This is a genomic window from Azoarcus sp. KH32C (assembly GCF_000349945.1).
In the GTDB taxonomy this organism is placed as follows: domain Bacteria; phylum Pseudomonadota; class Gammaproteobacteria; order Burkholderiales; family Rhodocyclaceae; genus Aromatoleum.
The window spans coordinates 3030397-3088067 of sequence record NC_020516.1; the positions used below are offsets into that span (position 1 = coordinate 3030397).

49 protein-coding genes (2 of these 49 only partly in view) are annotated in these 57671 nt (G+C 65.9%); 23 read left to right on the forward strand and 26 right to left on the reverse strand.

Features of this window, described 5'->3' with window-relative positions:
* Positions 1–473, reverse strand: the start of a protein-coding gene (locus AZKH_RS13245) for an alpha-glucosidase (protein ID WP_015436290.1). The gene continues 1177 nt to the left of window position 1, outside the view; only the first 473 of its 1650 coding nucleotides appear in the window; it begins with the start codon at positions 471–473; its stop codon lies beyond the left edge, outside the window.
* A gap of 214 nt (positions 474–687) precedes the next feature.
* On the opposite strand from AZKH_RS13245, the gene AZKH_RS13250 reads away from it, so the two are divergent.
* A complete protein-coding gene (locus AZKH_RS13250; RefSeq protein ID WP_041656170.1) occupies positions 688–1752 on the forward strand; it encodes a substrate-binding domain-containing protein in 1065 nt (354 codons plus the stop codon).
* Between the two features lie 64 nt (positions 1753–1816).
* Here AZKH_RS13250 and AZKH_RS13255 read toward each other — a convergent pair whose 3' ends face one another.
* Positions 1817–3382, reverse strand: coding sequence for a carbohydrate porin (locus tag AZKH_RS13255; protein ID WP_015436292.1), 1566 nt, complete (start codon positions 3380–3382; stop codon positions 1817–1819).
* A gap of 521 nt (positions 3383–3903) precedes the next feature.
* Positions 3904–5796 carry a glucokinase gene (locus AZKH_RS13260; protein ID WP_015436293.1) on the reverse strand — a complete coding sequence of 631 codons (1893 nt, stop codon included), beginning with the start codon at positions 5794–5796 and terminating at the stop codon, positions 3904–3906.
* A gap of 170 nt (positions 5797–5966) precedes the next feature.
* Between AZKH_RS13260 and AZKH_RS13265 the strand changes: the two genes are divergently transcribed.
* Positions 5967–7037, forward strand: a complete 1071-nt coding sequence (locus tag AZKH_RS13265; protein ID WP_015436294.1) for an oxidoreductase — start codon at positions 5967–5969, stop codon at positions 7035–7037.
* Between the two features lie 112 nt (positions 7038–7149).
* Here the strand turns inward: AZKH_RS13265 and AZKH_RS13270 are convergent, their stop codons facing one another.
* The 4 genes from AZKH_RS13270 to AZKH_RS13285 form a co-directional block, all read right to left on the reverse strand.
* Positions 7150–8262, reverse strand: coding sequence for an ABC transporter ATP-binding protein (locus AZKH_RS13270; RefSeq protein WP_015436295.1), 1113 nt, complete (start codon positions 8260–8262; stop codon positions 7150–7152).
* A gap of 35 nt (positions 8263–8297) precedes the next feature.
* On the reverse strand, positions 8298–9176 hold the full coding sequence (locus AZKH_RS13275; protein ID WP_015436296.1) for a carbohydrate ABC transporter permease: 879 nt from the start codon (positions 9174–9176) through the stop codon (positions 8298–8300).
* Positions 9169–10113 carry a carbohydrate ABC transporter permease gene (locus AZKH_RS13280; RefSeq protein ID WP_015436297.1) on the reverse strand — a complete coding sequence of 315 codons (945 nt, stop codon included), beginning with the start codon at positions 10111–10113 and terminating at the stop codon, positions 9169–9171. The genes AZKH_RS13275 and AZKH_RS13280 overlap by 8 nt, the downstream gene beginning before the upstream one ends.
* A 103-nt stretch (positions 10114–10216) precedes the next feature.
* A complete protein-coding gene (locus tag AZKH_RS13285; RefSeq protein WP_015436298.1) occupies positions 10217–11470 on the reverse strand; it encodes an ABC transporter substrate-binding protein in 1254 nt (417 codons plus the stop codon).
* A 450-nt stretch (positions 11471–11920) separates the two neighbouring features.
* Between AZKH_RS13285 and zwf (AZKH_RS13290) the strand changes: the two genes are divergently transcribed.
* The gene (zwf, locus tag AZKH_RS13290) at positions 11921–13381 is read left to right on the forward strand and encodes a glucose-6-phosphate dehydrogenase (RefSeq protein WP_015436299.1); all 1461 of its coding nucleotides are present in this window, start codon (positions 11921–11923) and stop codon (positions 13379–13381) included.
* Positions 13382–13432: 51 nt separating this feature from the next.
* Complete coding sequence (locus tag AZKH_RS13295; protein WP_015436300.1) at positions 13433–14416, forward strand: glucokinase; 984 nt, start codon at positions 13433–13435, stop codon at positions 14414–14416.
* A 9-nt stretch (positions 14417–14425) separates the two neighbouring features.
* Here the strand turns inward: AZKH_RS13295 and AZKH_RS13300 are convergent, their stop codons facing one another.
* From AZKH_RS13300 to AZKH_RS13355, 12 genes are all read right to left on the reverse strand, one after another.
* The gene (locus AZKH_RS13300; RefSeq protein WP_015436301.1) at positions 14426–15190 is read right to left on the reverse strand and encodes a class II aldolase/adducin family protein; all 765 of its coding nucleotides are present in this window, start codon (positions 15188–15190) and stop codon (positions 14426–14428) included.
* Positions 15191–15316: 126 nt separating this feature from the next.
* A complete protein-coding gene (locus AZKH_RS13305) occupies positions 15317–17293 on the reverse strand; it encodes an acetoacetate--CoA ligase (protein WP_015436302.1) in 1977 nt (658 codons plus the stop codon).
* Between the two features lie 81 nt (positions 17294–17374).
* Positions 17375–18754, reverse strand: coding sequence for an MFS transporter (locus AZKH_RS13310; protein WP_015436303.1), 1380 nt, complete (start codon positions 18752–18754; stop codon positions 17375–17377).
* Positions 18755–18864: 110 nt separating this feature from the next.
* A complete protein-coding gene (locus AZKH_RS13315; RefSeq protein ID WP_015436304.1) occupies positions 18865–19875 on the reverse strand; it encodes a fumarylacetoacetate hydrolase family protein in 1011 nt (336 codons plus the stop codon).
* Positions 19872–20417 carry a VOC family protein gene (locus AZKH_RS13320; RefSeq protein WP_015436305.1) on the reverse strand — a complete coding sequence of 182 codons (546 nt, stop codon included), beginning with the start codon at positions 20415–20417 and terminating at the stop codon, positions 19872–19874. Before AZKH_RS13320 ends, AZKH_RS13315 begins: the two co-directional genes overlap by 4 nt.
* 20 nt (positions 20418–20437) lie before the next feature.
* On the reverse strand, positions 20438–20662 hold the full coding sequence (locus tag AZKH_RS13325) for a DUF2783 domain-containing protein (protein ID WP_041656172.1): 225 nt from the start codon (positions 20660–20662) through the stop codon (positions 20438–20440).
* An 11-nt stretch (positions 20663–20673) separates the two neighbouring features.
* Positions 20674–22341, reverse strand: coding sequence for an FAD-dependent oxidoreductase (locus AZKH_RS13330; protein ID WP_015436307.1), 1668 nt, complete (start codon positions 22339–22341; stop codon positions 20674–20676).
* A 158-nt stretch (positions 22342–22499) separates the two neighbouring features.
* Positions 22500–23462, reverse strand: coding sequence for an MBL fold metallo-hydrolase (locus tag AZKH_RS13335; protein WP_015436308.1), 963 nt, complete (start codon positions 23460–23462; stop codon positions 22500–22502).
* A 392-nt stretch (positions 23463–23854) separates the two neighbouring features.
* Entirely contained in the window at positions 23855–24334 is a 480-nt protein-coding gene (locus AZKH_RS13340; RefSeq protein ID WP_015436309.1) for a phasin family protein, read from the reverse strand.
* 194 nt (positions 24335–24528) lie between these two features.
* Positions 24529–25617, reverse strand: coding sequence for a diguanylate cyclase (locus AZKH_RS13345; RefSeq protein ID WP_015436310.1), 1089 nt, complete (start codon positions 25615–25617; stop codon positions 24529–24531).
* A gap of 74 nt (positions 25618–25691) precedes the next feature.
* Positions 25692–26423 (reverse strand): serine protease, encoded by a 732-nt coding sequence (locus tag AZKH_RS13350; RefSeq protein WP_015436311.1) that lies wholly within the window; start codon positions 26421–26423, stop codon positions 25692–25694.
* Between the two features lie 95 nt (positions 26424–26518).
* Positions 26519–27649: an alkene reductase gene (locus tag AZKH_RS13355; protein WP_041657308.1), complete on the reverse strand. Its 1131-nt coding sequence runs from the start codon at positions 27647–27649 to the stop codon at positions 26519–26521.
* A gap of 165 nt (positions 27650–27814) precedes the next feature.
* Here AZKH_RS13355 and AZKH_RS13360 point away from each other — a divergent pair, with 165 nt between their 5' ends.
* From AZKH_RS13360 to AZKH_RS13390, 7 genes are all read left to right on the forward strand, one after another.
* Positions 27815–28738 carry a LysR family transcriptional regulator gene (locus AZKH_RS13360; RefSeq protein ID WP_015436313.1) on the forward strand — a complete coding sequence of 308 codons (924 nt, stop codon included), beginning with the start codon at positions 27815–27817 and terminating at the stop codon, positions 28736–28738.
* Positions 28739–28861: 123 nt separating this feature from the next.
* Positions 28862–30109: an ROK family transcriptional regulator gene (locus tag AZKH_RS13365; protein WP_015436314.1), complete on the forward strand. Its 1248-nt coding sequence runs from the start codon at positions 28862–28864 to the stop codon at positions 30107–30109.
* Positions 30099–31646 carry a sugar ABC transporter ATP-binding protein gene (locus tag AZKH_RS13370; RefSeq protein ID WP_015436315.1) on the forward strand — a complete coding sequence of 516 codons (1548 nt, stop codon included), beginning with the start codon at positions 30099–30101 and terminating at the stop codon, positions 31644–31646. The genes AZKH_RS13365 and AZKH_RS13370 overlap by 11 nt, the downstream gene beginning before the upstream one ends.
* 49 nt (positions 31647–31695) lie before the next feature.
* On the forward strand, positions 31696–32712 hold the full coding sequence (locus AZKH_RS13375) for a ribose ABC transporter permease (RefSeq protein WP_197538724.1): 1017 nt from the start codon (positions 31696–31698) through the stop codon (positions 32710–32712).
* A gap of 104 nt (positions 32713–32816) precedes the next feature.
* Complete coding sequence (locus AZKH_RS13380; RefSeq protein ID WP_015436317.1) at positions 32817–33749, forward strand: ABC transporter substrate-binding protein; 933 nt, start codon at positions 32817–32819, stop codon at positions 33747–33749.
* Between the two features lie 34 nt (positions 33750–33783).
* Complete coding sequence (locus AZKH_RS13385; RefSeq protein ID WP_015436318.1) at positions 33784–34719, forward strand: carbohydrate kinase; 936 nt, start codon at positions 33784–33786, stop codon at positions 34717–34719.
* A gap of 67 nt (positions 34720–34786) precedes the next feature.
* A complete protein-coding gene (locus tag AZKH_RS13390; RefSeq protein WP_015436319.1) occupies positions 34787–37474 on the forward strand; it encodes a cation-transporting P-type ATPase in 2688 nt (895 codons plus the stop codon).
* Here AZKH_RS13390 and AZKH_RS13395 read toward each other — a convergent pair.
* Positions 37440–37850, reverse strand: a complete 411-nt coding sequence (locus AZKH_RS13395) for a cupin domain-containing protein (RefSeq protein WP_015436320.1) — start codon at positions 37848–37850, stop codon at positions 37440–37442. The genes AZKH_RS13390 and AZKH_RS13395 overlap by 35 nt on opposite strands.
* Before the next feature lie 179 nt (positions 37851–38029).
* Between AZKH_RS13395 and AZKH_RS13400 the strand changes: the two genes are divergently transcribed.
* On the forward strand, positions 38030–38248 hold the full coding sequence (locus AZKH_RS13400) for a hypothetical protein (protein WP_051071681.1): 219 nt from the start codon (positions 38030–38032) through the stop codon (positions 38246–38248).
* Here AZKH_RS13400 and AZKH_RS13405 read toward each other — a convergent pair.
* Positions 38233–38511, reverse strand: coding sequence for a DUF504 domain-containing protein (locus AZKH_RS13405; protein WP_015436321.1), 279 nt, complete (start codon positions 38509–38511; stop codon positions 38233–38235). The genes AZKH_RS13400 and AZKH_RS13405 overlap by 16 nt on opposite strands.
* Positions 38512–38681: 170 nt before the next feature.
* Here AZKH_RS13405 and AZKH_RS13410 point away from each other — a divergent pair, with 170 nt between their 5' ends.
* The gene (locus tag AZKH_RS13410; protein ID WP_172642443.1) at positions 38682–38846 is read left to right on the forward strand and encodes a hypothetical protein; all 165 of its coding nucleotides are present in this window, start codon (positions 38682–38684) and stop codon (positions 38844–38846) included.
* A gap of 51 nt (positions 38847–38897) precedes the next feature.
* On the opposite strand, the gene pgi is transcribed toward AZKH_RS13410, so the two are convergent.
* From pgi to zwf (AZKH_RS13430), 4 genes are read right to left on the reverse strand one after another with little or no spacing between them, the layout of a single operon-like run.
* Complete coding sequence (pgi, locus tag AZKH_RS13415) at positions 38898–40535, reverse strand: glucose-6-phosphate isomerase (RefSeq protein WP_015436323.1); 1638 nt, start codon at positions 40533–40535, stop codon at positions 38898–38900.
* 1 nt (position 40536) lies between these two features.
* Positions 40537–41454 (reverse strand): transcriptional regulator HexR, encoded by a 918-nt coding sequence (gene hexR, locus AZKH_RS13420; RefSeq protein ID WP_015436324.1) that lies wholly within the window; start codon positions 41452–41454, stop codon positions 40537–40539.
* A 37-nt stretch (positions 41455–41491) separates the two neighbouring features.
* Positions 41492–42232, reverse strand: coding sequence for a 6-phosphogluconolactonase (pgl, locus tag AZKH_RS13425; protein WP_015436325.1), 741 nt, complete (start codon positions 42230–42232; stop codon positions 41492–41494).
* Positions 42233–42234: 2 nt separating this feature from the next.
* Positions 42235–43707, reverse strand: coding sequence for a glucose-6-phosphate dehydrogenase (gene zwf / locus AZKH_RS13430; protein WP_015436326.1), 1473 nt, complete (start codon positions 43705–43707; stop codon positions 42235–42237).
* Positions 43708–44077: 370 nt separating this feature from the next.
* Here zwf (AZKH_RS13430) and edd point away from each other — a divergent pair, with 370 nt between their 5' ends.
* The 10 genes from edd to corA all read left to right on the forward strand — a co-directional run bounded on the left by edd (position 44078) and on the right by corA (position 56785).
* A complete protein-coding gene (gene edd / locus AZKH_RS13435; protein WP_015436327.1) occupies positions 44078–45937 on the forward strand; it encodes a phosphogluconate dehydratase in 1860 nt (619 codons plus the stop codon).
* A gap of 23 nt (positions 45938–45960) precedes the next feature.
* On the forward strand, positions 45961–46599 hold the full coding sequence (gene eda, locus AZKH_RS13440; protein WP_015436328.1) for a bifunctional 4-hydroxy-2-oxoglutarate aldolase/2-dehydro-3-deoxy-phosphogluconate aldolase: 639 nt from the start codon (positions 45961–45963) through the stop codon (positions 46597–46599).
* On the forward strand, positions 46596–47675 hold the full coding sequence (locus tag AZKH_RS13445; protein ID WP_231874409.1) for an aldose 1-epimerase: 1080 nt from the start codon (positions 46596–46598) through the stop codon (positions 47673–47675). The genes eda and AZKH_RS13445 overlap by 4 nt, the downstream gene beginning before the upstream one ends.
* Positions 47676–47683: 8 nt before the next feature.
* Positions 47684–49117 carry a pyruvate kinase gene (gene pyk, locus AZKH_RS13450; RefSeq protein ID WP_015436330.1) on the forward strand — a complete coding sequence of 478 codons (1434 nt, stop codon included), beginning with the start codon at positions 47684–47686 and terminating at the stop codon, positions 49115–49117.
* A 50-nt stretch (positions 49118–49167) separates the two neighbouring features.
* Complete coding sequence (locus AZKH_RS13455) at positions 49168–50805, forward strand: NADP-dependent glyceraldehyde-3-phosphate dehydrogenase (protein WP_015436331.1); 1638 nt, start codon at positions 49168–49170, stop codon at positions 50803–50805.
* A gap of 109 nt (positions 50806–50914) precedes the next feature.
* Complete coding sequence (gene eno, locus AZKH_RS13460; RefSeq protein WP_015436332.1) at positions 50915–52198, forward strand: phosphopyruvate hydratase; 1284 nt, start codon at positions 50915–50917, stop codon at positions 52196–52198.
* A 113-nt stretch (positions 52199–52311) separates the two neighbouring features.
* Positions 52312–55050: a phosphoenolpyruvate carboxylase gene (ppc, locus tag AZKH_RS13465; RefSeq protein ID WP_015436333.1), complete on the forward strand. Its 2739-nt coding sequence runs from the start codon at positions 52312–52314 to the stop codon at positions 55048–55050.
* Positions 55051–55079: 29 nt separating this feature from the next.
* Positions 55080–55358 (forward strand): SemiSWEET transporter, encoded by a 279-nt coding sequence (locus AZKH_RS13470; RefSeq protein WP_015436334.1) that lies wholly within the window; start codon positions 55080–55082, stop codon positions 55356–55358.
* Positions 55355–55753 (forward strand): VOC family protein, encoded by a 399-nt coding sequence (locus tag AZKH_RS13475; protein WP_015436335.1) that lies wholly within the window; start codon positions 55355–55357, stop codon positions 55751–55753. Before AZKH_RS13470 ends, AZKH_RS13475 begins: the two co-directional genes overlap by 4 nt.
* Positions 55754–55819: 66 nt before the next feature.
* Entirely contained in the window at positions 55820–56785 is a 966-nt protein-coding gene (gene corA / locus AZKH_RS13480; RefSeq protein ID WP_015436336.1) for a magnesium/cobalt transporter CorA, read from the forward strand.
* Between the two features lie 4 nt (positions 56786–56789).
* Here the strand turns inward: corA and AZKH_RS13485 are convergent, their stop codons facing one another.
* Positions 56790–57671 carry the 3' end of an EAL domain-containing protein gene (locus tag AZKH_RS13485; RefSeq protein WP_015436337.1) on the reverse strand. It continues 2505 nt past the right edge of the window, so only the last 882 of its 3387 coding nucleotides appear in the window; its start codon lies off the right edge, out of view; the stop codon is at positions 56790–56792.

Consider the following 57671-nt stretch of genomic DNA (forward strand, 5'->3'; position numbering starts at 1 on the left):
TCACCGGTTGCCGGGTCGAGCTCCCACGCGCTGCCGCCGAAGGCCGCGCGCTGCATGTCGGGCGGCGTGCCGTCGGCCTGCGGCGCCCGCCAGATGTAGTAGTCGCGGTACGGGTTGTCCTTGGACTTCCGCGCCTCGACGAACCACGGATGCTCGTCCGAGGTGTGATTGACGACCAGATCCATCACGATGCGGATGTCGCGGCGCTTGGCCTCCGCGATCAGGGTGTCCATCTCCGCGAGCGTGCCGAATTCCGGCGCGATGTCGCAGTAGTCGGAGATGTCGTAGCCGTTGTCGTCCATCGGCGACTTGAACACCGGCGACAGCCAGATGACGTTGACGCCGAGCGTCTGCAGATAGTCGAGCTTACCGACGATGCCGGCGAGATCTCCGATGCCGTCGCCGTTCGCGTCGCAGAAACTGCGCGGATAGATCTGATAGACCACCGCGTCGTGCCACCACTTCGTTTCCAAGTTGTGTCTCCTCTGGGAGGCTTCGGGTTCGTAGTGATTCTTTTTATGGACTCATAAAACATTCCAAAGCGGTTTGGATCGTAAGCCAAAGCGCTTTGGATGTAAACTGATTTAAAGGGCCACGATCAGGTTCCTTAAGACGTTAGACTTGGGCTATACAGGGGGCCGAACGGAACGGCCCCGCTGCGGCCCGAGGCAGACTGAGGAAATGCAGATGAAGGTCAATCTGAAAATGCTGTCCGAGTCGCTCGGACTGTCGCAGACCACCGTGAGCCGGGCGCTCAACGGGTATTCGGACGTCAGCGAAACGACGCGCCAAAGGGTCGTCGAGGCGGCGAACCAGCTCGGTTACCAGCCCAACCCGCAGGCGCGCCATCTCGCCACCGGCCGTGCGGAGGCGATCGGGATCGTTTATCCCTTCGGCGAAGGCGATATCCGCGACATCCGGCTGGGCGAAGTCGTTTCGGGTCTCACGGAGCGCCTGATCGAGCGGAATCTGGATCTGCTGATCCACTCTTCGCGCCCCGACGGCGAGCTGGATACATACCGCCGCATCATCGAAGGGCGACGAGTCGATGCACTGGTTGTCGCCCGTACCCGCGTCGACGACCCGCGCATCCAGTTCCTGCAGGAACGAAACTTCCCGTTCGTGGCCTATGGCCGAACCCAAAGCCGGGTGCCCTATGCATGGTTCGATTTCGACAATGAGACCGGCGGGCGACTCGCCGCCGAGCGCCTGATCGGTCTCGGGCACCATCGCATCGCCTTGATCCACTCGCCGCTCGTGCTGAACTTCGCAAAGCAGCGCCATGCCGGCTTCCTGGGCGCGCTCCGGGCCGCGGGCATCGAACCCGATCCGGAACTCATCATCGAAGCCTCGCTCGACCGCATCGGCGGTTACGGGGCGGTCGGCAAGTTGCTGGCGCTGAAGGAGCCGCCCACGGCCTTGCTGGTCGATACCAACGTTGCCGGCGTGGGGGCCTTGCGTGCGCTTGCTGACGCGGGCTGGAAGCCGGGCAAGGGAATGTCGCTGATCGTCTACGACGGCATCCCGACGGAGATTCCCCTGCCCTACACCGTCACCGGCATCGTCCAGCCGACGGGAGAATCGAGCGGTCGTGCGATCGCCGACCTGGTCGTCGGCGTTCTGGCGGGCAAGCCGCTGGAAGAGCTGCACATCCTCGCGCAGCCCGGCATCGCCATCGGCGACAGCGACGGCCCTCCCCCGTCCGCGCGACGCAGACGGGCGAAGGCCGCGGATCAGGAAGTGCCCGGCTGACCCAGGCCTTCCCGTTCCGGATCGCGGCTCGACGGACATGGCGTCCTCCTGAGCCCGCCAGGCCTCAGAACCAGACTTCCATCTGCGCGCCCACCAGCCACTTGCTCGAGCCTTTGAACTTCGTGGCGCCGAAGCCTTCGTTGGCGCTGCCGTCGTAGGTGAAGCCGTTGAGCTGCTTGTCCCACTTCATCCAGCTCGCGAAGAGACGCAATTCGGGCCGGGCGAAGAAGCCGGCGCCGGTGTCGAGCTTGAAGGTCGGCGCGACGGTCAGCTTGTAGAAATCGCCCTTGGCCTTCGAGAAGGTGCTGTCCAGGTCCATGTACTGATAGCTGCCTTCGTACTGCATCGCGAAGTTCTTGTTGATCGAGTTGATCAGGCGCAGGTTGGCCGAGGCCCACTTGTAGTCGTCGCCCTTGTTGAAGCGATCCTTGCTCACTTCGGCCATCACCGCGGGCGAGACTTTCCAGTTTTGCGCGATGTCGGCGATGCCGAAGCTCATCAGGCGCAGCGCCCTCGCGTCGTCCAGCAGATTGCCGACCGCGCCGAGCCGCTTGACCTCTGCGCCCAGCCCGTGCCCATAGAGAACGCCGAACTTCGACAGGCCGTCGCCCAGGCCGTAGAAGCTCGGTGCGTGATAGGCAAGCAGACCGTGGTAGCCCCGCGTCGCGCGGCCGGTGTCGCCCTCGTCGTTGTTCGTCGCGCGCATCCCGTTGAGCATCACCTGCCAGTTGCCGATGTAGTTGTTGCTCGTAACGACGTAGCTCTTGATGCTTTCGCTGGTGTCGTTGAGGAAGTCGCGGCCGTACACCGACAGGTTCGTCTTCCAGTCCGGCGTCACTTGCGCGTCATAGAAACCGGCGCCGGTACCGGCCAGGAAGATGAAATCCGAGTCGAAGAAGTGGATGTCGAAGTTCTTCTTGTCGAAGCGCTTGCCCGCCCAGATGGAGCCGCTTTCCAGCGCCGTTCCCTTGAACATCGGCAGATTGCCCAGCTCCGCGTAGGCCCAGCGAACGTTCACGCCGTTTTCGCCGCCGGTCCAGTCGTTGTTGCTGTTGACGCCGTCCGCCAGCATGAAGCCGAACTGCCCCCAGCTCCCATCCGGATCGCGGAAGTTCTTCATGAGCTTGGCCTCGACATAGGTGTCGGTCTCCAAGCCGAGTCGGCCGACCGCGCCGCCGAGATTGCCGGCCGGGGTGATGTAGGGGCCGACCCCCTTGACCGTGAACATCTCGTTGTTCGATACGGTGCCCGAACGGGCATAGCCGTGGAACTCGAAGGACGAGGCGGTCTCCGCGGCCGCCTTCGTTAGCGGCGCCGGCTGCGCCTCGCTCGCGGCCTTTGCGGCGGAAGCAGTTGTGTCGGCTTTTTGGGCGACCTCGGTGGCCTGTTGGGCGGTGGTCGTGGCTTGCTGCGCCGTGGTGCTGGCTTGTTGGGCCGAGCTGGCGGCCTGCTGGGCTGCGTTTGCCGCCTGCTGCGCGGCCGCGGTCACTGCACGGAGCTGTTCTTCGAGCCGCTCGATGCGCGCCTCCAGCTCCTCCACGCGCTTGTTCTTGCCTTGCTCCGCCGCGCCCGCGCTCCCGCAGAACGCGAGAGCAATCCCGATGGCAATGGCCGTCTGCCTGAACATCATTGTTGTCTCCTCGACTGTTTGTAGTTGCTGCACCGTCGCTGTCGCTGCGCCTCTGCGGACGCTGTCGACGGACGGGAAAAAAGATCGTTGGATTGCTCTCCTACTCACCTGGGTGACCGTACTGCGCTGCTCTGTCGCGCGTGTATCACTCAAGTTGTAGCGAAGTGTAGAAAAGCTACTTTAAAAACGCAAATCTTTTGTAGTTTATTATCAATCTAGCCGCTTTTCGATGTAACTAGAGTTCGCACCGAGTAGCCGAAAAGCCCGGCAATATGGGATAAATTGACGCCTTATCGGCGCTTTCCTTCCGTCGGCGGGGCTCTTGAAGGGCGGTCTGAAAATGTTGTTTCGTTTCGATTATATGTAGTGCGATGTAGATTTTTTCCATGAAACCAGTCAAAAGCGCTTTGGATTCGAGGGCCAGTGGAACGGCCGCCGAGTCGATGACCGGCGAGCGTCTGCCTCGCTCAGGACCGAGCGATCCCCTCCCGTCGAACCGCAGACGCGGGATTGCCGCGGATTCAGCTCGCGTGCGAAATCAGCGATCCCAGGTCGCCAGTGTCGGGAGGCGGCTGGTTTCGCGCATCGGGCCGCCGTGGATGCGGTTGCGACTGCGCTCCGCGCACGGCGACGCCCACGGCGAGCACGTCGAGCATCAGCAGGTGCAGGATGCGCGAGATCATCGACAGGTGTGTCGAGATGTCTTCGGAGTGATCGACGGCAAGGTGCACGGTCGCCTTCTTCGCGAGCGGCGAATGGCTCGCCGTGATCGCGATCACCGCAGCCCCGGTTGCGAGGGCCAGATCGACGGCATGCAGGAGTTCCGGCAGGTGCCCCGAACTGGAGATCGCGACGACGACGTCGCCCGGGCCGAGCAACTCTGCGGCCATCGCTTCGAGCCGCGGATCGGCATAGGCGACCGCAGGGATGCGGAAGCGGAAGAATTTGTACTGTCCGTCGAGTGCAACCACACTGGAGTTGCCGGCACCGTAGAACTCGATGCGCGAGGCCTTCTGCAGCAGGCCGATTGCCCGATCCACCGCGGCGGGGTCGAGGCCGTCGCGCAGCCGCAGGATGGCCGACACCGTGTTGTCGAGCACCTTCGCCGACAGGTCCGGTGCGGAGTCCCCTGCCCTCACCTGGCTGTGGCGCACCGGGATCGTGCCCGTCAGACCGGAGGCGAGCTTCAGGCGGAACTCGGCGAGGCCGTTGAAGCCCAGCGTGCGGCAGAAGCGGATCACGGTCGGCTGGCTGACCTCCGCGTGCAGGGCGATGTCGGCGACCGGATCGTTGAGGAAGCTGCGCGGCTGGTCGAGCAGCAGTCGCGCAACGCGCTGTTCGGCCTTGCTCAGGTTGGGCAGCGCCGCACGGACCTTGTCGAGCAGCGGATTCTCGCCGCGCTCCGACTGCAGGTGATGGCCGAGGATCGCCGACACGCCGTGGAAGGTCGGGTGTGCCGCGGTGATCACGTAGGTCGGGATGTGCGCGAGATAGTCCGCGAATCGGCCCTTGCTTTCGAAGCGCTGCCGGAAGGTCGAACGCGCAAAGAGCTCGCCCAGCCGCGGCACGACGCCGCCGCCGATGTAGATACCGCCCAGCGCGCCGAGGGTCATCGCGACGTCGGAGGCGACCGTGCCGAGCATCGCGCAGAAGCATTCGACGATCTCGACGCACAGCGCATCCTCGCCCGTGAGCGCACGCGACACGATCTGCGCCGCCTGCAACGGCTTTGCGAGGGCGATGCCCTTGCGTTCTGCGAGGGCACGGCAGATCAGCTCCAGGCCCGGCCCGGAAACGAGCCGCTCCGCGGAGACGTGCGGCAACTCCCGCCATGCATACTGCAGGATGAACATCTCGCGTTCGTCGGCCGGCGCGAAGCTGGTGTGCCCGCCTTCGCTGCCGAGCGTGATCCAGCGGTCCTCGGCGGGGATGAGCCCCGATACGCCGAGACCGGTTCCCGGGCCGATCAGGCCGATCACGCCGTCCTGGCGCGGTTCGCCGCCGCCGACCTGGACGCGGTCCCGCTCGGAAAGACGCGACAGCGACATCGCGAGCGCGGTGAAGTCGTTGACGACGAGCAGCGTGTCGAGGCCCAGCCTGCGCCGTGTCTCCTCGATCGAAAACTGCCAGTCGCGGTTCGTCATCTTCACGAGATCGCCGTCGATCGGGTTCGCGATCGCGATCGCTGCATGGCGCGGAGCCGGGCCGGACAATCGCCGCAAGTAAGCCTGGATGACGTCGACGATCCCGGCATAGTCGCCGCAATGCAGCACCTCGACCGCCTCCACGCGGCCCGGTGCGCGTTCGAGCGCAAAGCGCGCATTGGTGGCGCCGATGTCCGCGAGCAACCGCGGGCCGTCGGCAAACTCCAATCCCGAATCCGGTTTCACGTCAGCTTTTGTTTCGATGTCCATCTCGACTCCATTGCTCCGATTCGTTCGCGACCTGCCCGGGCTGTGCCTACCGGGTCGTTCCCGAAGCGCATGAGCGCATATTTTGACGCATTGCGCCTAAGCCATATCGCCTATCTTCAACCCTCTGCACGGGGCACCGCCCCTGCCCGCCATACAGGAGACATCCAGCCATGAGCACTCCGATCGAAGTCGCACTGATCGGCTACGGCTATGCCGGCCAGAACATCCACGCGCCGCTGCTGCGCGCCGTCCCCGGCCTGCGCCTGTCGGTCGTCGCTTCGCGACAGCCCGACAAAGTGCTTGCCGACATTCCGGACGCGAAGGTCGTCGAAGACCCGCTCGCCGCGCTGGCGCGGCCCGACGTGGAGCTGGTCGTCATCGCCAGCCCCAACGACACCCACGCGCCGCTCGCCGAGGCGGCCTTGCGCGCGGGCAAGCACGTGGTCGTCGACAAGCCGTTCACGGTCACGCTCGACGAAGCCCGCGACCTGGCAGCGCTCGCCGCAAAACAACAGTGCGTGCTGTCGGTGTTCCAGAACCGGCGCTGGGACAGCGATTTCCTCGCGCTGCGCGGACTCATCGCAGCGGGACGGCTGGGCGAAATCGTGCATCTCGAATCGCGTTTCGACCGCTTCCGGCCCGACGTCCGCGAACGCTGGCGCGAGCGGGACGTGCCGGGAGGCGGCCTGTGGTACGACCTCGGGCCGCACGTCGTCGATCAGGCCTTGCAGCTCTTCGGCCTGCCCGAGCGCGTCGGTGCGCAGTTCGGCACGATGCGCGACGGTGCGCGCACACCGGACTGGTGCCAGGTCCAACTCGACTGCGGCCGTCCGCAAGTGACGCTGCACGCTTCGGTGCTGGTCGGCGGCGGCATGCCGCGCTTCGCGGTGCATGGCCGCCGCGGCAGCTGGGTGAAGTACGGGCTCGACGCGCAGGAATCGCAGCTGTTGACGGGCCTGCGTCCGGGCGACCCGGGCTGGGGTGCCGATCCGCTGCCGGGCACGTATTACCCCGGCGACGGCAGCCGCCACGACGAGCCCGTGCCGGCCGGGAACTACGTCGCCTACTACACCGGGCTCGAAGCCGCGATCCGGGGCCGCGGGAAGAACCCCGTGACGCCCGCCGAGGCGGTCGCCGTCATGGCGGTGATCGAGACCGCGATCGCAGCGGCGGAACAGGGGCGCATGTTGCCGCTGCCGCTGACCGATGACGAGCGGCAGCGCTGGAAGGCCGCATCGTAAAGAGTGCAGGATGGGTTGAGGCCGCAGGCCGATACCCATCCTGCGCCTGCCAAGGGACGTCGTCGGTCGACGGGTATCGCTTCGCTCAACCCATCCTACGATCTGCGCCACGTCACGCGATCCGCAACTCCGACGCCGGATCGAAGAACACCGCCTTCGACAGGTCGAACATCAGGTCCATGTTCTCGCCCGGCGCGCGGGCATGCGCGGGGTGCACGCGGCACGTGACCTCACGCCCGTTCACCGGCACGAGCACCAGCGTGTCGGGGCCGGTCGGCTCGGTCAGGCTGATCGGCAGCGACGCGGTTTGGATGTAATCCGCGCCCAGGCTCGATTCGACCTTGTGCGTGATCTGCTCCGGGCGGATGCCGAACACGACTTCCTTGCCTTCCCAGGGCTTGAGCTTGCCGTTCGCCGACACCGCCGGGAAGACGTAGCTGTTCGCGCCGCTCTCCAGCCGCACGCCGTGCCCGGCTCCCATCGCTTCGACGCGCGCCGGGATGAAGTTCATCGACGGCGAGCCCATGAAGCCCGCGACGAAGAGGTTCGCCGGGTTGTCATAGATCTGCTGCGGCGTACCGAACTGCTGCACTTCGCCCGCTTTCATCACGGCGATCTTGTCGCCGAGCGTCATGGCCTCGATCTGGTCGTGCGTCACATAGACGATGGTCGTGCCCATACGCTGGTGCAGCTGCTTGATCTCGACGCGCATCTCGACGCGCAGCTTGGCGTCGAGGTTCGACAGCGGCTCGTCGAAGAGGAAGAGCGACGGGTCGCGCGCGATCGCCCGTCCCATCGCGACCCGTTGGCGCTGCCCGCCCGAGAGCTGCGAGGGCTTGCGGTCGAGCAGGTGGCCGATCTGCAGCGTCTGCGCGACGCGTTCGACGATCTTCTGCTGTTCGGCCTTGCCGACCTTGCGGATCTCGAGGCCAAAGGAAATGTTCTCGCGCACGGTCATGCTCGGGTACAGCGCGTAGGACTGGAACACCATCGCGATGTCCCGGTCCTTGGGGCTGAGGTTGTTGACGACGCGGTCGCCGATGCGGATGTCGCCCGAGCTCACGGTATCGAGGCCGGCGATCATCGACAGCAGCGTCGACTTGCCGCAGCCGGAGGGGCCGACGAGGATCAGGAACTCCCCCTTCTCGATCTCGATGTTGATGCCCTTGAGGATTTCCGTGCCCTGGTAGGACTTGCGCACGTCGCGGATGGATAAAGCGCCCATTTTGTCTCGCTCCTTTGTCTTGATTGCCCGGGTCTTTAGCCCTTGACGGCACCGGCGGTGAGGCCGCGCACGAAATACTTGCCGGCGACGACGTACACGAAGAGGGTCGGCAGTGCAGCGATGATCGCCGCGGCCATGTCGACGTTGTATTCCTTGACCCCGGTCGAGGTGTTCACGAGGTTGTTCAGCGCGACGGTGATCGGCTGGCGGTCGCCGGACGAGAACACCACGCCGAACAGGAAGTCGTTCCACACCTGCGTGAATTGCCAGATGATGCTGACGACGATGATCGGCGCCGACAGCGGCAGGATGATGCGGCGGAAGATCAGCCAGAAGCCCGCGCCGTCGATCTTCGCCGCCTTCACGAGCTCGTCGGGGATCGTCACGTAGTAGTTGCGGAAGAACAGCGTCGTGAAGGCGAGGCCGTACACCACATGCACGAAGACGAGGCCCGCCGTCGAGTTGGCGATGCCCATCGCCCCGAGCGTGCGCGCCATCGGCAGCAGCACGACCTGGAAGGGGATGAAGCAGCCGATCATCAGCATGCCGAACAACAGGTCGCTGCCGCGGAAGCGCCACATCGTCAGCACGTAGCCGTTCACCGCGCCGATCAGCGTCGAGATCAACACCGCCGGCACGACGAAGGACACCGAGTTCCAGAAGAAGCCGGCCAGGCCTTCACACTGGATGCCGGTGCAGGCCGACGACCAGGCCTTGCCCCAGGCGTCGAGGTTCGGGTCCTGCGGCATCGACAGCAGGTTGCCGCTGCGGATCTCGTCGAGGCTCTTCAGCGAAGTCGTGATCATCACGAAGAGCGGCATCAGGTAATAGAAGCAGACCAGCACCAGCAGGCCGTAGACGATCGTGCGACCGACAAGTTGGCCCGTATTGCGGGTTGAAGTCATCTCAGCCATGGCGCGGCCTCCGGAGTTCCGAGTACATGAAGGGCACGATCACCGCGACCACGATCATCAGCATCATCATCGCGCTGGCGGCGCCGAGGCCGATCTGGTTGCGGGTGAAGGCGAAGGAGTACATGAAGGTCGCCGGCACGTCGGAGGCGAAGCCCGGGCCGCCGTTGGTCAATGCCATCACGAGGTCGAAGCTCTTCACTGCGATGTGCGTCAGGATCATGAAGCTCGAGAAGAACACCGGCCGCAGGCTCGGGATGATGATGCGGCGGTAGATCGTCGGCATCGAGGCGCCGTCGACCTGGGCGGCCTTGATGATCGAGTCGTCGATGCCGCGCAGCCCCGCGAGGAAGAGCGCCATCACGAAGCCCGATGACTGCCACACAGCGGCCACGACGACCGTATAGATCGCCATGTCCGGGTCGATCAGCCAGTCGAAACGCGCGTCGGCGAAGCCCCAGTCGTGCAGCAGGCGCTCGACGCCGAGCTCCGGGTTGAGGATCCACTTCCACGCCGTGCCGGTGACGATGAAGGACAGCGCCATCGGGTACAGGTAGATCGAGCGGATGAAGCCTTCGCCGCGGATCTTCTGGTCGAGCAGGATCGCGAGCAGCAGCCCGACGGCAAGGCACACGAACACGAACGTGCCGCCGAAGAGCGCGAGATTCTTCAGCGCGAGCCACCAGCGCTCGTTCGCGAACAGCGCTTCGAACTGCGCGAGTCCTGCGAACTCGTATTTCGGCAGCATCCGCGACGGCGTCAGCGAGAGCACCGCCGTCCAGAGGATGTAGCCGTAGATGAAGACCAGCGCGCAGACGAAGGTCGGCGCCAGCACGATTTTCGGCAGCCACGCGTCGATGCGGTCGCCGAGGCGCGGTTTCGCCTCGGTGCCCGCGCCGGACTTGGGCGCCGCGGTGATTCTTTGAGCAGTCAGATCCATTGCCTTCTCCTCGGTCCGCCGCCTCAGGGACTCCCTTTGGCGGCGAAGCCCCGGCGGCACCCTTGCGGAGGCCGCCGGCAGTTTCAGTATCCGGTGAGGATGCTTACTTCGTGAGCGCCGCGCGGGCGAGCTTCTCGGCGGCTTCCTTCGGCTTCATCGCCGGGGAGTTGAAGAACTGCGTGACGACGTCCTGCATCGCACCCGCCGTCGCGGCCGGCACGGCCATCTGGTGGGCGATGCTCGGCACGAGCGAGCCGCGCTTCGACGCCGCCTCGAAGTCCCGCGCCGACAGCTTCGCGCAGTCGTCGAACTTGTCGAGGTTCATGTTCATCCGCGCCGGGATCGAGCCCTTGTTGAGGTTGAACACTTCCTGGAACGCGGGGCTCATCACCGCGGTCGCGAGGTCCTGCTGGCCCTTGCGCACGTCGGCCGACGATTGCTCGAACATCACGAGGCTGTCGATGTTGAAGGTGAAGGCCTCGGCAGTGCCCGGCGCCGCGACGCAGACATAGTCCTTGCCCGGCACCTTGCCGGCGCTCGTGAATTCGCCCTTCGCCCAGTCACCCATGAATTGCATCGCGGCCTTGCCGTTGATGATCATGCCGGTCGCCTGGTTCCAGACGCGGTTCGCCGAATCCTTGTCGACGTACTTGCGAACCGTCGCGAAGGTCGTGAACACCTTCTCCATCGTCGGGCCCTTCAACGTCGCCTGATCGAGATCGACGAGCGCCTTGCGATAGAAGTCCGCGCCGCCGACGCCCAACGCGATCGATTCGAATACCGTGAAGTCCTGCCAGGGCTGACCGCCATGCGCGACCGGCACGAAGCCCGCCTTCTGGATCTTCTCGGCCGCGGCCGGGAATTCATCCCAGGTCTTGGGGACTGCGACGCCCGCCTTCTTGAAGACTTCCGGATTGACCCACATCCAGTTCACGCGGTGGACGTTCACCGGCACCGCGACGTAGTGGCCGTTGTACTTCATGACCTTCGAGACGACTGGTGGCAGCAGCGAATCCCAGCCGCCCGCCTTCGCGACCTCGTCGAGATTGCTCAACACGCCCTCCGCGCCCCATTCGGCGATGCTCGGCCCCTTGATCTGGGCCGCCGCGGGTGGATTGCCGGACACGACGCGCGACTTCAGCACCGTCATCGCGTTCTCGCCGCCGCCGCCGGCGACCGCGAAGTCCTTCCACTTGTGGCCTTTCGATTCGAGGATCTTCTTCAGCTCGGCCGCCGACTTGGCTTCGCCGCCGGCCGTCCACCAGTGCAGGACTTCGAGTTCGGCCGCCTGGGCGACGGCTGCGGTGCCGAGTGCAGCAGTGAGGCAGGTGCGCAGGATGCGGGTGCGGATCTTCATATGGTTGTCTCCTTCCAGTTCCCGGCCTTCGAGAGGCGCAATTCATTATGGATCCGAGTTCCGTCGGCGCCGCCGCCGGCTCCGGACCGAAAAATCAAGCGAACCGCCTGCCGCCCCTGAACATCGCGTGGCTTGCACGATCTCAAGGGGGAGATTCGATCGCCTGAACTGGCTGCAGTGTAGTTCCACTACTTCTTTGAATGCAAGAAATTTTGTAATCCAGGAACAATCGAGCGAGCGTTGCTCTTCGCAATACTGCATCGCAGTATCTAAAATACCGGCGTAACAAGGCGTTAAATAGGATTTAGTTCCGATTTTATGCTGCATTGCGGCAATTCATTGCCGCCGTGGAATGCAAGTTATTTTCCTAGCTCGCCCTTGATTTTTCTGTAATCCGATTACAGAATAGGTTCACGAAATGCCTTCGGGCGCACTTGCGAAGAGGTCTTCATGGCACACCCCCGTACTCTTGATCTGGTCATCTTCGGTGGAACCGGGGATCTCGCAATGCGCAAGCTGCTGCCCGCGCTTTATCACCTGCATTGCGATGCACTGCTGCCCGCCGAGGCGCGTATTGTCGGCGTCGCGCGCGACGGGCTGGACGACGACGGCTATCGCAGCTTTGCCCGCACGCACGCAGAACGCTTCATCGGCAAGGATTTCAAGCCCGCCGAATGGGCGGGCTTTGCCGAGCGTCTCGTGTATGCGCAGGTCGACGCGCTGCAGGCCGACAGCTTCGCCTCGCTCGCCGAACGGCTGAACGGCCGCCCGGACGGCCAGCGCGTCTTCTATCTATCGACCGCGCCCAGTCTGTTTACTACGATCACCGGTCATCTTCACGGTGCCGGGCTGGTTGCGGCAGACAGCCGCGTCGTCCTCGAAAAGCCGCTCGGCCACGATCTCGCCTCCTCGCGCCAGATCAACGACGAGGTCGGCCGCTATTTCGCCGAGGACCAGATCTACCGGATCGACCATTACCTCGGCAAGGAACCGGTGCAGAACCTGCTCGCGCTGCGCTTCGGCAACGCGCTGTTCGAACCGCTGTGGCGGCGCGAGTGGGTGCGCGACGTGCAGATCACGGTCGCGGAACAGGTCGGCGTCGAAGGGCGCGGCGAGTTCTACGACCGCGTCGGCGCGATGCGCGACATGGTGCAGAACCACCTGCTCCAATTGCTGTGCATCGTCGCGATGGAGCCGCCGGCGTCGATCGCGCCGGATGCCGTGCGCGACGAGAAGCTGAAGATCCTGCGCGCGTTGCGTCCCTTCGGCCTGGCCGATGTCGCGACCCGGACCGTGCGCGGTCAGTACAAGGCCGGGGCGAGCGGCGGGCAGCCGGTCCCGGGCTATCTCGAAGAGAACGGCATCCCAGGCGACAGCCGTACCGAAACCTTCGTCGCGCTGAAGGCCGAGATCAATACCTGGCGCTGGGCCGGCGTGCCCTTCTTCCTGCGCACAGGCAAGCGGATGCAGGAGAAGGTCGCCGAGATCGTCATCAACTTCCGCTCGGTGCCGCACTCGATCTTCGGAGTCCCCGCCACGCCGCAGCACGCGAACCGCATGGTGATCCGCATGCAGCCGGAGGAAACCGTCGATCTCCACCTCCTCGCGAAGCAGCCGGGCGACGTGATGCAACTGCACCCGGTGCGCCTCGACCTCGACTTTGCCGAGGCCTTCCGCACGCGCCGCCTGGAAGCCTACGAGCGCCTGCTGATGGACGTGATGCGCGGCAACCTGACCCTGTTCGTGCGGCGCGACGAGCAGGAAGCGGCGTGGCGCTGGGTCGAGCCGATCATGGCCGGATGGCAGGCTGCCGACGACCGTCCGAAACCTTATACCGCGGGTACCTGGGGCCCGGCCGGGTCCAGCGCGCTGCTCTCGCGCGACGGCCTCTCCTGGCACGAGGAGATCTGAAGGATCTTCGGCCCACTCACTATTTGTTCCGAATCGACGAAGGATCACCAGATGTTTTCAGGATCTCCCGACACCTTTCCGCGCCTTGTCGGCGACATCGGCGGCACCAACGCACGTTTCGCCTTCATCGCGGGGTCCGGACAGGAGATGGCCGCGATGCGCACGCTGTCCTGCGCGGATTTCGAGGGGCCGGCCGATGCGATCGAGCATTACCTCGGCGAAGCCGGCCTCGCACGGCCGCGCTGGTGCGCTTTCGGGATCGCTAATCCGGTCGACGGCGATTTCGTGCGTATGACGAATCACCGCTGGGCCTTCTCGATTCTCGAACTCGGCGAGCGCTTGGCGCTCGACCGCCTCAAGGTGATCAACGACTTCACCGCGTTGGCGATGGCGCTCCCTGCCCTGGCGCCGAAGGAGCTCGTCCAGGTCGGCGGCGGAGAAGCGCTGGTCGGTCGCTCGATCGGCCTGCTCGGCGCCGGTACCGGCCTGGGCATCTCCGGCCTCGTTCCCAGCGGCGGCGACTACGTGCCGCTCGAGGGTGAAGGCGGCCATGTCACGCTTGCGGCCAGCAATGCTCATGAGGCCGAGCTGATCGCGTGGCTGTCGCGCCGCTATCCCCACGTCTCGGCCGAGCGCGTGCTGTCGGGGCCGGGCCTGGTTGCCCTCTACGAGGCCCATGCCGCGGTTGGCGGGCAGCCGTCCGAGCAACTGAGTGCAGCCGAGATCAGCCAGCGCGGCCTGGCCGGGACATGCGCGCTCTGCGTCGAGACCTTGCACACCTTCTGCGCGATGCTCGGCACCGTCGCCGCGGACCTCGCGCTGATCCTCGGCGCGCGCGGCGGCATGTACGTCGGCGGCGGCATCGTGCCCAAGTTCGGCGACTTCTTCGCGCGCTCGGGCTTTCGCGAACGCTTCGAGCAGAAAGGACGCTTCAGCGAATATCTCGCGCGGATTCCGACCTACGTGATCCATGCGCCCTATCCCGGGCTGGTCGGTGCCGCACAGGTGCTCGAGCGCGCGGCGGCGTCGGCCTGAGACGAACGATTAGGTGGCGTAGCCCGGGTTCCGCCGGTCCAGCTTGCGACGCAGTGCCGGCCACGCGAGCCCGCCGCCGGCGCCGCGCGTGACCTTCTCCCATTGTTCGGGCGCGCCGGCGATGATCGCGTCGCTGATGCGGCGCATCTGTTGCCCGCCGCTCAGGGCGCGGACCTGGATCATGCAGGCGGTCTCGAAGAAGTACATCGCGACGAAGGCCTCCGCGACCGAGCGTCCCACCGTCAGCAAGCCGTGATTCCGGAGCATCAGGAAGCGCTTGTCGCCGAGGTCATGCACGAGACGCGGCCTCTCGTCGTCTTCGAGCGCGACGCCCTCGTAGTCGTGATAGGCGAGCGAAGACAGCACGAAGATCGAATGCTGCGAGAGCGGCAGCACGCCCTCCACCTGAGCGGACACCGCGACGCCATTGACGCTGTGCACATGAAGCACGCACTGGGCGTCTTCGCGCGCGCTATGGATCGCGCTGTGGATCACGAAGCCGGCCGGGTTGGTTTCGTATGGGCTGTCGAGCACCTTGTGTCCGTGCAGATCGACCTTCACAAGGCTCGACGCGGTGATCTCGTCGAACATCAGCCCGTAGGGATTGATCAGGAAGTGATGCTCGGTCCCCGGCAGGCGGGCCGAGATGTGCGTGAAGATCAGATCGTCCCATCCGAACATCGCGACCAGCCGATAGCACGCCGCCAGATCGACGCGCAGCTTCCATTCCTCGTCGCTGACTGACGAACGCACTTCCGGCATCACGCTGTTCATGGACCTCTCCTCGATACGAACTTCCATCTACCTTGTATAGACGGGAGCTCTCTCGGAGGGAAGCGGCGGGATTTCTCCCGCCACCACGACCGTATTCCGGGCGGCGTCGCGCGACTGCGATGGCCGCTATTCCGCCAACTCCCTCCGATCCCGGAAAAACGCCAAGGCCTCCGGATTCGCCAGCGCTTCCTGATTCTTCACCGGCCGCCCATGCACGACGTTGCGCACGGCGAGTTCGACGATCTTGCCGCTCTTGGTGCGCGGGATGTCGGCGACCTGCAGCACTTTCGCCGGCATATGGCGCGGCGTGGTGTTGTCGCGGATCGTCTGTTTGATGCGCGCGACGAGCGCGTCGTCGAGCGTCAGTCCTTCGCGCAGCTTCACGAAGAGCACGACGCGCACGTCGTTCGGGTTCTGCGGCGGCCAGTCCTGACCGATCACCAGCGACTCGACGACTTCCTCCAGGCGCTCGACCTGGCGATAAATCTCGGCGGTGCCGATGCGCACCCCGCCCGGATTCAGCGTCGCGTCCGAGCGGCCGTGGATGACCAGCCCGCCGTGCTCGGTGATCTCGCAGAAATCGCCGTGGCACCACACGTTCGGAAAGCGGTCGAAGTAGGCCGCGTGGTACTTCGAGCCGTCTTCGTCGCCCCAGAAGCCGATCGGCATCACCGGGAAAGGCTTGCTGCAGACGAGCTCACCCTTCTCCCCCTGCAACGGGCGGCCCTCGTCGTCCCAGACGTCGACCGCCATCCCGAGCCCGCGGCACTGGATCTCGCCGCGCCACACCGGCAGCACCGGCGAGCCGAGCACGAAGCACGAGATGATGTCGGTGCCGCCCGAGATCGACGACAGTTGCAGGTCGGCCTTGATGTCGCGATAGACGTAGTCGAAGCCTTCCGGCACGAGCGGGCTGCCGGTGCTCATCATTGCGCGCACGCTCGCAAGGCTGTGCGTCTCGCGCGGTTTCAGGCCGAACTTGGCGGCGGCGTCGATGAACTTCGCCGAGGTCCCGAAGTGCGTCATGCGCTCGGCGTCGGCGTAGTCGAAGAGGATCTGATTGTCGGACGCGAAGGGCGAGCCGTCGTAGAGGAGCAGCGTCGCGCCGGCCGCGAGGCCCGAGACGAGCCAGTTCCACATCATCCAGCCGCAGGTCGTGAAGTAGAACAGGCGGTCGCCCGGCTTCACGTCGGCGTGCAGGCGGTGCTCCTTCAGGTGCTGCAGCAGCGCGCCGCCCGCGCAATGCACGATGCACTTCGGCACGCCCGTCGTGCCCGACGAATACATGATGTAGAGCGGATGGTCGAAGGGCAGCGGCTCGAAGCGGATGTCGTCGACAAGCTGGAAGGGCGCGACGAACTCGGCCCACATGTGGGCGTGCGGCACGTGCTTCAGGTCGTGTTCGGCATGGACGTAGGGCACGACGACGACGCGCTTCAGCGAGGGCAACTGGCGCACGATGTCGCCGAGCTTGCCCAGCACGTCGATCGTCTTGCCGCCATAGAAATAGCCGTCGCAGGCGATCAGCACTTTCGGTGCGGTCTGGCCGAAGCGGTCGATCACGCCCTGCACGCCGAAGTCCGGCGATGCGGACGTGAAGATCGCACCGATGCTCGCCGCGGCCAGCATCGCGACGACCGTCTCGGGCATGTTCGGCATGTAGGCCGCGACGCGGTCGCCTTTTTTCACGCCGTGATCGCGTAGCGCCGCAGCGAAGTGTGCGACAGCCCGGTAGAGCTCGCCATGGGACATGCGGTTCTGCACGCGGTCTTCGCCCCAGAAGACGATCGCGTCCTCGGCGTCGCGCGAGCGCAGGAGATTCTGCGCGAAGTTCAGGCGGGCGTCGGGGAACCACTTCGCGCCGGGCATGCGGTCGCCATCGACCAGCACGCGTTCGCCGCGTTGCCCGATCACACCTCCATCCTCCCAAACGCTGCTCCAGAACTGCTCGGGCGAGGCGACGGACCAGGCGTACAGCGCGTCGTAGTCGGGCAGCGACACGTTCCAGCGCTTTTCGGCGGCAACACGGAAGGCGGTCACGTTGGCGGCAAAGACGCGTTCCGCAGAAGGCGTCCAGAGTGGAGCGACGCTGTGGTCGGTCATGTGAAGCTCCTCAGTGTCTCGTGGGGGGACCGGGGCGGTGCCCGGTCCGGTTTCTTATCGTTCTATTCTATCCCTGCAGCATCACGCGTAGCGGCGCGAGGCGACCGGTGCCACCTCTTCCCGCTTCTTGCCGGGGATATGGCGCTTGACGAGGCCGAGGGCGACGAGCGCGAACAGCATCGCGAAGCCGAGCATCGACAGGTAGGCCGAAGCCCCGCCGGACGTGATCACTGCCGCGCCGGCGAAGGAACTGAGGATGGCGCCGAGGCGGCCGAAGGACAAGGCCGAGGCCGTCCCCGTCGCGCGGACCAGCGTCGGATAGACATAGGCGCACAACGCGTACATCGGCGCTTGCACCGCATTGACGAACATGCCGTGGATGCCGAGGCCGATCATCAGCATGTTGGTGTTGTCGGCGATATTCACGCCCTTCAGCAGGAAGGCACTCGTCGCCGCGCCGATGCAGCACACGATCAGTGCGACGCGCGAGCCGAAGCGGCCGATTGCCAGCGCGCAGCCGAGTGCCCCGACCACGCCGCCGAGGTTGTAGGCGGTCAGACCCGAGCTTGCGAGCGTCACCGGCAGGCCTTCGGCGGCGAGCATCGTCGGCAGCCAGCTGAAGGCGCTGTAGGTCGCAAGCATCACCATGAAGAAGCCGCCCCAGATCGCGAGCGTGTCACGGACGCGGGCCGGCTCGAAGAGCGAACCGAAACCGGCGCGCTGTTCGGCGGCTTGCTCGGTGGCATCCGCAAAGGCCGTGTCGGCATTGGTCGGGCGCGCCATGCGGGCGAGGAGCGTGCGCAGCTCCGCCCAGCGCTCGGCCTTGCGGGCGAGGTAGCGCGGCGACTCGGGGAGCTTCGCGAGGAGCAGCAGGCTGTATGCGATGGGCAGCGCGCCGCCGATCCAGAAGAGGCCACGCCAGCCGAGTACGGGGAGGATCGAGCTCGCGAAGAGCCCCGCAAGCATGCCGCCCAACGGATAGCAGACGATGGTCGCCGTGACGGCCAGCGTGCGGCGGTGGGCCGGGGTGAACTCGGCCGTCATCGTCGAGGCGCTCGGCAGCGCGCCGCCAATGCCAAGACCGGCGATCAAACGCAGCACGGCGATCGTGGTCACGTCCGGAGCAAAGCCGATCGCGCAGGTCGCAGCACCGAAGAGGAAGACGCTCGTGGCGAGCACAAGGCGGCGGCCGATGCGGTCGGCGACGAGGCCCGCACAGGCACTGCCGATCGCCATCCCCACCAGCCCTGCGGCGACGGCCGGGGCGAAGGCGGTCCGGGTGATGCCCCACTCCTTGATGATCATCGGGATCGCGAACCCGATCAGTTGCCCGTCAAACCCGTCCATGATGATCGCGAATGCCGATAGCATGACGACGATCTTCTGCATCGCGGTGAAGGGGCCGTGATCGAGGACTCCGCCAATGTCGACGGCGCCCGCCTTCGTTGAGGCTTGCAGCATGTTGGTGTCTCCGTTGAAGTTTTGGTGTCGCGCGAGGCGCGACGAGCCCGCCCTGCCCCGTTCTGTGCGGGGCTTGGGAGCGAAAAGCCTTGTGTTGCCGGGACTGTTAACTAAGCGGCGAGCTTCGCGACCGTGTTTTCGATGCGGCCGAAAATGCTGTGCCCGGCCGCGTCGAACATCTCGATGCGCACCGTATCGCCGTCGCGCATGAAGGGGGTCTCGGGCTTGCCCTGCTCGAGGGTCTCCCAGGTGCGCACTTCCGCGAGGCAGCAGTAGCCGACGCCGCCGTGCTCGATCGACGATCCCCACAGGTCACCCGCCTTGTTCGAAACCGTGCCCGAACCGATGATCGAGCCCGCTTCGAGTTCGCGCGTCTTCGCGACATGCGCAACGAGCTGTCCGAAATTGAAGCTCATGTCGACGCCGGCGTTCGGCTTGCCGAAGAGGCCGTCGTTGAGATGGACGACGAGCGGCAGATGCACCTTGGCGTCACGCCACGCGTCGCCGAGTTCGTCCGGCGTCACGGCGACCGGGCTGAAGGCGGAAGCCGGCTTCGACTGGAAGAAGCCGAATCCCTTCGCGAGCTCGTTCGGGATCAGGCCGCGCAGCGAGACGTCGTTCACCAGCATCACGAGGCGAATCGCCTTCGCGGCCTGATCTGGCGTCGCGCCCATGGGCACGTCGCCGGTCACGACCGTGACTTCGGCTTCGAAGTCGATGCCCCAGCTTTCGTCCGCGACGACCTTGTCGCGCGGGCCGATGAAGCTGTCCGAGCCACCCTGGTACATCAGCGGGTCGGTGTAGAAGCTTTCCGGCACTTCGGAATTGCGCGCCTTGCGCACGAGCTCGACGTGGTTGAGGTAGGCCGAACCGTCCGCCCACTGGTAGGCGCGCGGCAATGGCGAGTGGCAGGCGGCTTCGTCGAAAGGCTGCGAATCGACTGCGCCGCTGTTGAGCGCCTCATACACCTGGCGCAGTTGCGCCTCGCAGTCCGACCAGTTGTCGAGCGCGGCCTGCAGCGTGCGGGCGATCGCGGGGACGGCGCGGCAGCGCGTCAGGTCGCGGCTGACGACGACGAGCGTGCCGTCGCGTCCGCCTTGCTTCAAGGTCGCGAGTTTCACTTGAACATCTCCTTGTAGCTGCCGTCGTGCATCCAGGCCGCGTGCTTGGGCGCCTTCTTCGTCACCGCCCACTCTTCCAGCATCGCCCACTTCACCTCGTCGAGCGCCTCGAGCATTTTCGGCGAGGCGGTGTTGGCGGCGAGCTCCAGCCGATGGCCATTCGGGTCGAAAAAGTAGATCGACTGGAAGAGCGCGTGGTCGGTGGGCCCGATCACGTCGATACCTTCCGATTCGAGGCGCGCCTTGGCGGCCAGCAGGACGTCCATCGACTCGACCTGCAGTGCAAGGTGTTGCGTCCAGACCGGGGTGTTCTCGTCGCGGCCCATCGCCGGGCGGGTCGGCAGCTCGAAGAACGCGAGCACGTTGCCCATGCCGGCATCGAGGAAGATGTGCATATACGGATCGGCTTCGCCGGTCGAGGGCACGGCGTCTTCGGCGATCGACAGCACCAGCTTCATGCCGAGATGTTTTTCGTACCAGCGGGCGGTCGCCAGCGCGTCGTGGCAGCGGTAGGCCACGTGGTGGATTTTCTGGATAAGCATTTCAGTCTCCGAGTTCGTTGTCAGACGCCATCGCGCGCGATCTGCATCGCTTCGCGCAGCACCGAGAGGTCGCCGACGTGGTTCGCGAGCAGCAGGATCAGGCGCGCGTTCACCATCGCGCTCTGCTCGTCCGTGAGTTCGCGGTGCGTCTCGATCAGCGCCTCGTAGAAATCGTCGCCGGGCGAGAAGGCGCGGAAGTGGCGCTTGCCGGGCTCAAACAGGTTCGGTTGCGTGTTGAGTGCCATAGCGGTCTCCATCAGGCGTTGCAGGTGGCGCGCGCGACGGCGGCACGCACTTTGGCGACATCCAGCGCGCGCCAGCGGGCGGCGACGTGCTGGTCGGGACGCACGAGGTAGCTCGTGCCTTCGCGCAGGTCGTAGCGTTCGCGCACGCGGCCCTTCGCGTCGATCAGCGTCTTGAGTCCGGCGGGCGCGGTGCCGCGCTCGGCGACGACCACCGCCTCGACCGGAATCGGCGCGTCGATCAGACTGCGCAACGCCTGCGCGGTCGCAGCATCGAGGGCGCCCGCGTCGGGGATGTAGTGCAGCAACTGGAAGCGGTTGCCGACCGCGCCGAGTAGCCACTGCGTGCCGTCGCAGGTCTGGATCGGGGCGTCGTCGAGCGGCGCGCCCGGGATCATGTTGCCGCCGAAGACATCGCCATCGGCCGTGTTGAGGCGCGAATCGGCGAGGAAGCTCGGCACCGAGAGCCGGCCGGAGTTGACCAGCGCGCGGGCGAACGAGAATTGCTCGGCGAGGCCCAGCACCGCATTGCGGAAGGTCTTGCTGACAGCACTCTTCGGCGTGATGAAGTCCGTCGAGCGGGTCGAGTTCATGAGGTTCTCGTCGGCGGCGTAGCAGCGCTCTTCCGAGTAGGTGTCGAGCAGCGTCGTGGGCGCCTTGCCGTCCATCACCAGCTTCAGCTTCCAGACGAGGTTGTCCGTGTCCTGGATGCCCGAGTTCGCGCCGCGGGCGCCGAAGGGCGAGACCTGGTGCGCCGAGTCGCCGACGAAGAGCACGCGGCCGTGGTTGAAGCTGTTCATGCGGCGGCACTGGAAGGTGTAGACGCTGACCCACTCCAGCTCGAATTCGCGGTCGTCCCCTAGCATTGCCTTGATGCGCGGGATCACGTTCTCAGGCTTCTTCTCTTCCTCGGGATCGACGTTCCAGCCAAGTTGGAAGTCGATGCGGAACACGTTGTCCGCCTGGCGATGCAACAACACCGACTGGTTGCGGTGGAACGGCGGATCGAACCAGAACCAGCGCTCCGTCGGAAAATCCGCCTTCATCACCACGTCGGCGATCAGGAAGCGGTCCATGAAGATCTTGCCGTCGATGTCGAGGCCCAGCATCGTGCGGATCGGGCTGCGGGCGCCGTCCGCGACGATCAGCCAGTCGGCACGCACCGTGTAGGCGCCGTCCGAGGTCTCGACGCGCAGCGTCGCGTGGTCGTCGGCCGGCGTCACGCCGATCACCGTGTTCTTGAAGCGGATCTCGAGGTTCGGCAGCTGACGCGCACGCTTGATCAGGTCGTCTTCGAGGTAGTACTGCTGCAGGTTGATCATGCCCGGCCGGTGGTGGTCCGGCTCCGGACACAGGTTGAAGTTGAACACTTCCTCCTCGCGGAAGAAGGTGCGGCCGACGTTCCACGACACACCCTTCTGCACCATTTCTTCGGCGCAGCCGAGGCGGTCGAGCACTTCGAGGGTCCGCTTGGCGTAGCACACGCCGCGTGAGCCGATCGACACTGTGTCGTCATTGTCGAGCAGCAGCACGCGCTGTCCCTGCAGGGCGAGATCGATCGCGGCAGTCAGGCCGACCGGGCCGGCGCCGACGATCACGACGGGGTAATGCCCCTCTCGCCCTTCAGCGATCTCGGGCGGGCGGACGTACTCGAACTTCGGGTATTGGAACGTGCTCAGCACGGGTGTCTCCTCCGTTTATTTTCACGATTCCGGGCCAGCCTCTTGGCGTGCGTCGGCCCGGAGTCCGGCGCCCACGAGGGGCGCGACTCTGATCGGCTGATTGCTCAGCCAGTAAATCGGGGAACGGAGCCGTCAGCGCACGGACGGCTCCGGCAGGGTCATTCCTGCAGCGAGTGCCACATCTGCTGGTCGCGCTCGGCGGTCCAGATGCGCGGGTCACGGATGCCGCTCGCCTCGTCGTGCGCGCGCGTCACGTCGAACGGCAGGCAGTGCTCGTAGATGAAGACCTTGCCGAACTTCGGATCCATGTTCTTGCGGGTGTGCGCCATCGTCGCCTTCAGGTCCATGCCCTGCCCGACCGCCTCCTGGGCGCTGCGGTACAGCGTCGACACGAAATCGCGGGTGTAGCCGAGGCCGGCGTCGACCGCTTCGCGCCCGATCAGCGCCGGGCCGCGGCCCGGCACGAGCTTGTCGAATTTCATTGCGGCGAGGTTGTCGAGCGTCTGCGGCCAGTCGGCGAGATACGCGTCGCCGGTGTAACAGGCGGCGTCGGCTTCGACGAGGTCGCCCGAGAAGCAGATGTTCTGCGAGGGGAGATAGACGATGGTGTCGCCCTTCGTGTGGCCGCGGCCGACCTGCTTGATCTTCACTTCGAGCTTGCCCATCCACAGCGTCATTTCGCCCTGGAAAGTCATCGTCGGCCAGGTCAGGCCGGGGACGCTCTCGACGGCCTCGAAGAGCCGCGGGAAGCGGCCAATCTCGGAATCCATGTCCTGCTGGCCGCGCTCGACGATCAGGTCCCAGGTGTCCTGGCTCGCGATGATCTGCTGCAGACCTTCGTCCGTGTAGCCCGAAGCGCCGAGCACGCGCACGGCGTGGTAGTGCGTCAGCACGACGTACTTGATCGGCTTGTCGGTGATCTCGCGCACCTTCGCAATCACGCCCTGCGCGGCGACCGGGGTGGCGGTGGCGTCGATGATCATCACCGAGTCGTCGCCGATGATCACGCCGGTGTTCGGGTCGCCCTCGGCGGTGTAGGCGTAGGCGTTATCGGACAGCTTGTCCCAGCTGATCTTCTTTTCTTCGAGGTCGGCTTGGGAGGCGAATTTTTTTGCGCTCATGTTTTGTGGTCTCTGTTTGGTGGGTGGATGTGCAAATCCTAGACTGCAATTTGTCTATCGTCAACCGATTTGCGGATATCTAATTTTGTGAAGCTAGAAACGACGCAACACCACCCTCGCCAAAGGACGTGGCGGCTGGATCGCGCGCGTTCTGCGATGGGAAAGACCTGGCCCTGACGTGGGTACGCGTAAATGCAAACGCCCGCACGAGAGGCGGGCGATGCGGGTATGTAGAGGAGACGCGCGGCGGCGTTGACGCTTGGCGTCAAGCAAGGGTGTGGCGCGGCGAGTGCGAGGAGGCGGCAACTCGCCCCCGCCCCTTGCGGCGGGTTTCGACGAAACTTCGGGTGCCTCTCGATCCCCGAGGGGGACCGGGAGCACCCGTCATGCGATCACGCCGTCTTGTTCAAGCGCGAAGACGCTCCAGCCCTGTTGGCCGCTTCGGCGACGGCCCCTTCGGCCGTCATGGAGAAATCGCGGAACCGCCGTGTAAACATGTCGAATGTGCCTTTCAACTCATTGGAGAGCGGCATGTAGATCGCGGGCGTCGCGAACTGCCGTCCGAGGATCTGCGCCGACTCGAGTTGCGCATTCGTCACGGTTTCGTAGCTGTCGCGGGTATAGGCAAGTGCCTTTTCGAGCAAGGATTGCCCCAGCGCAGCGGGGACGGCCGCGGGGTCGGGCGCGCCGCTACGGACCGCGGTGGCTCTCATTGCGCCTACCCCCTCTTCAATCGCGGCGCGATAAACCGCAATGGTGCTCTCGGCGAGGTGCTCGATGCAGTCCAGATAAACCTCGGACAATGCCAGGAAGGTGTCGATACCCTGCAGGTTGCCGCGTCTTTGCGCATTGCTGTGGGACGTGGAGGACATTGCTGTTCCTTTGATTGAGCGTCGTGCACGGCAAGGAATCCAGGACAAATATCTGTCCGGGATCGTGCTGTGTGGTATGGGCTCCGCGTGGCGGGTGCCAGCGGCGGGACTACCGACCTGATCGAGTATGGCCCTTTGCGACCATCAGTCCATCATTACTTTGTAACGTCGGACGTGGTGCGGAAGCTCCGGAACTACTGGGCCGGGATGTGTTTTCGCTTCTGTTCGTACATCAGCTGGTCGGCCTGCCGGAGATACTCGGTCAAGCTCAAGTCACACATCGGATCGCACTGGACGATTCCGATGCTGAACGAGATCGGGTAGGCACGATCGCCCCGCGCGACGAAGTCGGCGCGGCCTTCCTGAATGCGCGTGCGCAGCACATCCGCTTGCGCGGTATCGATCGTGAATACCGCGAATTCATCGCCGCCGATGCGGGCAACGACGTCCGCGTCGCGAAAACAATGCTGCAGAATTTGGCCCGTGTCCTTGATCAGATCGTCGCCCACATCATGGCCATGCGCGTCGTTGACGGTCTTCAGTCTGTCGATGTCGATGAAAATCAGGGCGCTCTGCACCTGCTGACGGCGGGCGAGTTTGATGCTGCGTTCGGCGTGCAGGAAGAAGCCGCGTCGATTCAGCAGGCCGGTCATCACGTCCGTGACCGCCAGCCTGTGAATGTCCTCCTCGATGGAGTCGCGGCGCACCAATTCGACGGCATGCATACGCTCAGCTTCAGCGAGCTCCTCGGTCTTGGCAACGATCCGATCTTCGAGAGATTGCCTGAAGCCGACATTGCCGAGGGCCGCGCCCGTGATCTCGCCGAGCAGGCGCAAGATGGGGATCAGTTGTGCAAGCTCCTTGCGGTGCCCCTGTCGATACCAGACCGACACCAGCGCCCCCAGAGGTTTTCCGGGCGGAAACGGGTAGGCAATGAGGCTCGCGATGCCGAAAGAAGGCAGGTCGCCGTCGCGCAGACCTGAGTTCGGCGCTACCTCGGGAAGCAAGATCGGCGTGCGATCGGTGATCGCCCTTCGCGCGTGTTTCAGCAGCTCGGACCTGTCCGGCACGGGGCCGAAGCCTTTCCGATTGCCGAACTCACTGACGTACTCCTCCTTGCCATCCAGTACAAGCAAGAGGCTACCGTCGGAGTGGAGAAGTTCCGAAACGGCCTGCCCCGCCATTTCAAGGACGTTCGACAGGTCGGATGCTTGCAGGAAATCGCGAGCCAGGGCGAGCAGGCGTCGCAGCACCGAGAAGTCTTCCGCAGGCCGTTTGGCCATGACAGTTTCCCCTGGTAAGAGCCCTGACGATTTCGAGCGACGGAAATGCGCTCGAGTGCCGCACAGTCGGGCCCTTATGATCCTGTCAACGTTAGCAGAATATCCGAGTACCAAGCACAGTTCAGTCCCAAGGCCTCGTCGAGATTGATGTCACGGCCACCGACGTCGAGCCGCGCCGAATGCACTCCGAGCAGCATCCAGGGCAGATCGTCGTAGGCTGCGGGCGGATTGGCGACACGCATGACCACGGGTGCGCCGCTGGTGCCCCGGTGGGTGCGCGCGTCCGTGAGGAAATAGCCCTCGCCCTGAAACCGCAGCCCGAACGACGACGCCACGACGGCCTGGCGCACGACCGGCATGTGATGCAGCGTGTCGTGAAACCCGAGCGGGAAACCCACCACCAGCAACGAGGCGCCGATCTCGACGGAGTCGAGCCGTCCCGGCAGATGAGCAGGAGTGAATGCGCGGTAGGCCATCTTGTCCGGCAGCGCGCCGCGCTCCATTTCGATCACCGCGACGTCGATGCTGCCCGCCGCATCGCAGCCCTGACGCCACAGGCTGCGGCCGTCGCGGAACAAGGGGACCGAAAAACCGGTCGATTCGGCCAGGTTGTCCGGATTGGTATGCAGTTCCAGCTCGATACGATCGGGACAGTGCCCCGAGGACTTGTCGTACAGCACATGCCTGCTGGTGACCAGAAACAGCTTCTGATCGACGGCGAAGAAGAATCCGCTCGCGTTGGTCAGCTGCCGCTGCCCATCGAAGGTTACGATGCGCACGCTCGTCAGGAGAAGGGATTCGATCATTCGCCGGGCTCTTCAGTAAGCGGAAATGCGGACCTCGAGCCGCAGAACTTCTTTCGAGGTCCGACCTTTCGCCCAGCAAACCTTGTGCCGGGACCTTATGCCGACACCGTATCCCGGAGGGGATAGTCGGTGTAGCCGACAGGTCCCGGAGTGTAGAAGGTTTTCGGGTTCGGCGTGTTCAACGCCGCGTTGTGAATCAGGCGCTGGACGAGGTCCGGATTCGCGATGAAGAGGCGACCGAATGCGACGGCGTCCGCCCTGCCCGACTCCACCGCCTCGATTGCCATTTCGCGATCGTAGCCGTTGTTCGCGATGTAGCTGCCCTTGAAGGTCTTGCGCGCCCACGCGAAGTCGAAACCCGGGACGTCACGCGGACCGCCGGTTGCGCCCTCGACGAAGTGGATGAAGGCGATGCCGCGCTTGTTCAGTTCTTCGATCAGGTGGCCGAAGACAGCCTGCGGGTTGCTGTCGGACAGATCGTTCGCCGGCGTGACCGGCGACAGGCGAATGCCGACGCGGCCGGCGCCAATCTCCGCGACAACCGCATCGATCACTTCGAGGGCGAAGCGCGCACGGTTCTCGATCGAGCCTCCGTACTGGTCGGTGCGCTTGTTCGCGCCGTCGCGCAGGAACTGATCGACGAGATAGCCGTTGGCGCCGTGGATCTCCACGCCATCGAAGCCGGCCCGGATCGCGTTGGCCGCGGCCCGGCGGAATTGCTGAACGACTTCGGCGATCTCCTCGATGCTCAGCGCGCGCGGCTGGGGCACCTCGACCTTGCCGTTATGCGTGTAGGCAAACACGTTGGGCTTGACCGCCGACGGGGCAACCGGTTGGACGCCGCCGGTGAGGTCCGGGTGCGTGATGCGGCCCACGTGCCAGATCTGGGCAACGATCTTCGAACCCGCTTCATGGACGGCTTGTGTGATCGGCTTCCAGCCTTCGACCTGCGCGTCGGAGTAGATGCCGGGCGTGGCCATATAGCCCTTGCCGATCGGGGAGACCTGCGTGCCCTCGCTGATGATCAGGCCGGCGTTGCTGCGCTGGCGATAGTACTCGACATTCATCGGGCTGCCCGGAAGGTCGCCCTTCGCTTCGTCGGCGCGGCTCCGGGTCAGGGGGGCCATCACGATACGATTCGCGACTTCGATGTCGCCGATTCGGGCGGGTTGGAAGAGCTTGAGGTTGTCGACGCCGCTGACGGCGTGGGGCAAGGGAGCGTTCATGTCGTCGGACTCCTTGGTCACGAGTTGATCGAAAAGCTCGGCCGACTCGTTCGGGTGTCCGATTGATGTCGGTCGCATTGAGGCGGATTATGATTATTCCTGATCAGGCTGAGTAGCTCCGTCAGGTGATAGTATTTATTCCTGCCAGGAATTGATGGAGCGACGATGGACCGGCTGCGTTTGATGGAAACCTTCGTACGGGTCGTCGAGACCGGCAACTTCTCGGCCGTCGCCCGCGAGGCGCGCACCACGCAGTCGGCGATCAGCAAGCAGGTGCAGGCGCTCGAAGCGCTCGTCGGCGTGCCGCTGCTGACCCGCTCGACGCGCAGTCATTCACTGACCGAGGCCGGCCAGCTTTACTACGAGCGCTGCAAGCAGGTGCTCGACACGCTCGAGGAGGCGCGGCTCGAGGTCCATCGCGCCGAGCGCGAAATCTCCGGCGTCCTCCGCGTCGCTGCTCCCGCGGCCTTCGGCCGCCTGCATATCGTGCCTCGCTTGCCTGCGTTCTATGAGCGTTATCCCCGGCTCAAGGTCGACCTGCAACTCGACGACAGCTTCGTCGATCTCGTCGTCGCCGGCGCCGATCTCGCATTCCGCGTCGGCGAATTGAAGGACAGCCGACTCGTCGCCCGCCGCATCGGCCGGGCCCATCGCGCGACGCTGGCCTCGCCCGCCTACATCGAGCGATACGGCGAGCCCCGGCAGCCCGACGATCTGCCGCGGCATAACTGTTTGATCTACACAGGCCTCGCCACGATGAACGAATGGATCTACCTCGACGCCGAGGACAAGCCACACAGCGTTCGCGTCGACGGCAATTTCCAGTCGAACAGCTCGGAGGCCATCCGCGAGGCGGTGTGTGCGGGCTTGGGCGTCTCATACTCGCCGCTGTGGGTCTTCGGTGACGACATTCGTGCCGGTCGCGTCATGCGCGTCATGACGGACTTCCGGCCGCCCTCTTTGCCCTTGAACGTCGTATTCCAGCCCGCCCGCCGGCCATCGCTGAAGATCAACTGCTTCGTCGATTTCTTCGCCGACGCGTTCAGCCGGGACCCCGACATCGCGCAAATGCTTGGTGCCTCGGCCTAAAGCACGAGCCGCCGACGCCCTTCAACCAAATCGTTCTTGACATCTTTCTTCTCGCGATATTAAATAAACCAACTTGATTTATTAATAAGCCCCGTCAATGAGCGGGACAGCGAGGAGACGAGCATGGCAACTGCCCAAATCGGGCGCGGCCGCAACTCCGTGCGGCTGCGGCGCTACAACGAACGCCTGCTGTTGCAGGTATTGCGCCGTTCCGGGGAGGCCTCGAAGGCCGACCTCGCGCGCCGCACCCACCTCACCAGCACCGCAATCGGCGGCATCATCCAGTCCCTCGAAGAGAGCGAGCTGATCGTCTATACGGGCCGCCGCACGGAAGGACAGCGCGGCCAGCCGGCGACACTGATCGACCTCAACCCGAAGGGCGCCTTCGGCATCGGCGTGCGTCTCGACCGCGACTCGATCGAGACGGCGCTGCTGGATTTCGGCGGCCAGATCCTGGCTCGCCGTGTACATGAAGGCACGCTGCCCTCGCCGGACGAGACGCTGAAGCTGGTGCTCGAGGACATCGAGGAAGTGCTGAAGGCGATCACGCCTGACGAGCGCGAGCGCCTGGCCGGGATCGGCGTGGCGCAACCGTTCAACCTCGGTGCGTGGCTGCGCGAGCTGAATCTGCAGAACCCGGACTTCCGCGCGTGGGACGACGTCGACTTCGCCTTCGAGCTCGGCGAGGCGGCCGGCCTGCCGGTTTTCAGCGAAAACGACGGCAACGCGGCTGCGATCGCGGAACTCTTCTATGGCTGTGGCCGCGAGTTCGACGATTTCATCTATGTCTTCATGGGCCCGGTCATCGGCTGCGGCGTCGCCCTCAATGGGGACTGTCTGCGCGGCGTGACCGGAAACGCGGGCGACATCGCCGTGATGCCCGTCCCGCCGAGCCGCCTGCCGTCCGCGCAGGCGCCAAAAGGCAAGTGGGACCTGCTGTTGTCGCGCGCCTCGCTCAGTGCATTAGGTCGGCATTTGCGCCATTCGGGCGCCGAAGTGAATTGCCACGCGGATCTGGAACGCCACATCCGCGCCCACCACCCGGCCGTCGAGGAATGGGTCGAAGACTGCATCGATGCGCTGGCGCCGGCCGTGCGTTCCGCGCTGTGCATTCTGGACGTGCCGGTCGTCGTGTTCGACGCCGACGTCGATGCGGGTCTCGTCGATCTGCTGCGGCGCCGGCTCGCGCAGGCTCTGGCCGACACCGCACCCGAAGCGCGTGGCGTGCCGGAACTGGTCCGCGGCTCCTTCGGCTCGGATGCGGGTGCGATCGGCGCCGCGAGCCTGCCCATGTTCTTCAGCTTCTCGCCGCGTGCCGAACTTCTCGGCAGCGGCGCCAAATCGACGGAGGAAATGCGCGATGGCGAATGATTCCACCCGCCGCCCCGTGCTCGAAATGCGCGGCATCTCGAAGACCTTTCCCGGCGTGCGTGCGCTACGCGACGTGTCGCTGACGCTTTATCCCGGCGAGGTCCATTCGCTGATGGGCGAAAACGGCGCCGGCAAATCGACGCTGATGAAGATTCTTTCGGGCGCCTACCAGGCCGACGACGGCGGCGAGATCCGCATCGACGGAGAGCCGGTCGTGATCGACGGTCCTCTGGCAGCGAAGGCGCTGGGGGTCGCGGTGATCTACCAGGAACTCACGCTATGCGCGAGCCTGACGGTAGCCGAAAATATCTACCTCGGTCGCGAATTGCGCACCAGCGGCCGCATCGACCGCCACGCGATGGAAGCCGGATGCGCCGACATCCTGACCCGGCTCGGCGCCACCTTCGGCCCGCGCACGCTCGTCGCCGACCTGTCGATCGCGGAGCGCCAGCTCGTCGAGATCGCCCGCGCGATCCACGCAAACGCCCGCATCCTTGTGATGGACGAGCCGACGACGCCGCTGTCCTCGCGCGAAACCGACAAGCTCTTCGACCTGATCCGCCAACTGCGTGCCGACGGCCTTGCGATCGTCTATGTGAGCCACCGCATGGCGGAGATCTACGAGCTGTCGGACTGCGTGTCGGTGCTGCGCGACGGCACCTATGTCGGCACACTCGACCGTAGCGAGCTGTCGGCGGATTCGCTCGTCCAGATGATGGTCGGACGCGATCTCTCGGGCTTCTACAAGAAGGACCACAAGGCCTACGAACCCGGTGCCGTGGTGATGTCGGTGCGCAACATGCGCGACGACCGGCGCGTGCGCGGCTGCAGCTTCGACCTGCATGCGGGCGAAGTGCTGGGCATCGCCGGTCTCGTCGGAGCCGGACGCACCGAACTTGCGCGCCTGATCTTCGGCGCCGACGAGCGGACCGGCGGCGAGCTCGTCGTCGATGGCATCCCGGTTCGGCTGAAGACGCCGCTCGACGCGATCCGCGCGGGTGTCGTGTATCTGACTGAAGACCGCAAGGGCCGCGGCCTCTTCCTCGACATGAGCGTGCGCGACAACATCAATGTGTGCGCCTGCTCGGACGACGCCCGCCCCGGCGGCATGCTGAACCTGGCGAAGGCGCGCGAGCGGGCGAAGGCCGCGATCCGCGATCTCGCGATCCGGGTGCCGAACGCACGCGTGAACGTCGGCGCGCTGTCCGGTGGCAACCAGCAAAAGGTGCTGCTCTCGCGCCTGCTGGAGATCAAGCCCCGCGTGCTGATCCTCGACGAGCCGACGCGTGGTGTCGACATCGGCGCCAAGTCCGAGATCTACCGGATCATCAACGATCTCGCCAACCGCGGCGTCGGCGTGATCGTGATTTCGAGCGAACTGCCGGAAATCGTCGGCACCGCTGACCGCGTGCTCGTGATGCGCGAAGGCGAACTCGTCGGCGAGCTGGGCGGCTATTCCGGCGCCCCGATTACCCAGGAAGCCATCATCGAGTTGGCCACCGGGGCCAGCCCCCAGACCCTGCCGCAGGCCGCCTGAACGGCATCCTCCACAAGAAAGAGCAGGAATGACACCCATGGAGAAGACAATGAGCAACGCCCCCGCCTCAACCCCCAGCTCCCTCGCCGGTTCGCCGCGAGCCGCCGTTCAATCGACGCCGCGCGAGCGCTTTCAGTCCCTGATGCGCGCCGTCGGCATGCTGCCGGTCCTGATCCTGCTGGCCGTGGGATTCGGGATGCTCGCCGAGGGCTTCCTCACCGCGCAGAACATCTCCATCATCGCGCAGCAGGCATCGATCAACATCGTGCTCGCCGCGGGCATGACCTTCGTGATCCTGACCGCCGGCATCGATCTGTCGGTCGGCTCGGTGCTCGCCGTCGCCGCGGTGCTCGCGGTAATGACCTCCACGATACCTGGCGGCGGCGTGCTCGGCATCCTCGCCGGGCTTGGCGCGGGGCTCGCGTTCGGTCTGCTCAACGGCAGTCTCGTCGCCTTCGCGAAGCTCCCGCCCTTCATCGTCACGCTCGGCGCGCTGACTGCGGTCCGCGGCATCGCACGGCTGATCGGCAACGACCAGACCGTCTTCAACCCCGACCTGCCCTTCGCCTTCATCGGCAACGACAACCTGCTCGGCGTGCCCTGGCTGGTGTGGATCGCCGCTGCGGTGATCGCCGCATCATGGTTCATCCTGCGCCGCACGGTGCTGGGACTGCACGTCTACTCGGTCGGCAGCAATCCTGAAGCGGCGCGCCTGTCCGGCATCAAGGTCTGGAAAGTGCTGCTCTTCGTCTATGCGATGTCGGGCCTGCTCGCTGGTCTCGGCGCGGTGATGACCTCGGCGCGCCTGCTCGCGGCGAACGGGCTGCAGCTCGGCCAGTCCTACGAGCTCGACGCGATCGCCGCGGTGATTCTCGGCGGCACGAGCTTCGTCGGCGGTGTCGGTTCGATCGTCGGTACGTTGATCGGTGCGCTGATCATCGCGGTTCTGACCAACGGCTTGGTGCTGCTCGGCGTCTCGGACATCTGGCAATACATCATCAAGGGTCTCGTGATCATCGGCGCCGTCGCGCTCGATCGCTACCGCCAGAGCGGCGCCCGCACCTGAGACCGCAGCTCGGCCTCCCCCAACCCCAACGCATTCATCAAGCCGCCCCCGGATTCCGGCCCCGGGGCGCGGCCAGACACAAGGCCGGATTCAGGAGACATTCCATGTTCCACCGCAAGGCACTCGTCGCCGGCATCGCGCTGGCCCTCGTCACCGGCGCCAGCCAGGCACGCGAAATCAAGTCCGTCGGCGTCACCGTCGGCTCGCTCGGCAACCCCTTCTTCGTCACGATCGCCAAGGGCGCGGAAGCGAAGGTCAAGGAGCTGAACCCGAACGCGAAGGTCATCACCGCGTCGGCCGATTACGATCTCAACAAGCAATTCACGCAGATCGACAACTTTATCTCCGCGGGCGTTGACCTCATCCTGCTCAACGCAGCCGACGCCAAGGCGATCGAGCCGGCAGTGCGCAAGGCGCAGAAGGCCGGCATCGCGGTGATCGCAGTCGATGTCGCCGCCGCCGGTGCGGATGCGACGGTGCAGACCGACAACGTGCAGGCGGGGAAGATCGCGTGCGAGCACATCGTCAAGCGCCTGAACGGCCAGGGTAACGTAATCATCCAGAACGGGCCGCAGGTGTCGGCCGTCGTCGATCGCGTGAAGGGCTGCAAGGGCGTGTTCGCCGCCACACCCGGCATCAAAGTCCTCTCCGACGACCAGGACGGCAAGGGCTCGCGCGAAGGCGGCATGAACGTGATGCTCGGCCACCTGACGCGCTTCCCGAAGCTCGACGCCGTCTTCACGATCAACGACCCGCAGGCGATCGGCACCGACCTCGCCGCGCGCCAGTTGAAGCGCAAGGGCATCGTGATCACGTCCGTCGATGGCGCGCCCGACATCGAGAACGCCCTCAAGTCCGACACCCAGGTCGAAGCCTCGGCGAGCCAGGATCCGTGGGCGATGGCGCAGCAGGCGGTGGTGATCGGCAACGACGTGCTCAACGGCAAGAAGCCCGCGAACCCGATGGTGCTGATCCCCTCGACGCTCGTCACGCGCGACAACGTGTCCGGCTACAAGGGCTGGTCCTCGCCCCGCTAACGCCTCCCATCCACCTCCTCCACGGTTCCCCATCATGTTCCTCGTTTGCGGCGAAGCTCTGTTCGACGTCTTCATCGGTTCCGAGACCGACAACGCCCTGCATCTGGACGCGCGCCCCGGCGGCTCGCCCTTCAACGTCGCCATCGGGCTCGCGCGCCTCGGACAGCGGGTCGCGTTCCTGAGCGGAATCGCGAAGGACATGCTGGGCGACCGGCTCGTCCGGACGCTCGCCCGCGAGGGGGTGGATACGCGGCCCTGCCCGCGCTTCGACGCGCCGACCACGCTCGGCATGATCGAGCTCGACGCGGCCGGCGTGCCGCACTACGCCTTCTACGGCAACGGCGCCGCCGACCGGCTGCTGTCGGCGGCGCAACTGCCCGAGCTGGACGACGACGTCCGCGCGATCCACGTCGGCTCCTATGCGACGGCGGTGGAGCCCGTCGCGAGCGCGCTCGAGACCTTGCTGCGACGCGAGCGCGACCGCCGGCTGATCGCCTACGATCCGAACGTGCGGCTCAACGTCGAGCCCTCGCTGGAGCGCTGGCACGAACGGGCCGACACGCTGGCAGGCCTCGCGCATCTCGTGAAGATCAGCGACGAGGACCTGCACCTGCTATACGGCGAGATTGACGAGGCGGCGCTCGCAGCACGGTGGCTCGCCGCCGGGGCGAAGCTCATCGTCGTCACGCGCGGCGCGGACGGGGCCAGCGCGTGGAACGCGATCGGGCGCACGGACGTGCGGGCGCCGCGGATCACTGCCGTCGATACCGTAGGCGCCGGCGACACCTTCCAGGCCGCGATGCTGTCCCATCTCGCCGAAACCGACCGGCTCGAGCCCGCGGCGCTCGCCGCGATGGATGCCGACGCCCTCACCCGCCTCCTCGACTTCGCTGCACGCGCCGCGGCAATCACCTGTTCGCGGCGGGGAGCGGACATGCCGCGACGGGCGGAACTCGGCAACGCCTGCTAGACGACCATTGCATTAATCGGGAGCAGCACCTACCGTAACATCATGGCATAGACAGGCTTGACGCACGATGACGAAGGCCGGCATCGAAATCTCGCGTCAAAGTGCCGCTGCTGCAATCGAAACGCTTCGCAGCACCCGGGACGGCCTTGCGGCCGCGGAGGCCGCTCGGCGGCTGAGCGAATTCGGTCCGAACCGCATCGAGGCCGCGCCCCGCACGCCGCCGTGGCTGGGGCTCATGCGCGAGTTCACCCATTTCTTCGCCCTCGTCCTGTGGGTCGCCGCCGGACTTGCCCTTGCCGCCGAGCGCTTCAGCCCCGGACAGGGCATGATGAAGCTCGGTTTCGCGATCGTCGGCGTCATCATCATCAACGGCCTGTTCGCCTTCTGGCAGTCGTATCGGGCCGAACGCGCGCTCGCCGCGCTCGGGCGGTTGCTGCCCTGCGAGGTCGATGCGATCCGGGACGGCAGTCCGGTTCCGGTGCCGGCACAGGAACTGGTGCCCGGCGACGTCATCCTTCTCGCCGAGGGCGCGAGGGTTCCGGCGGACTGCCGGATCATCGAGGCCTGGGGGCTGCGGGTCGACCTGGCGACGCTCACCGGAGAATCGTTTCCAAAGGCCCGCAACGAGAAGGCCGATGCCGGCGACGACGCGCTGGCCGCGCATAACCTCTTGCTCGCCGGCACCCTCATCGTCTCGGGCGAATGCCGCGCCATCGTTCATGCCACGGGGATGGACACCGAGTTCGGCCGCATCGCGCACCTGACGCAGGCGCTCGGCGACGAGGAGTCGCCCTTGCAGAGCGAGATCCGGCGCGTGTCGCGGCTCGTGGCCTTTCTCGCGCTCGCCCTCGGCGCGCTCTTCTTCTTCGCCGGACAGATGAGCGGAATGCCTTTCTGGGCGAGCTTCATGTTCGGGATCGGCATCATCGTCGCCAATGTGCCGGAGGGACTGCTGCCGACGGTGACTCTTTCGCTGGCGCTCGCGACGCAGCGCATGGCGAAGCGGAACGCCCTGGTGCGCCATCTCCCGGCAGTCGAAACGCTGGGAAGCGCGACGGTGGTCCTCACCGACAAGACCGGCACGCTCACGCAAAACCGGATGAGTGTCCGGGAGTATTTCGTAGGGGGCCGTCACGCCCTCACGGCGCGGCGCTGGCCCACGCAGGCGGATATCGAACTGCGGTCGGTGGCGCGGCATTGCCACAGCCTGAAATTCCTGCCGGACGGACCGCGCGGCGATTCGATGGAAGTCGCCTTGTGGCAATTCGCCGGCAACGGACCCGACGAGGAACGGATCGGCGAGATCCCCTTCGACGTGGAGCGAAAGCGTATGTCGGTCGAGACGCGCGACAGCGAGGGACGCCGAAACCTCTGGTGCAAAGGGGCTCCCGAGACGATCCTCCCGCTATGCACGTCCTGGTTCGACCGCGGAGCCGGGCGGGAGCTGGACGACGTGGCGCGCGAACGCTTCCGGCAGGCGCACGAAAACATGGCCGACCGCGGGTTGCGCGTGCTCGCCCTCGCATGGCGTCCGCTCTCCGACGGGCAGCCGGCGGCAGAAGAGGAGCTCCGGCTGTGCGGCCTCGTCGGACTCGAAGACCCGCCGCGGCCCGATGTCCATGAAGCCGTCATGCGCTGCAGGGGCGCCGGGGTCAAGGTCGTGATGGTCACTGGGGATCACCCCCGCACTGCGCTGGCCATTGCGCGTGAGGTGGGCATCGCAGGACTCGATGCGCCCGTGGTCCTGCTCGGCGAACAGGTCCGCACGATGCCGCCCGCGCAGTTGCAGCTCGCCCTCGACGCGCCCGAAATCATCTTTGCGCGCGTCACTGCGGAACAGAAAATGCTCGTCGTAAAGGCGCTGAAGCGCAAGGGCGAGGTGGTGGCGGTGACCGGTGACGGCGTGAATGATGCGCCGGCCCTGAAGGCCGCCGATATCGGCATCGCGATGGGACTCTCGGGCACCGATGTGGCCCGCGAGGCCGCCGACATCGTCCTGCTCGACGATCATTTCGCGACCATCGTCAGCGCGATCGAAGAAGGCCGCGCGGTGTACGAAAACATCCGCAAGTTTCTGACCTACATCCTGACCTCGAACATTCCGGAGATCGTTCCGTATCTGGCCTTCGTGCTGTTCCGGGTTCCCCTGCCCCTTACGGTGATCCAGATACTCGCGGTGGACCTCGGTACTGACATGCTCCCCGCCCTGGCGCTCGGCGCGGAAAAGCCCCAGCCCGATACGATGAAGCGAATGCCGCGCGCGAGGGACGAACGATTGCTGTCGCCGGGGCTCCTCGCGCGGGCTTACCTGTTTCTCGGCCCCCTCGAAGCCTTCGCGGCAATGGCGGCATTCTTCTACGTGCTTGAGGACACGCGGCCCGACGCCGGGGTCCTGTCGCCGGCCGATACCAACTACCTCGCGGCGACGACGGCCTGCCTCGCGGCGATCGTGCTGACGCAAATGGTCAACGTGTTCGTCTGCCGGCACGCGCAGCTCCCCGCCTGGCATTTTCCGCTCCGCGGCAACCGCCTGCTGCTTTCGGGGCTTGCACTCGAAATCACCCTGCTGCTGGCGATCGTCTATACGCCGTGGGGCAATCGGCTCTTCGGCACCGCGCCGCTCGGCGTCGATGTCTGGCTGTACATGTTGCCCTTCGCGATGCTACTCGGCATCGCCGAGGAAGCCCGGAAATGGTGGTTCCGAAGGCGAGCAAGCCGGCCTAAGGCACCAGTTCGTCGAGCTCCGGAAGCATGACCACGCTTTCCTGCGCGGTCGGTTCGTTGCGCACACCGACGAACACAGCCGGCGTCTTGCCACGATTGACGGCGACATGGGGCACATTGGCCGGGATGAAGAGGAAGTCGCCCGGGCGCGCAATCTCGCGGTGTTCGAGCCGATCGCCCGTGCACAACTCGACCTCTTCGCCGCTCATCAGGTAGAAGGCGGACTCGTGGTAGCGGTGTAGGTGCGCCCGCGTCCGGCCTTCCGGCGGGAGCGTGACGATACCGAGGAACACCACTTCCGAGCCGACCGTCTCGGCGCTGATTCCGGGCGCGTAGACGGACCCTTGCTTGCTGACATAGCTCTCCGCGCCCTGGACTACGCTGCCGTGCTTCGAAGTCGCCACCATGATCGCGCCCTCCTCTATGTGCCTCCCGGCTTCTCAGAATATAGGCGAGGCTGGCCAGATTTCCCTGTGCGCCCGGCGTTCCGGGTTCGAGGCGGGCGCCACTTACAATCCTGCACAAAAAGGCGTGCACGGCAGACGTCGCGAAAACGTTGACTGGTTGACCACACAGGAGGCCAATCATGCGTCGCTACTTCTGGGGTTTGCTCATCGCCATCGCGCTCAGCGGCTGCGTCGTGGCCCCGGCGGGCTATGACTACTACAGCGATCCTGGCCCTTACTACGGTGGTCCGGCCCCTTACTACTACACCCCCTACTCCGTCTGGGGCGGCGGTTATTACTACTACGGCGACGGACACCGTCCGTGGCGTCACCGCTACCGCGGCTACGGTCGTGACTGAGGTCCGGGCCCAGCCGGGCGTTGCCAGATCAGTCTTCCGTTCCTGCTGACTTCGCGGATGCGATGGAGCGGAACGCGATGGGCAAAGCCCTCTTCGTCCGCGATCAGGCAGGAGAACCGGTCGCCCGGTTCGAAAGAGACTTGGTTGAGCGGGACCCGGATGATGCGGTCGGCCACGCGGTCGTAGTAACCGATGACGATCTTGCCGCGCCCGAAGCCGGGATCCCAGCGAATGCGACTGAGAAGTTCGTGAATGGGTGTCATCGTCGGCCTCTACCCCTGCCGCTTCGACCTCCGCGGACAACAGACGTTAGCGCCGCGCGTGGGCTCGAGACGGCGCATGACCGCATGCCTGAACATCGGCTTACAAGTTGCGACCAATGAGCTGAGGTGCAAGGGGTCGAACAAGCATGACCAAGGAAACGGAGACGATCATGACTCGCTTGATCATTGGAATGCTGGCCGCCGCGCTGCTCACCGGGTGCGTGGTCGTGCCGGCCGGATACCACTACCGGGATGACCCGTCCTGGTACAGGCACCGCGATTGGGACGACCGTCACCATCGCTACGGCTACCCGGACTATCGCTACGGGCCGTAAACGGCAAAGCCCCGCCGCCGCGAACCGGGGCGGGGCAATCCGGATGGGTCTTCAGGCAGCGGTGCGCGCGGCAGCGATCAGGCCGAGCGTCGAAGCGTCGTGCGCGCTCGTCTGATCGCCTGCCAGTTCGGCGGCGATGCGGCTCGCGATCTGCTTGCCGAGTTCGACGCCCCACTGGTCGAAGGCGTTGATGCCCCAGATCACGCTCTGAACGAAGACTTTGTGCTCATAGAGCGCGATTAGCGCGCCCAGCGAGCGCGGCGACAGGTCGGGCAGCAGCAACGTGTTGCTCGGGCGGTTACCCGGGAAGACACGATGCGGCACCAAGGCTTCGAGCGCCTCGCCTGAAAGTCCGCCCGCTGACAGTTCCGTACGGACTTCGTCGGCCGTCTTGCCCACCATCAGCGCCTTGCTCTGCGCGATGCAGTTGGCGAGCAGCAGGCGATGGTGATCAGCGAGCTTATGGCTCGCAGCGAGGGGCGCGATGAAGTCGACCGGGATCAGGTCCGTGCCCTGGTGCAGCAGCTGGAAGAAGGCGTGCTGGCCATTGGTGCCGGGCTCGCCCCAGATCACCGGGCAGGTCGCCGTTTCGACCGGCTTGCCGTCACGCGTGACCGACTTGCCGTTGCTCTCCATCTCGAGTTGCTGCAGGTAGGCCGGCAGACGCGCGAGGGCTTGGGCGTAGGGCGCGATCGAGATGCTTGACGAATCGAAGAAGCTGCGGTACCAGACGCCGAGCAGGCCGAGGACGACCGGCATGTTCGCGTCGAGCGGGGCTTCGACGAAATGGCAATCCATCGCGTGGGCGCCGTCGAGCAGCGCATTGAAGTTGTCGCGGCCGACGTAGATCGCGATCGGCAGGCCGACCGCCGACCACATCGAGTAACGACCGCCGACCCAGTCCCAGAAGCCGAACATGTTCGCCGTGTCGATGCCGAAGGCGGCGACGCGCTCGGCATTGGTCGAGACGGCGACGAAATGCTTCGCGACATCGGCCTCCGCCGCGCCGCTCGCGAGGAACCACGCGCGAGCAGTCGCCGCGTTGGTCATCGTCTCGATCGTCGTGAAGGTTTTCGATGCGACGATGAAGAGCGTCCGGCGCGGATCGACCTTCGCCAGCACGCCCGCCAAATGATCGCCGTCGATGTTCGACACGAAATGCATCGTCAGCCGCTCGTGCCCGCAGGCGGCAAGCGCCTGGCAAGCCATCGCTGGCCCAAGGTCGGAGCCGCCGATGCCGATATTGACGACGTCGGTGATCGATTCTTTCGTGTAACCGCGCCACTCGCCGCTGCGCACCGCCTCGGCGAACGTGCCCATGCGCTCGAGCACCTCGCGCACGGCAGGCATCACGTCCTGGCCGTCGACTTCGATCGGGGCTGCGCTGCGGTCGCGCAAGGCAACGTGCAGGACCGCGCGGTCTTCGGTCGTATTGATGCGGCGTCCGGCGAACATCGCGGCGCGGGCGGATTCGAGCCCGCGTTCGCGCGCAAGGCCGATCAGCAGGTCCATCGTGCGCGCGTCGATACGGTTCTTCGAGTAGTCGAGGAATAGTCCGGATGCGCGCAGCGAGAAGCGTTCGAAGCGCTCGGCGTCGGCCGCGAAAAGTTCGCGCATGTGTCGGTTGCCGACTTCGTCGCGATGCGCAGCCAAAGCCAGCCAGGCGGGAGAATTCGTCAGATTGCTCATGTCAGTTTTCGAAACCGCGGATGCGCTTGTCGCGCAGGGTTTGCTTGGTGCGTTCGAGCCGCTTGATGAGTTCGGGGCCGCTCGCGAGCGCGACGCTCACGGAGAGCACGTCGATGATCGCGAGATGCGCGATGCGCGAGGTCATCGGCGCATAGACGTCCGGATCCTCCGGTACGTCGGCCGCGAGCACGACGTTGGCGACGCGCGACAGTGGCGAGCCGCTGGCTGTGATCGCGATCACCCCTGCGCCGGCATCGCGCGCGAGTTCGCAGGCTCGAATGAGTTCCGGGGTCCGGCCGCTTGCGGAGATGGCTACGACCACGTCGCCCTCCTCGAGCAGCGTCGCGGCCATGCCTTGCGTGTGCGGATCGGCGTAGGCGACCGATGGAATCCCGAACCGGAAGAACTTGTGCTGCGCATCGGTCGCGACGATACCAGAATTGCCGACACCATAAAATTCCATGCGTCCGGCACGAGTAATCAGCTCGACGGCGCGTTCCAGCCGCACCGCGTCGAGCTGATTGCGCACGCTGATCAGCGCCCCGATCGTGCGATTGAAGACCTTGGGTGCGACTTCGTCGAGCGTGTCGTCGGGACCGACGTCGCGGTGTACATAAGGCACACCGCTCGCGAGGCTCTGCGCGAGGCGCAGCTTGAAGTCCTTGAAGCCGGTGAACCCCAGCGCATTGACGAAGCGCGCGACCGTGGGCTGGCTGACGCCGACGCGATAGGCGAGTTCGGCGATCGAGATGTTGAGCACTTCGTTCGGGCGCCCGAGCACGAATTCCGCGACGGCGCGTTCGGACTTGCGCAGGTCGCCAATGCTCGCCTCGATGCGTCCGAGCAGCGCACTCGTCTGGCGGAGGTCGGCATCGCCCGAGCCGTGCTCGGGCGGGGTATTGATCGGTAGGTCGTCCATGTCCGTAACCTTTGTCTCCGGTGTCCGTGGCGGCTCGTCACTCGGCGGGGCTGAAGAATACCTGCGTCGGGGCCGCATTTTGTCTCAGAAGTGCTGCAATCGGTTGCAGCAAGTGATCGTCCCGCTCCGCGGCCTGCTCGATCACCGCCGCCTTGCGTGGCCCGTTGATCTGCACGATGACGTTGCGGGCGTCGAGCAAGGCCGGCAGCGTCAAGCTGATGCGCGCATGCGGCGCCGCGGGCGGGGTCGTTGCGGCGAGCAACGGCGCTCCCGGGGAAAGCAGCTCTTGGAGCCCGTCGATGCCTGGGAAGAGCGACGCGAAATGACCATCTTCGCCCATGCCCAGGACGACAACGTCGATCGGTCGCGGCAAGTCGCGGAGGCGTTCGGCGCAGGCGACGAGACCCGCGGCGGGCGTCTCTTCACCGCCATAGAGCGGAACGAAGCGCGCCTCGGCGGCCGGCCCGCGCAACAGGTTCGCCTGAATCAAGCCCGCATTGCTGTCCGGATGATCCGCCGGCACCCAGCGTTCGTCGGCCAGGGTCACCGTCACCCGCGACCAGTCGAGCTTGCGCTGGCCGAGGGAGCGCAGAAACGGCAGCGGGCTGCGCCCGCCCGACACGACGAGACTTGCTTCGCCCCGCCGCCCGATCGCATGGCGCAGCATCGCCGCGACTCGGTCGGCGAGCGCCGCGGCCATCGTGGCGTTGTCGTCGAACACGTTCTGCCGGATGTGGCGCGGCAGTTGCAGTTCCATGGTGGCCACCATCGTCGTCATGATCAGGAATCCTGCAGCCAGGCGAGGCCGTCGCGGCCCACGAGGGCGCTGGAGGCGGCGGGGCCCCAGGTGCCTGCAGTGTATGGACGTGGCGGCGTGGGGTCCTGTTCCCAACCTTCGAGGATCGGTTCGATCCAGCGCCACGCGGCGTCGAGTTCGTCGCGGCGCATGAAAAGCGTCAGCTTGCCGCGGATCACGTCCATCAGCAGGCGCTCGTAGGCGTCCCATTGGCGCGTGTGATAGGTCTCGGCGAAGTCGAGGTTAAGCGCCACCGGGCGCAGGCGCATTTCGTCGCCCGGCACCTTCGCCATCAGATGCAGTTCCAGGCCCTCGTCCGGCTGCAGGCGGATCACGAGCCGGTTCGCGGCGCGCTCGCCCGATACCGACGGGAAGAGCGCGTGCGGCACCTCGTGGAAGTTCACGACGATCTCGGCGAGGCGCTCCTGCATGCGTTTGCCGGTCCGCAGATAGAACGGCACCCCGGCCCAGCGCCAGTTGTTGAGTTCAGCCTTCAGTGCGACGAAGGTCTCGGTGCGGCTGCCGGAGGGAATGCCCGGCTCTTCGAGATAGGCCGGCACCGGCTTGCCGTCGACCGCTCCGGCGCGGTACTGGCCGCGCACGGTGCGGCTGGCGACATCCTCGGCGCTCATCGGGCGCAGCGCGCGCAGCACCTTGAGCTTTTCGTCGCGCATCGCGTCCGGATCGATGCTGGCAGGCGGTTCCATCGCGACGATGCACAAGAGTTGCAGCAGGTGGTTCTGCACCATGTCGCGCAGTGCGCCCGTGTTGTCGTAGAACTCGCCCCGGCCTTCGACGCCGACCGTCTCCGCGAGCGTGATCTGCACGTCGCGCACGCAGGCACGGCTCCACAGCGGCTCGAAGAGCGCGTTGCCGAAGCGCAGCGCGATCAGGTTCTGGACCGTCTCCTTGCCGAGGTAGTGGTCGATCCGATAGATCTGCTCTTCCTTGAAGATCGCGCCGACCTGCTCGTTGATCTGGCGTGCGGAGGCGAGATCACGGCCGAGCGGCTTTTCGAGGACGACGCGGCTGTCGGGCGTGACGAGGCCGGCCGCGCCGAGGTTTTCGCAGATCGAAGCGAAGAGGCTCGGCGCGGTCGCCAAATAGAAAACGCGCACGCGGGCGGGATCGTTCCCGAGGACGGCGGTCAAACGCTCATAGTCCGCGGCCTCGCGCGCATCCAGCGGGACGTAGTCGAGGCAGCGGGCGAAGGCGGCCCAGGCGGCAGCATCGAAATCGCGCGCGGCGATGAACTGGCGCGCGTGCGCCTCGACTTTCGCGAGATATCCGTCGCGGCTCAGATCTTCCCGGCCGACGCCGACGATGCGCCAGCGGGCGGCATTCGGGTCGGCCGCGCTGTCGCGGTGGCGGTAATACAGCGCCGGAAGCAACTTTCGCATCGCGAGGTCGCCGCTGCCGCCAAACAGGATCAGATCGAACGCTTCTAGGGGGATCACTTTGTTTGCCTCTTCCGGTTGTTCTGGTCTTGCGCCGGCGTATTCGTAGCTTAAGGCGTCGGCGGTAGTAAATCTACAACAGATTAAAGCCGCAGAAATGTAGAAAGTCAACATGACTGTAGCTTGAGACTTTCATGGACGCGCTTTCATGATTTATCTCGAAGCACCTGTCTCTTTCCTCTGCATGCAGCAACATGGGCTGCAATCCGTGCCTCTTCGCGAGACCTTCGCCTTACGAACGAGGATCGATTTTGTTGAAAAGGTACTTGCATTAATTCGTGTAGTAATTCTACACTTGTTCTAAATCAAGTCGCAGATGGAGCCCAAACCGGATCCGGTCGTGCGACGTACCGATACGAAGGAGGTCCTCATGGCCGTCACTCCCGTCCTCAACCCCGTCCTTGCTCGCGTCACCGACCGCATCCGCGCTCGCAGCGCCGCCTCACGTTCCGCCTACCTCGGGCGCGTCGAGAAGGCGGCCAGCGCGGCAGGCAGCGCCCGCACCCATGTTTCCTGTGCCAACCAGGCCCACGCCTACGCGGCCTTCGCGCCGAACGACAAGCTCGTGCTGCGTCAGGCGCGGCTGCCGAACCTGGGGATCGTCTCCGCCTATAACGACATGTTGTCCGCGCACCAGCCCTTCGAACGCATGCCCGCGCTGATCAAGGAGGCCGCGCGCGGCGCCGGTGCGGTCGCGCAATTCGCTGGCGGCGTGCCCGCAATGTGCGACGGTGTGACCCAAGGCGAGGCCGGCATGGAGCTGTCGCTGTTCTCGCGTGACGTGATCGCGATGTCGACGGCGGTCGCCCTCTCGCACAACGTCTTCGACGGCACGCTCTGCCTGGGCGTGTGCGACAAGATCGTGCCGGGCCTGTTGATCGGCGCTCTGCAATTTGGACACCTGCCCACGATCTTCGTCCCCGCCGGCCCGATGACCACCGGTATCGGCAACGATGAGAAGGCGCGTGTGCGCCAGCTCTTCGCACAAGGCCGGGCGACGCGCGAAGAACTGCTCGAATCCGAGATGGCCGCCTATCACGGGCCCGGCACCTGCACCTTCTACGGCACCGCGAACAGCAACCAGATGCTGATGGAAGTAATGGGCCTGCACCTGCCCGGCGCCGCCTTCGTCAATCCGGGCACTCAGCTGCGCGACGAGCTGACGCGCGCTGCCGCGCGGCGCCTCGCAGGCATTACGCGGCTCGGAAAGGAATACATCCCGATCGCGAAAGTGGTGGATGAGCGCGCGATCGCCAACGCGATCGTCGGTCTGCTCGCCACCGGTGGTTCGACGAATCACACGATCCACCTCGTCGCGATCGCGGCCGCCGCCGGCATCCACATCGACTGGAACGACTTCGACGATCTGTCTGCCGCCGTGCCCTTGCTGACCCGCATCTACCCGAACGGCAGCGCCGATGTGAACCACTTCCACGCCGCGGGCGGGATGGGCTTCCTGATCCGCGAGTTGCTCGGCGCCGGTCTCTTGCATGGCGACGTGATGACGGTGATGGGCCAGGGCCTCGCGCGCTACGCCGAAGAGCCGTGGCAAGACAGCGAACAACTCGCATGGCGTCCGGCCGTGGAAACGAGCCTCGATCCGACGGTGCTGCGTCCGGCCGCCGAGCCGTTCAGCGCCGACGGCGGCCTGAAGCTGCTGAAGGGCAATCTCGGCCGCTCGGTGATCAAGGTGTCGGCCGTGAAGCCCGAGCACCGCGTCGTCGAGGCGCCCGCGCTCGTGTTCAACGATCAGGACGAGCTGATGGCGGCCTTCAAGCGCGGCGAGCTGACGCGCGATTTCGTTGCCGTCGTCCGCTTCCAGGGGCCGCGTGCGAACGGCATGCCGGAGCTGCACAAGCTGACCCCCGCCCTCGGCGTGCTGCAGGACCAGGGCTACCGCGTCGCCCTGGTGACCGACGGCCGCATGTCCGGTGCGTCGGGCAAGGTTCCGGCGGCGATCCACGTGACGCCGGAATGCCTCGCCGGCGGGCCGCTCGCGAAAGTCCGTGAAGGCGACCTGATCCGGCTCGATGCCGAGGCCGGCACGCTCGAAGTCCTCGTCGACGCGGCCGAGTGGGCGCGGCGCGACCTCGCCACCGCGGACCTCGAAGCCCACCAGCACGGCGTCGGGCGCGAGCTCTTCTTCAATGCGCGAGCCAATGCCTGCGGCGCCGAACAGGGCGCCAGCACCTTCGGCTCCACCCTGCCCGGCCCGCTTCAGGCGGCCTGAACCTGTTTCCGGAGATTCGACTGATGGACATTTCCACCCTGCTCGCCGCCAGCCCCGTGATGCCGGTGATCGTGCTCGATAAGGTATCGGACGCCGTGCCCCTTGCTCGTGCGCTCGTCGCCGGCGGCATCCGCGTCCTCGAAGTGACGCTGCGCACCGCCGCGGCGCTCGAGAGCGTGCGCGCGATCCGCGCCGAAGTGCCGGATGCGATCGTCGGTGTCGGCACGGTCATGACGCCGGCGGACCTCGCCGCCGCGGCCGAAGCCGGTGCGGTCTTCGCAGTGAGCCCGGGCGCGTCGCCCGAACTGCTCCGTGCCGGCCGTGAATCGACGATCCCGCTGCTGCCCGGCGTGATGACGCCGTCGGACGTGATCAACGCGCTCGCGGCCGGCTACACCGCGATGAAGCTCTTCCCCGCCGCGCAGGCCGGCGGCATCGGCATGCTGAAGGCCCTCGGCGGGCCCTTCCCGCAGGTGCGCTTCTGCCCGACTGGCGGGATCGACGCGACGAGCGCGCCGAATTTCCTTGCGCTGCCGAACGTGGCCTGCGTGGGCGGCTCGTGGTTGACCCCGGCCGACCGCGTACGTGCCGGCGACTGGGCCGCGATCACCGAGCTTGCGCGCGCCGCCGCAGCACTTCGCCCGGCGGAAGGCGCGAAGTGAGCGCTTTGGCGATGCCCTTCGCCCGCGCCGAAGCCTCGTCCTTCCGCGTACGCAAGGTCGAGTTCGGCGGAATTCCGGCGCTGGAGCTGCGCGACGAGCGCAGCGGCGCCTACGCGGTCTTCGCCCGGCGCGGGGCAACGCTGCTCGCGTGGCGCGTGCCGCACGCGGGCGAGATGGTCCCGCTCACCGACGGCTACGCCACGGCGGTCGAATTCGACAGCCAGAACGGCGTGCGCAACGGCATCCTCGCCCCCTTCTGCAACCGCATCGCCGACGGCCGCTATCGTTTCGACGACCGGGACTTCGACCTGTTGCCAGGCGTGCCGCACGGCCAACGCCTGATCTACCACGGCTTCCTGCGTGAGATGGACCTGAGCGTCGCGGACGTACAGGAAAGCCTCGCCGGCGCGAGCGCCCTCTTCACGGGCGCGATCCGCCCGAACGATTTCCCCGGCTATCCGTTCGCGCTGAAACTGAACGTGCGGGTGAGCTTCACCGCCAGGGCGATCGCGCTGACGATCACCGGCACCAACATCGGCGAACGCGCGATCCCCTACTCGGCCGGCTGGCATCCCTACTTCCGGCTCGGAGACGCACCGATCGAGACGCTGGAACTGACGGTGCCCGCCGCCCGCTGCGTCGTCACGGATGGGAACCTGCTGCCCCTGCCCGGCGAAGCGGCCTACACACCTGTGACGCAAGCCCCGCTCCCCGACTTCCGCGAGCCTCGGCCGATCGGCGACGCCGTCATCGACGGCTGCTACGCAGGCGCCGAGGCGGAAGCCGACGGACTGATCCGCAGCCGGCTACGCGACCCCGCGACCGGTCGCCGCCTGACCATGTGGCAGCGCGGCGGACTGACCCACGTCTTCACCGGCGACACGCTCGCGCGCGACGCACGGCGTTCGATCGCGATCGAGCCGGTCGAGGTCATGACCGACGCGTTCAACCGCGACGACTGCACGCGGACGATCCGTCTGCCGCCCGGCACGACATCCAGCTTCAGTTGCGGCGTCGAGTTCGACGTCGACTCCGCCCCCGCCACCTTCAACTCCGCTTCCAGCGCCATCGAGTGAGACCCGAGATGCCAGGCAAGAACACCAAGATCATTGCGACCGTCGGTCCCGCGAGCGCCGACGAGAACACTTTGCGTGCGCTCGCCGAGGCCGGCGCCGACGTCTTCCGGCTGAACTTCAGCCATGGTAGCCACGACGACCACCGCGCGGTCTATCACCGCATCCGGGCCGTCGAAGAACGCCTCGGCCGCCCGATCGGCGTACTGATCGACCTGCAGGGCCCGAAGCTGCGGCTCGGCACCTTCGCTGAAGGCGGCGTCACGCTCGCGCGCGGCGACCGCATCCGCTTCGACCTCGACCCGACGCCGGGCAATGCCGAGCGTGTGGCGATCCCGCATCCGGAAATCATCAATGCGGTTGGCCCCGGCCACGTGTTGCTGGTCGACGACGGCAAGATGCGGCTGAAGGTCGTCGCCAAAAGCGAGGGCGTGCTGGAGATGGAAGCGCTCACCGACGGGCGCCTGTCGGACCGCAAGGGCGTCAACGTCCCCGACGTCGCGCTGCCGCTGTCGGCGCTGACCGCCAAGGATCGCCGCGATCTCGCCTTCGGCCTGGAGCTGGGCATCGACTGGGTCGCGCTGTCCTTCGTGCAGCGGGCCGAGGACATTGCCGAAGCGCGCGAGCTGATCGGCGACAAGGCGCTGCTGATGGCGAAGATCGAGAAGCCCTCGGCGCTCGTCGAACTCGAAGAGATCATTGCGCTGGCCGACGGCATCATGGTGGCGCGCGGCGACCTCGGCGTGGAACTCCCGCCCGAAGACGTCCCTGGGCTGCAGAAGCGCATCGTGCGGCTGTGCCGCCGTGCAGGCAAGCCGGTCGTCGTCGCGACGCAGATGCTCGAATCGATGATCTCGGCGCCCGCTCCGACGCGTGCCGAAGCCTCCGACGTCGCAACCGCGGTGTTCGACGGCGCGGACGCGGTGATGCTGTCCGCCGAAACCGCGTCGGGCAAGTACCCCACCGACGCGCTCGAGATCATGGCGCGCATCATCGCCCGCACCGAGGCCGACCCACTGCAACGCCAGTTGATGGAAGCGGTCGGCGCCGATCCGAAGGGCAACACGACCGACGCGATCGGCACCGCGATCCGAGCCGTCGCAGAGACCTTGCCGCTGTCGGCGACCGTCGCCTTCACCGCCTCGGGCTCGACGGCACTGCGCATCGCGCACCAGCGCCCGCGTTCGCCGATCCTCGGGCTGACGCCCTCGCAATCCGTTGCCCGCCGCCTGTGCGTCGTCTGGGGCGTGCGTTCCCGCCGTTCGGTCGAGGCCTGCGAAGTCGAAGAGATCGTCAACGTCGCGCTCGAACATTGCCGCGCCGAAGGCCTCACCGCGCCGGGCCAGGCCGTCGTCGTCACCGCCGGCGTGCCCTTCGGCACCCCCGGCAGCACCAACCTGCTGCGCCTCGCGTGGCCGGCCGGCGAGGCACCCGTGCCCGCCTGAGGCCCCCGACCCCAACGAGAGACACACGAGAGAGAGACAGAGAGACAACCATGAACGCAACAGCCATCCACGCCAAGCTGCAAGCCCTCTTCCCGACGGAAGCCGACGTCCCCGCCGAATGCCGCGTCCTCGCGCCCTTGCACCAGCGCGCGATCCTCCTGAACGGCGAAATGCAGATCTGGAAGGGCGAGACGCGCCCGGTCTACTCGCCCGTGGCGATGCGCGCCGCCGACGGCAAGCTGACGCACGTTGAACTGGGCAGCTTCCCCGTCACCGGCACCGATGAAGCCGACGCCGCGATCGCCGCCGCGGTCAAGGCCTACGACAATGGCCGCGGCCAGTGGCCGACGATGTCCGTCGCCGAGCGCATCGCCTGCGTCGAGAACTTCACGAACCAGATCGTCGCGCGCCGGCACGAGATCGTGAACCTGATCATGTGGGAGATCGGCAAGAGCCTCGCTGACTCGGAGAAGGAATTCGACCGCACGATCGACTACATCAAGGCGACCATCGCCGAGCTGAAGAACCTCGACAACACCAACTCCCGCTTCCAGATCGTCGAGGGCACGATCGCGCAGATCCGCCGCTCGCCGCTCGGCATCGTGCTGTGCATGGGTCCGTACAACTACCCGATGAACGAAACCTTCTGCACCCTGATCCCGGCGCTGATCATGGGCAACGTCGTGCTCTTCAAGCCGCCGCGCTTCGGCGTGCTGTTGTACTACCCGATGCTGGAGGCCTTCCGCAGCGCCTTCCCGGCCGGGGCGATCAACATCGTGTACGGCCAGGGCAGCGTTGTGGTGCCGCACATCATGGCTTCAGGCAAGGTGAACGTGCTCGCGTTGATCGGCACCAGCAAGGTCGCCGACCAATTGAAGAAGGCCCACCCGAAGACCAACCGCCTGCGCGCGGTGCTCGGCCTCGAAGCCAAGAACGCCGCGATCATCCTCCCGGACGCCGACATCGAGCTCACGGTCAAGGAATGCATCACCGGCTCCCTCTCCTTCAACGGCCAGCGCTGCACGGCGCTCAAGATGATCCTCGTTCATCAGGCGATTGCCGACCAGTTCCTGCGCCGCTTCTGCGAGGAGATCGGAAAGCTCAAGATCGGCATGCCCTGGGAAAAGGGCGTGACGATCACGCCGCTGCCCGAGATGGCGAAGGTCGGCTACATGAACGAGCTGATCGAGGACGCGGTCGCGAAGGGCGCGAAAGTGCTCAACGACAACGGTGGCGCCTCGGTCGCGACGATGTTCCACCCGGCGGTCGTATTCCCCGTCCAGGAAGGCATGAAGCTCTATCGCGAGGAGCAGTTCGGCCCGGTCGTTCCGGTTGCGCCCTTCGAGGACATCGAAACCGCGCTCCAGTACGTCATCACCTCCGACCACGGCCAACAGGTATCGATCTTCGGCAACAACCCGGATCAGGTCGCGAGCCTCATCGATCCGCTCGTAAACCAGGTCGGCCGTGTCAACCTCAACGCCCAGTGCCAGCGCAGCCCCGACGTATTCCCGTTCAACGGCCGCAAGGATTCGGCCGAAGGCACCCTCTCGGTGCATGACGCGCTGCGCTCGTTCTCGATCCGCACGATGGTCGCCGCGAAGCAGACCGAGGCGTCGAGGAAGCTCCTCGACAGCATCGTGCTCGGCAACAAGTCGAACTTCGTGAATACGCGCTTCATCCTCTGATCGACGCACGATCGACCGTTCCTCCTCCGGGCCGGCATCACGCTCTCCAGAATCAGATGCCGGCCCTTTTTTCTACCTGCGCAAGCCCGCTGACGCCCGAACGACGACCATGACCACCATCTCTTCGATCGAAGCCCTCGAAATCCTCGACTCCCGCGGCAATCCCACCCTGCAAGCCACCGTCCGCCTCGACTCCGGCCACGCCGGCGTCGCCGCAGTGCCTTCCGGCGCCTCGACCGGCGCGCGTGAAGCCCTCGAACTTCGCGACGGCGACCCGGCGCGCTTCGGCGGCAAGGGCGTGACGAAAGCGCTCGCCAACGTCGAAGGCCCGATCGCCGCCGCGCTGAAAGGGCGCGACGCCCGCGACCAGGCCGCGATCGACGCGCTGCTGTGCGAGCTCGACGGCAGCGCCGACAAGTCGAAACTCGGCGCGAATGCGCTGCTCGCCGTGTCGCTCGCGACTGCCCACGCCGCCGCCAACGCCCAAGGCATCCCGCTCTACCGTCATCTCGGCGACGCCTCCCGCGGCTTCACGCTGCCGGTGCCGCTGATGAACGTCATGAACGGCGGCGCGCATGCGAACAACAGCCTGGACATCCAGGAATGCATGATCGTCCCGCACGGCTTCGAGCGCTTCGGCGACGCGCTGCGCGCCGGCGTCGGCGTCTTCCACGCGCTGAAGAAGCTCCTCGACGACAAGGGCTTCCCGACCTCGGTCGGCGACGAAGGCGGCTTCGCACCCAACGTCAGCGGCACGCGCGAAGCGCTCGACCTGATCCTCGAAGCGGTCGAACGCGCCGGCTACAAGCCCGGCTCCGAAATCGCGCTTGCGCTCGACTGCGCGGCCTCCGAATTCCACCATGACGGCGAATACCACCTCGAAGGCGAAGACAAGCATTTCTCGCGCGCCGAATTCTGCGGCTACCTCGCCGAGCTCGTCGGCGACTACCCGATCATCAGCATCGAGGACGGCATGGCCGAGGACGACTGGGCCGGCTGGGGCGTACTGACCGACCGCTTGGGCCGCCGCGTGCAGCTCGTCGGCGACGACCTTTTCGTCACCAACACCGAGATCCTCGCCAGCGGCATCGAGAAAGGCATCGCCAACGCGATCCTGATCAAGCCGAACCAGATCGGCACGCTGACCGAAACCCTTGCAGCGATGGAAATGGCGCGCCGCGCCGGCTACGCCTCGATCGTGTCGCACCGCTCGGGTGAGACCGGCGACACGACGATCGCCGACCTCGCGGTGGCGACCGCCTGCGGCCAGATCAAGACCGGCTCCGCCAGCCGCTCCGACCGCGTCGAGAAGTACAACCGCCTGCTCGCGATCGAACGCGAGCTCGGCGCCGACGCGCGCTTCGCGGGCTTCAGGGCCTTCGCGGCGCGCTGAGCCACGAGGCAACCCGCAACGATTGCTCTCCAACCGGCACCGCGATAACGCTCACTCCCTGGCGGTGGTGCCGGTTTCTTTTTGCTTTTCCGGAGTCTGCCGTGACCTCTGACGTGAGCACCGACAAGGACCAGGCCCTGCGCGACGACATCCGGCTGCTCGGCCGGCTGCTGGGCGACACCGTCCGCGCCCGCGAGGGCGAAGCCGTATTCGACCTCGTCGAGCGCATCCGCCGCGACTCGATCCGCTTCCGCCGCGACGACGATCATGGCGCCCGTCACAAGCTCGAAGCCGAACTCGACCGCCTGTCGCGCGAGGACACGCTGCACGTCGTCCGCGCCTTCAGCTACTTCTCGCACCTCGCGAATCTCGCGGAGGACCAGCACCACATCCGCCGCTCGCGCGCCCACCTGATCGCCGGCTCCGCGCCCCGCGAAGGCAGTCTCGCGCACGCGATGAACCGCGCCTTCGACACTGGTCTCGATGCCTCTTCGCTCGCCGACTTCTTCGCGACGGCGCACGTCGTGCCCGTCCTCACCGCTCACCCGACCGAAGTCCAAAGGAAGAGCATCCTCAACTGCCAGACCGCGATCGCGCGCCTCCTGGATCAGCGCGACCGCATGACGCTGACGCCTGACGAGTTGCGCGAGAACGGCGACGCCCTGCGCCGCGGCGTCCTGACGCTGTGGCAGACGCGGATGCTCCGCCCGGCGAAGCTCTCGGTTGTCGACGAAGTCTCGAACGGGCTCGGCTACCACGACACGACTTTCCTGCGCGAAGTGCCGCGCCTCTACGCTGCGATCGAGGATGAACTCGCAGGGCGCGACACCCATCTCGCCGACCACGAGCTGCCCGCCTTCCTGCAAGTCGGCAGCTGGATCGGCGGCGACCGCGACGGCAACCCCTTCGTCACCGCCGAGATGCTCGAACAGGCGCTCGCGATGCAGTGCGAGCGTGTGCTCGCCCATTATCTCGAAGAGCTCGGCATCGTCGCCTCGCAGCTCTCGCTCGCCTCGCTCCTCGTGCCCGCCTCGGACGAACTGCTGGCGCTGGCCGACGCCTCGCCCGACCGCTCGCCCCACCGCAGCGACGAACCCTACCGCCGCGCCGTCACCGGCATTCGCGCCCGCCTCACGGCAACACGACAGGCCATCGTCGGCGACACCGCCTCGTCGCCCTCGGTCGAAGCCTACGTCAGCCCCGAGCAGCTCTCGGCTGACCTCGACGTCGTCCACCGCTCGCTCGTCGCCAACGGATCGGGCGAACTCGCCCGCGGGCGCCTGCGCCGCATCCGTCGCGCCGTCGCGGTGTTCGGTTTCCACCTCGCCCCGATCGACCTGCGCCAGAACTCCGAAGTGCACGAGCGCGTCGTCGCCGAGCTCTTCGAAGTCGCCCAGCCGGGCACCCGCTACCAGAAGCTCACCGAATCGCAGCGCATTGCCCTGCTCCTCGACGAACTCGCCACGCCGCGGCCGCTGAACTCGCCGCACTACGCCTATTCCGATGAAACCGCCTCCGAACTCGCGATTTTCGGGATGGCGCGCGAGGCGCATCGCCGCTACGGCCCGGCCTCGGTGCCGAACTGCATCATCTCGAAGGCCGACAGCGTCTCGGACATGCTCGAAGTAACGGTGCTGCTGAAGGAAGCGGGCCTCCTCGATCCGCGCACCGCCACGCTCGCCGTCAACGTGATCCCGCTCTTCGAAACCATCGCCGACCTGCAGGCGAGCGGCCCGATCATGGATCGCCTCTTCGACCTTCCGGCCTGGAAGCGCCTCCTCGCCTCGCGCGAACGGACGCAGGAAGTGATGCTCGGCTATTCCGACTCGAACAAGGACGGCGGCTTCCTCACTTCCGGCTGGGAGCTCTACAAGGCCGAGATCGCGCTGGTCGACGTCTTCCGCCGCCACAACGTGCGCCTGCGCCTCTTCCACGGCCGCGGCGGTTCCGTCGGGCGCGGCGGCGGTCCGAGCTACCAGGCGATCCTCGCCCAACCCGGCGGTGCCGTGCAGGGCCAGATCCGTCTCACCGAACAGGGCGAAGTCATCGGCGCCAAGTATGGAAACCCCGAAGTCGGCCGCCGCAACCTCGAAGTCCTCGTCGCCGCGACCCTCGAAGCGAGCCTGCTGTCCGGCAAGGAAGCCGCGCCGCGCGCGGATTTCCTCGATGCGATGGACGAGCTTTCCGCGACCGCCTTCCGCGCCTATCGCGCGCTCGTCTATGAGACGGAAGGCTTCGAGCGCTACTTCCGCGAATCGACCATCGTCGACGAGATCGCGCAGCTCAACATCGGCTCACGCCCGGCCTCGCGCAAGAAGACCTTCGCGATCGAGGACCTGCGTGCAATCCCTTGGGTCTTCAGCTGGTCGCAATGCCGCCTGATGTTGCCCGGCTGGTACGGCTTCGGCGCTGCCGTCACCGACTACGTCGAGCGCCATGGGCAGGCCGGCCTCGAACGCTTGCAGGCGATGCACCGCGAGTGGCCCTTCTTCGCGACCCTGCTGTCGAACATGGACATGGTGCTGGCGAAGAGCGACATCGCGATCGCGAGCCGCTACGCGGGACTCGTGCATGACGAAGCGCTGCGCGACGCGATCTTCCCGGTGATCCGTGCCGAGCATCAGGCGACGATCGAAGCGCTGCTGCGCATCACCGGTCAGCGCGAACTGCTCGACGCCAATCCGCTCCTCAAGCGCTCGATCCGCAATCGCTTCCCCTATCTCGATCCGCTCAACCACGTCCAAGTCGAACTCCTGCGGCGTCACCGCGAAGGCGCCGACGACGAACGCATCCGCCGCGGCATCCACTTGTCGATCAACGGCATCGCGGCTGGGTTGCGGAACAGCGGATAATCCCCCCGCAGACAACAATCACAAGCGCCATGACCCCCACCGACGCCATCGGCTACCTCGCCGCCATCCTGACCACCGCCTCCTTCGTGCCCCAGGCGCTGCACATCTGGCGCACGCGGGACGCGCGGGCGATTTCCTTGTCGATGTACACCGCGTTCTCGACCGGCGTCGCGCTGTGGCTCGCCTATGGCGTGCTGGTCGGCTCATGGCCGGTGCTGCTCGCCAACGTCGTCACGCTCTTTTTTGCGCTCAGCATCCTCGCGATGAAGATCCGCTACGAACGCGAACGTCGGCAGCGGCAGCGGTGAGCGGACTGGCCCTTTCCGGCGTCGATCACGTCGCGCTGATCTGCTCCGATTACGCGCGCTCGAAGCGCTTCTACACCGAAGTTCTCGGACTGCGCGTCCTCGCCGAGACCTGGCGCGCCGAGCGCCAATCCTGGAAGCTCGATCTCGCGCTGCCCGACGGCACCCAACTCGAACTCTTCTCCTTCCCCGAGCCGCCGCCGCGCCCTTCCCGCCCGGAAGCCTGCGGCCTGCGCCACCTCGCCTTCGCCGTCGCCGACCTCGACGCTGCGCTACGCGCACTCGAAGCGCTCCGCGTGACCGTCGAGCCGGTCCGCATCGACGAACTCACCGGCCGCCGCTTCACCTTCTTCGCCGATCCCGACGGACTGCCGCTGGAACTCTACGAACGTCCGTAGTCCCTACCCGTTTGCCTTGGGCGGCCCTACCATGTCGCGAACAACCGGAGATGGAGCGCCCCCCACATGTTGATCAACTGCGTCGCCTACGAGAACGGCTCCCGGCTCGACGACCTGACCGTCGAGGAGATCAGCGACTACGTCGCCGAACCGGGCTGCTTCGTGTGGGTCGCGCTGCGCGATGCGACCCCGGAGGAACTCGACAAGATGGCCGAGGAATTCAATCTCCACGAACTCGCGGTCGAGGACGCGCGCCACGGTCACCAGCGCCCGAAGATCGAGGAGTACGGCGATTCGATCTTCGTCGTGATGCAACTTCTGGAGTACGACGGAAACGAGATCGTCGTCGGTGAGGTGGACGTCTTCGTCGGCCACAACTATGTCCTGTCGGTCCGCAACCGCAGCCATCAGCACTTCCTGGGCGTGCGCGAGCGCTGCGAACGCGAGCCCCACCTGCTCACGCAGGGGGCGGGTTTCGTCCTGTATGCGCTGATGGACGCCGTCGTCGACCGCTACTTCCCGATCATCGACCGGCTGGAGTCCGACCTGGAAGCAATCGAGATCCAGATCTTCGTGAAGGGCACGGCCCGCCACAACATCGAACAGCTCTACGACCTGAAGCGCCAGGTCATGGTCCTCAAGCACGCCGTCGCGCCGCTGATGGAAGCGGCCGGAAAGCTTTCCGGCAGCCGTGTGCCGGCCGTGTGCGCGAACAGCCGCGAATACTTCCGCGACGTCTCGGACCACCTGGTGCGCATCAATGCCTCGCTCGACACGATCCGCGACACGATCGCGACCGCAATCCAGGTCAACCTGTCGATGGTCGCGATCGAGGACGGCGAAGTGAACAAGAAGCTCGCGGCCTGGGCCGGGATTTTTGCGGTAGTGACCGCATTCGCCGGCATCTGGGGCATGAACTTCCATAACATGCCCGAACTCGACTGGGCCTACGGCTACCCCTTTGCACTACTCACGATTGCCGTCGCTGGCTTGGTGCTCTACTTCCGTTTCAGACGGACCGGCTGGTTGTAGAGGCTTAGACCGCCGGCGGGGAGTCTTCGCTGCCGCGCCCGTCGCGCAGGAATTCGACCACCTCGTCCGGCGGCAACGGCTTGCTGATCAGGAAACCCTGCAACTCGTTGCAGCGGAAGAGCCTCAGGAACTTGGCCTGCTCCTCGCGCTCGACGCCCTCAGCGATCACCTTGAGATCCAGCGAATGCGCGAGTGCGATGATCGTCGACACGATCGTCATGCTCTCCGGCGTCGCCGCCATCGTCTCGATGAAGGACTTGTCGATCTTCAACGCGCTGACCGGCAACTTCGACAGATAACCGAGCGACGAGTAACCGGTCCCGAAATCGTCGATCGCCACGCCGAGCCCGAGGCGCCGGATTTCGCTGAGCCGCACGATGTTCTGTTCGAGATCGGTCATCAGCATGCTTTCGGTGATCTCCAGATCGACCGGCGGCAAATCGCCCGCACGGCCGTTCAGCGCCACCCGCACCGATTCGACGAAGTCCTTCTGCTGCAACTGGATCGCCGACACGTTCACCGCGACGCGCGGCGGGTCGATTCCTTCCGCGCGCCAGCGTTCCTGGTCCTCCACTGCACGTCGGATCGCCCAAGCGCCGACCTCCAGGATCATCCCGGTCTCTTCGAGGATGGGGATGAACACGCCCGGCTGGATCAAGCCCTTCTGCGGGTCGTTCCACCGGATCAGCGCTTCGAGGCCCGTCACCGCCCCGCTCGCACCGTGCGTCTTGGGCTGGTAATAGAGCACGAATTCGTCGCGCTCCAGCGCCTGGCGCAGCCTGCTCTCGAGCATCAGCGTCTCGGCGATCAGCGCGTTCATTTCCGGCCCATAGAAGAGGAAGCCCGCACCCGACCCCTTCGCCTTGCGCAGCGCCACCTCGGCGTT

Coding starts and splice junctions, on each gene's coding strand:
- AZKH_RS13250 (WP_041656170.1), top strand. CDS start 688: ATGAAGGTCAATCTGAAAATGCTGTCCGAGTCGCTCGGACTGTCGCAG.
- AZKH_RS13255 (WP_015436292.1), bottom strand. CDS start 3,382: ATGATGTTCAGGCAGACGGCCATTGCCATCGGGATTGCTCTCGCGTTC.
- AZKH_RS13260 (WP_015436293.1), bottom strand. CDS start 5,796: ATGGACATCGAAACAAAAGCTGACGTGAAACCGGATTCGGGATTGGAG.
- AZKH_RS13265 (WP_015436294.1), top strand. CDS start 5,967: ATGAGCACTCCGATCGAAGTCGCACTGATCGGCTACGGCTATGCCGGC.
- AZKH_RS13270 (WP_015436295.1), bottom strand. CDS start 8,262: ATGGGCGCTTTATCCATCCGCGACGTGCGCAAGTCCTACCAGGGCACG.
- AZKH_RS13275 (WP_015436296.1), bottom strand. CDS start 9,176: ATGGCTGAGATGACTTCAACCCGCAATACGGGCCAACTTGTCGGTCGC.
- AZKH_RS13280 (WP_015436297.1), bottom strand. CDS start 10,113: ATGGATCTGACTGCTCAAAGAATCACCGCGGCGCCCAAGTCCGGCGCG.
- AZKH_RS13285 (WP_015436298.1), bottom strand. CDS start 11,470: ATGAAGATCCGCACCCGCATCCTGCGCACCTGCCTCACTGCTGCACTC.
- zwf (WP_015436299.1), top strand. CDS start 11,921: ATGGCACACCCCCGTACTCTTGATCTGGTCATCTTCGGTGGAACCGGG.
- AZKH_RS13295 (WP_015436300.1), top strand. CDS start 13,433: ATGTTTTCAGGATCTCCCGACACCTTTCCGCGCCTTGTCGGCGACATC.
- AZKH_RS13300 (WP_015436301.1), bottom strand. CDS start 15,190: ATGAACAGCGTGATGCCGGAAGTGCGTTCGTCAGTCAGCGACGAGGAA.
- AZKH_RS13305 (WP_015436302.1), bottom strand. CDS start 17,293: ATGACCGACCACAGCGTCGCTCCACTCTGGACGCCTTCTGCGGAACGC.
- AZKH_RS13310 (WP_015436303.1), bottom strand. CDS start 18,754: ATGCTGCAAGCCTCAACGAAGGCGGGCGCCGTCGACATTGGCGGAGTC.
- AZKH_RS13320 (WP_015436305.1), bottom strand. CDS start 20,417: ATGCTTATCCAGAAAATCCACCACGTGGCCTACCGCTGCCACGACGCG.
- AZKH_RS13325 (WP_041656172.1), bottom strand. CDS start 20,662: ATGGCACTCAACACGCAACCGAACCTGTTTGAGCCCGGCAAGCGCCAC.
- AZKH_RS13335 (WP_015436308.1), bottom strand. CDS start 23,462: ATGAGCGCAAAAAAATTCGCCTCCCAAGCCGACCTCGAAGAAAAGAAG.
- AZKH_RS13340 (WP_015436309.1), bottom strand. CDS start 24,334: ATGTCCTCCACGTCCCACAGCAATGCGCAAAGACGCGGCAACCTGCAG.
- AZKH_RS13345 (WP_015436310.1), bottom strand. CDS start 25,617: ATGGCCAAACGGCCTGCGGAAGACTTCTCGGTGCTGCGACGCCTGCTC.
- AZKH_RS13350 (WP_015436311.1), bottom strand. CDS start 26,423: ATGATCGAATCCCTTCTCCTGACGAGCGTGCGCATCGTAACCTTCGAT.
- AZKH_RS13355 (WP_041657308.1), bottom strand. CDS start 27,649: ATGAACGCTCCCTTGCCCCACGCCGTCAGCGGCGTCGACAACCTCAAG.
- AZKH_RS13360 (WP_015436313.1), top strand. CDS start 27,815: ATGGACCGGCTGCGTTTGATGGAAACCTTCGTACGGGTCGTCGAGACC.
- AZKH_RS13365 (WP_015436314.1), top strand. CDS start 28,862: ATGGCAACTGCCCAAATCGGGCGCGGCCGCAACTCCGTGCGGCTGCGG.
- AZKH_RS13370 (WP_015436315.1), top strand. CDS start 30,099: ATGGCGAATGATTCCACCCGCCGCCCCGTGCTCGAAATGCGCGGCATC.
- AZKH_RS13375 (WP_197538724.1), top strand. CDS start 31,696: ATGAGCAACGCCCCCGCCTCAACCCCCAGCTCCCTCGCCGGTTCGCCG.
- AZKH_RS13380 (WP_015436317.1), top strand. CDS start 32,817: ATGTTCCACCGCAAGGCACTCGTCGCCGGCATCGCGCTGGCCCTCGTC.
- AZKH_RS13385 (WP_015436318.1), top strand. CDS start 33,784: ATGTTCCTCGTTTGCGGCGAAGCTCTGTTCGACGTCTTCATCGGTTCC.
- AZKH_RS13390 (WP_015436319.1), top strand. CDS start 34,787: ATGACGAAGGCCGGCATCGAAATCTCGCGTCAAAGTGCCGCTGCTGCA.
- AZKH_RS13395 (WP_015436320.1), bottom strand. CDS start 37,850: ATGGTGGCGACTTCGAAGCACGGCAGCGTAGTCCAGGGCGCGGAGAGC.
- AZKH_RS13400 (WP_051071681.1), top strand. CDS start 38,030: ATGCGTCGCTACTTCTGGGGTTTGCTCATCGCCATCGCGCTCAGCGGC.
- AZKH_RS13405 (WP_015436321.1), bottom strand. CDS start 38,511: ATGACACCCATTCACGAACTTCTCAGTCGCATTCGCTGGGATCCCGGC.
- AZKH_RS13410 (WP_172642443.1), top strand. CDS start 38,682: ATGACTCGCTTGATCATTGGAATGCTGGCCGCCGCGCTGCTCACCGGG.
- pgi (WP_015436323.1), bottom strand. CDS start 40,535: ATGAGCAATCTGACGAATTCTCCCGCCTGGCTGGCTTTGGCTGCGCAT.
- hexR (WP_015436324.1), bottom strand. CDS start 41,454: ATGGACGACCTACCGATCAATACCCCGCCCGAGCACGGCTCGGGCGAT.
- pgl (WP_015436325.1), bottom strand. CDS start 42,232: ATGACGACGATGGTGGCCACCATGGAACTGCAACTGCCGCGCCACATC.
- edd (WP_015436327.1), top strand. CDS start 44,078: ATGGCCGTCACTCCCGTCCTCAACCCCGTCCTTGCTCGCGTCACCGAC.
- eda (WP_015436328.1), top strand. CDS start 45,961: ATGGACATTTCCACCCTGCTCGCCGCCAGCCCCGTGATGCCGGTGATC.
- pyk (WP_015436330.1), top strand. CDS start 47,684: ATGCCAGGCAAGAACACCAAGATCATTGCGACCGTCGGTCCCGCGAGC.
- AZKH_RS13455 (WP_015436331.1), top strand. CDS start 49,168: ATGAACGCAACAGCCATCCACGCCAAGCTGCAAGCCCTCTTCCCGACG.
- eno (WP_015436332.1), top strand. CDS start 50,915: ATGACCACCATCTCTTCGATCGAAGCCCTCGAAATCCTCGACTCCCGC.
- AZKH_RS13470 (WP_015436334.1), top strand. CDS start 55,080: ATGACCCCCACCGACGCCATCGGCTACCTCGCCGCCATCCTGACCACC.
- corA (WP_015436336.1), top strand. CDS start 55,820: ATGTTGATCAACTGCGTCGCCTACGAGAACGGCTCCCGGCTCGACGAC.